General features: G+C 60.2%; 59 protein-coding genes (2 of these 59 running past the window's edge). 38 read left to right on the top strand and 21 right to left on the bottom strand.

Translation table 11 applies throughout. The features are described from left to right. The 3 genes from IEY47_RS07610 to IEY47_RS07600 form a co-directional block, all read left to right on the top strand. Positions 1-365 carry the 3' portion of a TatD family hydrolase gene (locus IEY47_RS07610; protein ID WP_188982570.1) on the top strand. 409 nt of this gene lie to the left of the window's left edge, so only the last 365 of its 774 coding nucleotides appear in the window; the start codon falls outside the window, past its left edge; its stop codon occupies positions 363-365. 142 nt (positions 366-507) lie between these two features. Next, on the top strand, positions 508-1110 hold the full coding sequence (locus IEY47_RS07605) for a DUF4823 domain-containing protein (RefSeq protein ID WP_188982568.1): 603 nt from the start codon (positions 508-510) through the stop codon (positions 1108-1110). A gap of 13 nt (positions 1111-1123) precedes the next feature. Continuing rightward, on the top strand, positions 1124-1681 hold the full coding sequence (locus IEY47_RS07600) for a DUF1285 domain-containing protein (RefSeq protein WP_188982567.1): 558 nt from the start codon (positions 1124-1126) through the stop codon (positions 1679-1681). Positions 1682-1726: 45 nt separating this feature from the next. Here the strand turns inward: IEY47_RS07600 and IEY47_RS07595 are convergent, their stop codons facing one another. Next, positions 1727-3379 (bottom strand): electron transfer flavoprotein-ubiquinone oxidoreductase, encoded by a 1653-nt coding sequence (locus IEY47_RS07595; RefSeq protein ID WP_188982565.1) that lies wholly within the window; start codon positions 3377-3379, stop codon positions 1727-1729. Between the two features lie 299 nt (positions 3380-3678). On the opposite strand from IEY47_RS07595, the gene IEY47_RS07590 reads away from it, so the two are divergent. From IEY47_RS07590 to IEY47_RS07565, 6 genes are all read left to right on the top strand, one after another. Then, entirely contained in the window at positions 3679-4428 is a 750-nt protein-coding gene (locus IEY47_RS07590; protein ID WP_188982564.1) for an electron transfer flavoprotein subunit beta/FixA family protein, read from the top strand. Then, on the top strand, positions 4428-5357 hold the full coding sequence (locus IEY47_RS07585; protein ID WP_188982563.1) for an electron transfer flavoprotein subunit alpha/FixB family protein: 930 nt from the start codon (positions 4428-4430) through the stop codon (positions 5355-5357). The genes IEY47_RS07590 and IEY47_RS07585 overlap by 1 nt, the downstream gene beginning before the upstream one ends. A gap of 135 nt (positions 5358-5492) precedes the next feature. Beyond that, on the top strand, positions 5493-5846 hold the full coding sequence (locus tag IEY47_RS07580; RefSeq protein WP_229779303.1) for a DUF4398 domain-containing protein: 354 nt from the start codon (positions 5493-5495) through the stop codon (positions 5844-5846). Next, positions 5843-6643 carry an OmpA family protein gene (locus IEY47_RS07575; protein ID WP_188982562.1) on the top strand — a complete coding sequence of 267 codons (801 nt, stop codon included), beginning with the start codon at positions 5843-5845 and terminating at the stop codon, positions 6641-6643. Before IEY47_RS07580 ends, IEY47_RS07575 begins: the two co-directional genes overlap by 4 nt. Positions 6644-6781: 138 nt before the next feature. Then, entirely contained in the window at positions 6782-8221 is a 1440-nt protein-coding gene (locus IEY47_RS07570; RefSeq protein ID WP_188982561.1) for an aminotransferase-like domain-containing protein, read from the top strand. Between the two features lie 160 nt (positions 8222-8381). Then, on the top strand, positions 8382-8915 hold the full coding sequence (locus tag IEY47_RS07565; RefSeq protein ID WP_188982560.1) for a hypothetical protein: 534 nt from the start codon (positions 8382-8384) through the stop codon (positions 8913-8915). Positions 8916-8924: 9 nt separating this feature from the next. On the opposite strand, the gene IEY47_RS07560 is transcribed toward IEY47_RS07565, so the two are convergent. Both IEY47_RS07560 and gcsR read right to left on the bottom strand, forming a co-directional pair. Beyond that, positions 8925-9092, bottom strand: a complete 168-nt coding sequence (locus IEY47_RS07560) for a DUF2897 family protein (protein ID WP_188982559.1) — start codon at positions 9090-9092, stop codon at positions 8925-8927. A gap of 127 nt (positions 9093-9219) precedes the next feature. Continuing rightward, positions 9220-10749, bottom strand: a complete 1530-nt coding sequence (gene gcsR / locus IEY47_RS07555) for a transcriptional regulator GcsR (RefSeq protein WP_188982558.1) — start codon at positions 10747-10749, stop codon at positions 9220-9222. Positions 10750-10920: 171 nt separating this feature from the next. Between gcsR and IEY47_RS07550 the strand changes: the two genes are divergently transcribed. Then, positions 10921-11244 carry a thioredoxin family protein gene (locus IEY47_RS07550; RefSeq protein WP_188982557.1) on the top strand — a complete coding sequence of 108 codons (324 nt, stop codon included), beginning with the start codon at positions 10921-10923 and terminating at the stop codon, positions 11242-11244. 38 nt (positions 11245-11282) lie between these two features. Here IEY47_RS07550 and IEY47_RS07545 read toward each other — a convergent pair whose 3' ends face one another. From IEY47_RS07545 to IEY47_RS07535, 3 genes are all read right to left on the bottom strand, one after another. After that, the gene (locus tag IEY47_RS07545; RefSeq protein ID WP_188982556.1) at positions 11283-11510 is read right to left on the bottom strand and encodes a DUF3820 family protein; all 228 of its coding nucleotides are present in this window, start codon (positions 11508-11510) and stop codon (positions 11283-11285) included. A 3-nt stretch (positions 11511-11513) separates the two neighbouring features. Continuing rightward, the gene (locus IEY47_RS07540; RefSeq protein WP_188982555.1) at positions 11514-11837 is read right to left on the bottom strand and encodes an I78 family peptidase inhibitor; all 324 of its coding nucleotides are present in this window, start codon (positions 11835-11837) and stop codon (positions 11514-11516) included. Between the two features lie 81 nt (positions 11838-11918). Then, the gene (locus tag IEY47_RS07535) at positions 11919-12542 is read right to left on the bottom strand and encodes a hypothetical protein (RefSeq protein ID WP_188982554.1); all 624 of its coding nucleotides are present in this window, start codon (positions 12540-12542) and stop codon (positions 11919-11921) included. 200 nt (positions 12543-12742) lie between these two features. Between IEY47_RS07535 and IEY47_RS07530 the strand changes: the two genes are divergently transcribed. From IEY47_RS07530 to IEY47_RS07520, 3 genes are all read left to right on the top strand, one after another. Beyond that, positions 12743-13672: an ABC transporter ATP-binding protein gene (locus tag IEY47_RS07530; RefSeq protein ID WP_188982553.1), complete on the top strand. Its 930-nt coding sequence runs from the start codon at positions 12743-12745 to the stop codon at positions 13670-13672. A 4-nt stretch (positions 13673-13676) separates the two neighbouring features. Continuing rightward, positions 13677-14438, top strand: a complete 762-nt coding sequence (locus IEY47_RS07525; protein WP_188982552.1) for an ABC transporter permease — start codon at positions 13677-13679, stop codon at positions 14436-14438. 109 nt (positions 14439-14547) lie between these two features. Next, positions 14548-16800: a hybrid sensor histidine kinase/response regulator gene (locus IEY47_RS07520; RefSeq protein WP_188982551.1), complete on the top strand. Its 2253-nt coding sequence runs from the start codon at positions 14548-14550 to the stop codon at positions 16798-16800. Between the two features lie 93 nt (positions 16801-16893). Here the strand turns inward: IEY47_RS07520 and IEY47_RS20865 are convergent, their stop codons facing one another. From IEY47_RS20865 to IEY47_RS07510, 3 genes are all read right to left on the bottom strand, one after another. Further along, positions 16894-16980, bottom strand: a complete 87-nt coding sequence (locus IEY47_RS20865) for a small membrane protein YohP (protein ID WP_444544326.1) — start codon at positions 16978-16980, stop codon at positions 16894-16896. Between the two features lie 85 nt (positions 16981-17065). Further along, positions 17066-17491, bottom strand: a complete 426-nt coding sequence (locus IEY47_RS07515; protein ID WP_188982550.1) for an organic hydroperoxide resistance protein — start codon at positions 17489-17491, stop codon at positions 17066-17068. 96 nt (positions 17492-17587) lie between these two features. Then, positions 17588-18034, bottom strand: coding sequence for a MarR family winged helix-turn-helix transcriptional regulator (locus tag IEY47_RS07510; RefSeq protein WP_188982549.1), 447 nt, complete (start codon positions 18032-18034; stop codon positions 17588-17590). Between the two features lie 129 nt (positions 18035-18163). Between IEY47_RS07510 and IEY47_RS07505 the strand changes: the two genes are divergently transcribed. Continuing rightward, positions 18164-18487: a DUF2288 domain-containing protein gene (locus IEY47_RS07505; RefSeq protein WP_188982548.1), complete on the top strand. Its 324-nt coding sequence runs from the start codon at positions 18164-18166 to the stop codon at positions 18485-18487. Positions 18488-18519: 32 nt separating this feature from the next. Continuing rightward, complete coding sequence (locus IEY47_RS07500) at positions 18520-18888, top strand: DUF5064 family protein (RefSeq protein ID WP_188982547.1); 369 nt, start codon at positions 18520-18522, stop codon at positions 18886-18888. Positions 18889-18919: 31 nt separating this feature from the next. Here the strand turns inward: IEY47_RS07500 and IEY47_RS07495 are convergent, their stop codons facing one another. Then, positions 18920-19645: a TorF family putative porin gene (locus IEY47_RS07495; RefSeq protein ID WP_188982546.1), complete on the bottom strand. Its 726-nt coding sequence runs from the start codon at positions 19643-19645 to the stop codon at positions 18920-18922. Between the two features lie 269 nt (positions 19646-19914). Then, complete coding sequence (locus tag IEY47_RS07490; RefSeq protein WP_188982545.1) at positions 19915-20751, bottom strand: metallophosphoesterase family protein; 837 nt, start codon at positions 20749-20751, stop codon at positions 19915-19917. A 399-nt stretch (positions 20752-21150) separates the two neighbouring features. Here IEY47_RS07490 and IEY47_RS07485 point away from each other — a divergent pair, with 399 nt between their 5' ends. From IEY47_RS07485 to IEY47_RS07445, 9 genes are all read left to right on the top strand, one after another. After that, complete coding sequence (locus tag IEY47_RS07485; RefSeq protein WP_188982544.1) at positions 21151-22446, top strand: cobyrinic acid a,c-diamide synthase CobB; 1296 nt, start codon at positions 21151-21153, stop codon at positions 22444-22446. Next, positions 22439-23083, top strand: a complete 645-nt coding sequence (gene bluB / locus IEY47_RS07480; protein WP_188982543.1) for a 5,6-dimethylbenzimidazole synthase — start codon at positions 22439-22441, stop codon at positions 23081-23083. The genes IEY47_RS07485 and bluB overlap by 8 nt, the downstream gene beginning before the upstream one ends. Before the next feature lie 79 nt (positions 23084-23162). Then, positions 23163-24077, top strand: coding sequence for an adenosylcobinamide-phosphate synthase CbiB (gene cbiB, locus IEY47_RS07475; protein ID WP_188982542.1), 915 nt, complete (start codon positions 23163-23165; stop codon positions 24075-24077). A 2-nt stretch (positions 24078-24079) separates the two neighbouring features. After that, a complete protein-coding gene (gene cobD / locus IEY47_RS07470; protein ID WP_188982541.1) occupies positions 24080-25072 on the top strand; it encodes a threonine-phosphate decarboxylase CobD in 993 nt (330 codons plus the stop codon). 14 nt (positions 25073-25086) lie between these two features. After that, the gene (locus IEY47_RS07465; protein WP_188982940.1) at positions 25087-26544 is read left to right on the top strand and encodes a cobyric acid synthase; all 1458 of its coding nucleotides are present in this window, start codon (positions 25087-25089) and stop codon (positions 26542-26544) included. Positions 26545-26585: 41 nt separating this feature from the next. Further along, positions 26586-27107 carry a bifunctional adenosylcobinamide kinase/adenosylcobinamide-phosphate guanylyltransferase gene (cobU, locus tag IEY47_RS07460; RefSeq protein ID WP_188982540.1) on the top strand — a complete coding sequence of 174 codons (522 nt, stop codon included), beginning with the start codon at positions 26586-26588 and terminating at the stop codon, positions 27105-27107. After that, on the top strand, positions 27104-28156 hold the full coding sequence (cobT, locus tag IEY47_RS07455; RefSeq protein WP_188982539.1) for a nicotinate-nucleotide--dimethylbenzimidazole phosphoribosyltransferase: 1053 nt from the start codon (positions 27104-27106) through the stop codon (positions 28154-28156). Before cobU ends, cobT begins: the two co-directional genes overlap by 4 nt. Next, on the top strand, positions 28153-28737 hold the full coding sequence (locus IEY47_RS07450; protein WP_188982538.1) for a histidine phosphatase family protein: 585 nt from the start codon (positions 28153-28155) through the stop codon (positions 28735-28737). Before cobT ends, IEY47_RS07450 begins: the two co-directional genes overlap by 4 nt. A gap of 46 nt (positions 28738-28783) precedes the next feature. Continuing rightward, positions 28784-29515, top strand: coding sequence for an adenosylcobinamide-GDP ribazoletransferase (locus IEY47_RS07445; RefSeq protein WP_188982537.1), 732 nt, complete (start codon positions 28784-28786; stop codon positions 29513-29515). Between the two features lie 40 nt (positions 29516-29555). On the opposite strand, the gene IEY47_RS07440 is transcribed toward IEY47_RS07445, so the two are convergent. Further along, the gene (locus IEY47_RS07440) at positions 29556-29882 is read right to left on the bottom strand and encodes a four-helix bundle copper-binding protein (protein WP_188982536.1); all 327 of its coding nucleotides are present in this window, start codon (positions 29880-29882) and stop codon (positions 29556-29558) included. Between the two features lie 125 nt (positions 29883-30007). Here IEY47_RS07440 and IEY47_RS07435 point away from each other — a divergent pair, with 125 nt between their 5' ends. Beyond that, positions 30008-30418 (top strand): MarR family winged helix-turn-helix transcriptional regulator, encoded by a 411-nt coding sequence (locus IEY47_RS07435; protein WP_188982535.1) that lies wholly within the window; start codon positions 30008-30010, stop codon positions 30416-30418. 8 nt (positions 30419-30426) lie between these two features. Next, positions 30427-31629 (top strand): MFS transporter, encoded by a 1203-nt coding sequence (locus tag IEY47_RS07430; protein ID WP_373293535.1) that lies wholly within the window; start codon positions 30427-30429, stop codon positions 31627-31629. A gap of 159 nt (positions 31630-31788) precedes the next feature. On the opposite strand, the gene IEY47_RS07425 is transcribed toward IEY47_RS07430, so the two are convergent. Further along, positions 31789-33072 carry an OmpP1/FadL family transporter gene (locus tag IEY47_RS07425; protein ID WP_188982534.1) on the bottom strand — a complete coding sequence of 428 codons (1284 nt, stop codon included), beginning with the start codon at positions 33070-33072 and terminating at the stop codon, positions 31789-31791. A 185-nt stretch (positions 33073-33257) separates the two neighbouring features. Next, on the bottom strand, positions 33258-34124 hold the full coding sequence (locus IEY47_RS07420; protein ID WP_188982533.1) for a sulfurtransferase: 867 nt from the start codon (positions 34122-34124) through the stop codon (positions 33258-33260). Between the two features lie 134 nt (positions 34125-34258). Between IEY47_RS07420 and rnd the strand changes: the two genes are divergently transcribed. From rnd to IEY47_RS07400, 4 genes are all read left to right on the top strand, one after another. Continuing rightward, positions 34259-35383, top strand: a complete 1125-nt coding sequence (gene rnd, locus IEY47_RS07415) for a ribonuclease D (RefSeq protein WP_188982532.1) — start codon at positions 34259-34261, stop codon at positions 35381-35383. After that, positions 35380-35673 (top strand): YcgL domain-containing protein, encoded by a 294-nt coding sequence (locus IEY47_RS07410; protein WP_188982531.1) that lies wholly within the window; start codon positions 35380-35382, stop codon positions 35671-35673. Before rnd ends, IEY47_RS07410 begins: the two co-directional genes overlap by 4 nt. A 5-nt stretch (positions 35674-35678) precedes the next feature. Beyond that, complete coding sequence (locus IEY47_RS07405; RefSeq protein ID WP_188982530.1) at positions 35679-36608, top strand: D-2-hydroxyacid dehydrogenase; 930 nt, start codon at positions 35679-35681, stop codon at positions 36606-36608. 354 nt (positions 36609-36962) lie between these two features. Next, positions 36963-37412 (top strand): YcgN family cysteine cluster protein, encoded by a 450-nt coding sequence (locus tag IEY47_RS07400; protein ID WP_188982529.1) that lies wholly within the window; start codon positions 36963-36965, stop codon positions 37410-37412. A gap of 17 nt (positions 37413-37429) precedes the next feature. Here the strand turns inward: IEY47_RS07400 and IEY47_RS07395 are convergent, their stop codons facing one another. Then, positions 37430-37738, bottom strand: a complete 309-nt coding sequence (locus tag IEY47_RS07395; RefSeq protein WP_188982528.1) for a hypothetical protein — start codon at positions 37736-37738, stop codon at positions 37430-37432. Between the two features lie 198 nt (positions 37739-37936). Between IEY47_RS07395 and IEY47_RS07390 the strand changes: the two genes are divergently transcribed. Further along, complete coding sequence (locus IEY47_RS07390) at positions 37937-42274, top strand: DEAD/DEAH box helicase (RefSeq protein WP_188982527.1); 4338 nt, start codon at positions 37937-37939, stop codon at positions 42272-42274. 68 nt (positions 42275-42342) lie between these two features. Here IEY47_RS07390 and IEY47_RS07385 read toward each other — a convergent pair whose 3' ends face one another. Then, the gene (locus tag IEY47_RS07385; protein WP_188982526.1) at positions 42343-42849 is read right to left on the bottom strand and encodes a hypothetical protein; all 507 of its coding nucleotides are present in this window, start codon (positions 42847-42849) and stop codon (positions 42343-42345) included. 220 nt (positions 42850-43069) lie between these two features. Between IEY47_RS07385 and IEY47_RS07380 the strand changes: the two genes are divergently transcribed. Next, complete coding sequence (locus IEY47_RS07380; protein ID WP_188982525.1) at positions 43070-44122, top strand: M4 family metallopeptidase; 1053 nt, start codon at positions 43070-43072, stop codon at positions 44120-44122. Continuing rightward, the gene (locus tag IEY47_RS07375; protein WP_188982524.1) at positions 44119-44451 is read left to right on the top strand and encodes a protealysin inhibitor emfourin; all 333 of its coding nucleotides are present in this window, start codon (positions 44119-44121) and stop codon (positions 44449-44451) included. The genes IEY47_RS07380 and IEY47_RS07375 overlap by 4 nt, the downstream gene beginning before the upstream one ends. Before the next feature lie 68 nt (positions 44452-44519). Here the strand turns inward: IEY47_RS07375 and IEY47_RS07370 are convergent, their stop codons facing one another. The 3 genes from IEY47_RS07370 to rapA form a co-directional block, all read right to left on the bottom strand. After that, a complete protein-coding gene (locus tag IEY47_RS07370) occupies positions 44520-44702 on the bottom strand; it encodes a PFL_1563 family small protein (protein ID WP_188982523.1) in 183 nt (60 codons plus the stop codon). Positions 44703-44803: 101 nt separating this feature from the next. Further along, positions 44804-46996, bottom strand: a complete 2193-nt coding sequence (locus IEY47_RS07365) for a putative bifunctional diguanylate cyclase/phosphodiesterase (protein WP_188982522.1) — start codon at positions 46994-46996, stop codon at positions 44804-44806. 227 nt (positions 46997-47223) lie between these two features. Then, a complete protein-coding gene (gene rapA, locus IEY47_RS07360; protein WP_188982521.1) occupies positions 47224-50070 on the bottom strand; it encodes an RNA polymerase-associated protein RapA in 2847 nt (948 codons plus the stop codon). Positions 50071-50280: 210 nt separating this feature from the next. On the opposite strand from rapA, the gene IEY47_RS07355 reads away from it, so the two are divergent. From IEY47_RS07355 to prmB, 4 genes are all read left to right on the top strand, one after another. After that, entirely contained in the window at positions 50281-50568 is a 288-nt protein-coding gene (locus IEY47_RS07355) for a hypothetical protein (RefSeq protein ID WP_188982520.1), read from the top strand. Positions 50569-50570: 2 nt separating this feature from the next. Then, on the top strand, positions 50571-51170 hold the full coding sequence (locus IEY47_RS07350) for an alpha-ketoglutarate-dependent dioxygenase AlkB family protein (RefSeq protein ID WP_188982519.1): 600 nt from the start codon (positions 50571-50573) through the stop codon (positions 51168-51170). Between the two features lie 2 nt (positions 51171-51172). Further along, a complete protein-coding gene (locus IEY47_RS07345; protein ID WP_188982518.1) occupies positions 51173-51331 on the top strand; it encodes a hypothetical protein in 159 nt (52 codons plus the stop codon). A gap of 227 nt (positions 51332-51558) precedes the next feature. Then, positions 51559-52470, top strand: coding sequence for a 50S ribosomal protein L3 N(5)-glutamine methyltransferase (gene prmB, locus IEY47_RS07340; RefSeq protein ID WP_188982938.1), 912 nt, complete (start codon positions 51559-51561; stop codon positions 52468-52470). Positions 52471-52605: 135 nt separating this feature from the next. Here the strand turns inward: prmB and IEY47_RS07335 are convergent, their stop codons facing one another. Then, a complete protein-coding gene (locus tag IEY47_RS07335; protein WP_188982517.1) occupies positions 52606-53391 on the bottom strand; it encodes a hypothetical protein in 786 nt (261 codons plus the stop codon). A gap of 102 nt (positions 53392-53493) precedes the next feature. Then, positions 53494-54456 carry an alpha/beta hydrolase family protein gene (locus IEY47_RS07330; RefSeq protein WP_188982516.1) on the bottom strand — a complete coding sequence of 321 codons (963 nt, stop codon included), beginning with the start codon at positions 54454-54456 and terminating at the stop codon, positions 53494-53496. A gap of 212 nt (positions 54457-54668) precedes the next feature. On the opposite strand from IEY47_RS07330, the gene aroC reads away from it, so the two are divergent. Next, positions 54669-54902: the 5' end (the start) of a chorismate synthase gene (gene aroC / locus IEY47_RS07325; protein WP_188982515.1), read on the top strand. 858 nt of this gene lie beyond the right edge of the window; the window shows 234 of its 1092 coding nt (coding positions 1-234); it begins with the start codon at positions 54669-54671; the stop codon falls past the right edge of the window.

Below are 54902 nucleotides of genomic sequence, written 5' to 3'. Positions count from 1 at the left end.
ATACGCTTCGGTTACTCCGTGAGGCAGACCTTTCGCAAGCCGGGGTCCTGCACTGCTTCACGGAAGACTGGGAGATGGCGAAAGCCGCGCTGGATATCGGTTTCTACATTTCCTTGTCCGGTATCGTCACGTTTCGCAACGCTGAAGCGCTACGGGACCTCGCTCGTAAGGTTCCGGCGGATCGGCTGTTGGTCGAGACGGATTCACCGTACCTTGCGCCGATTCCTCATCGTGGCAAGCCCAACTTGCCTGAGTACGTCAGGGATGTGGCTGAGTTTGTCGCGGCGTTGCGTGGCTGCGAGTTCGATGCATTCGCGAGGCAGACAGGCGCGAATTTTCTGCGCTTGTTCCCGGAAGCGACGTAGTCACCACGGTGGCAATGTCCTTCGTGCCTGCCGTTTGAGAGCGTCTGCCCGCAATCTTTTGGGTCTCCCCATGGACGCTTTGGCTTGGAAGCTGCATTCCCGCGTATTGTGTCGATTTCCCGGCGCGTTTCGGAGAGTGGAAATGCGAAGCCTTTTGCTAACGGTGCTTATCTTGGGCCTCAGTGGGTGCATGAGTGTCAGCGATATGGCTCAGGCAACCCGTAACCAGATGAGCGATGCGGGCTTGCTCGATCATGGCGAGATACGTCGATCAAGCGGTTGGCGCTTGCAGCCGGATTCCTACATTTTTATCGCCCAAAGTCATTTCCTGCCGACTGGCAGTCGCTATGCACGTCCGAATGTTGTCGCCGAAGAAGCGTTCAATGGTTTCGTAGAGTATTTCCCGATGGTGCGCGGCGCGCGTGAGCCGGAGGGGCTGGAGGAGGCACTGGCGGATGCTCGGGATGCCGGCGCGCACTATCTGCTTTATACCCGGTTCGCCAGCGCGGATGACCGTATAGGCACCTGGGATGAATGGGTCGATCAAGAAGCGGTCGATCGTTTAGGTACCGATCGCGGCGTCGTGCAACTGATGCTTATCGAAACCGCAACGCGCCACCTGATAGATAGCGCGAGGATTCGTAGCCGCGGCGGCCTGCTCACGCTGTACGACAAGCGACCCGAAGACATCCTGGGCCCGCCGATGCGCGACTATGCTCGCCGCCTGTTGGGTTTGGCCGACTAGAAGAGGTAACGCGATGAATGCGACTGGAAAGGTCGACAACCTGTTGGCACAGGTCCCTAAAGGCAAGCCGCCAGTCCATTTGTGGAACCCTGATTTTTGCGGTGACATCGACATGCGTATTGCGCGCGACGGTACGTGGTTTTACCAGGGCTCACCGATCGGGCGTAAGCCCATGGTGAAGCTGTTCTCGTCGATCATTCGCCGCGACGAGGACGCCTACTTTCTAGTGACCCCAGTAGAGAAGGTCGGCATCGCTGTGGACGATGCCCCTTTTGTAGCGATAGATGTCAGAGTCGAGGGTAGTGGCGAAGCGCAGGCGCTGTTCTTCGTGACCAATGTGGACGATGAAGTGCTTGCTGGCGCGGAACATCCGATTCGTGTAACCGAAGATGCGGAGACGCATGAGCCGTCCCCTTATGTACACGTGCGGGCGAATCTAGAAGCGCTGATCCATCGCAACGTGTTCTATCGACTGGTAGCCATTGCGGTCCCGCGCAATATAGAGGGCGCCGATTGGCTGGGGGTCTGGAGCGATGGTGTGTTTTTCCCCATCGGGCCGCTGCCAGTTTAGAGCGGACAAAAAAAGAGCCTCATCGAGAGGCTCTTCGGTGACACGTCACATGTTGGGGTAGTTGGGGCCGCCCGTTCCTTCTGGCGCTACCCAGGTAATGTTCTGGGCCGGATCCTTGATGTCGCAGGTTTTGCAGTGAACGCAGTTCTGTGCATTGATCTGGAAGCGTTTGCCGCCGGCATCGCCCTCAACGACTTCGTATACACCCGCCGGGCAGTAACGCTGCGCCGGTTCATCGTAGAGCGGCAGGTTGCGTTCGATAGGGATGCTCGGATCCGTCAGCTTGAGGTGTACTGGCTGATCCTCTTCGTGGTTGGTGTTGGAGAGAAATACGGACGACAGCTTGTCAAAGCTTAAGACGCCATCTGGCTTCGGATACTCGATCCGTGTCGCGTCACTCGCCTTTTTCAGCGATTCGTGGTCCTTGCTGAGGTCATGCAGCGTAAACGGCAGCTTTCCTCCCAGCAGGTTGTGTTCGACGAAGCTGAATGCTGGCCCTGCTACTGGCCCGAACTTGTGCATCGCGGGCCCGAAGTTACGGGTTGCGTAGAGTTCCTGGTAAAGCCAGCTGGCTTTGAAGCCATCGACGTAGCCCGAGAGTTCGTCGCCTTCGCGGCCTGCGCCCAACGCATCGACGATGGCCTCGGCCGCGAGCATCCCCGACTTCATTGCGGTGTGGCTGCCTTTGATTTTCGCCGCGTTCAGCGTTCCCAGGTCGCAGCCGATAAGCGCGCCACCTGGAAAAACCATCTTCGGGAGCGAGTTGAAACCACCTTTGACGAGCGCCCGAGCTCCGTAGGAAATGCGTTTCCCGCCTTCGAGGTATTGCCGGACGACCGGATGATGTTTGTACCGCTGAAATTCGTCGAACGGCGACAGGTAAGGGTTGCTGTAGGCGAGATCAACGATCAGCCCGACGACCACTTGGTTGTCTTCCAAGTGGTACAGGAAGGAACCACCCGGGTTTTCCTTGTTCAGCGGCCAACCGGAGGTGTGAATGACGAGCCCCGGTTCGTGCTTAGCTGGGTCGATTTCCCACAGTTCTTTGATACCGATGCCGTAGTGTTGCGGATCAGCCTCGGAGGCGAGGTCAAAGCGCTTGCCCAGGGCCTTGCCAATGTGGCCACGGCAACCTTCGGCGAAGAGCGTGTATTTCCCGCGCAACTCCATGCCTGGCGTATACATGCCTTCTTTCGGGTTGCCTTCTCGGTCGACACCCATATCGCCGGTGACGATGCCGCGCACGATGCCTTGGTCATCGATCAGCGCTTCCTGCGCCGCGAAGCCGGGGTAGATTTCCACGCCCAGGTTCTCCGCTTGCCCTGCGAGCCAGCGACAGAGGTTGCCGAGGGAGATGATGTAGTTCCCCTCGTTGTGCATCGGTTTTGGGACAAAGAAGTTCGGCACTTTGGTGGCCGACTCCGCATCTTTCAGTAAGTAGATATCATCGCGTTTGACGGGCGTGTTGAGGGGCGCTCCGAGCGCTTTCCAGTCAGGGAAAAGCTCTTCCAGCGCTCTGGGTTCGAACACCGCGCCAGACAGAATGTGCGCACCGACTTCGGAACCTTTCTCAACGACGCAGACACTGATGTCCTGATTATTTTCAGTAGCTTTTTGTTTTATTCGGCACGCGGCGGACAGGCCCGAGGGCCCGGCACCGACGATGACCACGTCGAACTCCATATATTCGCGTTCCACGAACGGTCTCCTCAGGCTTTATTGATTAGTACGGTCGATCCGTGACCTTTAAAGTGGGGCATTATATAGGGGCAGTACTGGCGGTCCAATACGAACGCTTGTTTGAATCCTGCCAGAGCCTGCTACAGTGAGGCTTTCACGCAGATGCTGGGAACCATTCTTATTGACCGAGGGGTATGCCACGGTCAACATAAGCGGTCTCCATCTCACCATGGTTCGGCGATCGGTTTCGACCGATGCGCAAGCGCCGCCAGTTTCCACCCGCGGACTTCATTCACCGGGAAAATAACGAGGAATCCATGAAGGTTCTTGTAGCTGTCAAACGAGTCGTTGATTACAACGTGAAGGTTCGCGTGAAGGCGGACAACTCCGGTGTCGATCTGGCCAACGTCAAGATGTCGATGAACCCATTCTGCGAAATCGCCGTTGAAGAGGCGGTTCGCTTGAAGGAAAAGGGTGTCGCGACCGAGGTGGTGGTCGTTTCCATTGGTCCTAGCCAGGCGCAGGAACAGCTGCGTACCGCGTTGGCCTTGGGGGCGGATCGTGGGATTCTCGTCGAAACCGCGGAAGAGGTCAGCTCGTTGGCGGTGGCGAAAGCGCTGAAGGCCGTCGTCGATAAGGAGCAGCCTCAACTGGTGATCCTCGGCAAGCAGGCAATCGACACCGACAACAACCAGACTGGGCAAATGCTCGGTGCCCTAAGCGGCATGCCGCAAGGGACGTTCGCCTCGCGCGTTGAAGTCGAAGGCGACGCCCTCAAGGTTACTCGCGAGATCGATGGTGGTCTCCAGACGGTTGCGCTGAAATTGCCAGCGATCGTCACCACCGACCTGCGCCTGAACGAGCCGCGTTATGCCTCGCTGCCCAACATCATGAAAGCGAAGAAGAAGCCGCTGGAAACCCTGTCGCCCGACGCGCTGGGCATCAGTGTCGCGTCGAGCGTCAAGACGTTGAAGGTTGAGGCGCCCGCTGCGCGCGGCGCCGGTATCAAGGTGGCATCCGTAGCGGAGCTGGTTGAAAAACTGAAGAACGAAGCGAAGGTGATCTGATGACTGTCCTGGTAATCGCAGAACATACGAACGGCGCGCTGGTGCCTGCGACGCTCAATACCGTGGCGGCAGCTCAACAGATTGGCGGCGACATCCATGTGCTCGTGGTCGGCGAAGGCGTAAATGCCGTGGCCGAGGAAGCGGCGAAGATTGCAGGGGTGAGTAAGGTCCGTATGGCGGACGACGCGGCCTATGCGCATCAGCTGCCCGAAAACATCGCGCCGCTGGTTGCGGGGCTCGGCGCGGAATACAGCCACATCCTGTGCGCGGCGACCACCAACGGCAAGAACTTCATGCCGCGTGTGGCGGCGCAACTGGACGTCGACCAGATTTCCGAAATCATCGGTGTCGACAGTGCCGACACGTTCAAGCGGCCGATTTACGCCGGCAATGCGATTGCGACCGTGCAATCGTCGGCAGCGATCAAGGTCATTACCGTTCGTACCACCGGTTTTGATGCGGTGGCCGCTGAAGGCGGTTCCGCAGCAGTCGAGACGGTCTCTGGCGCCGGCGACTCCGGTAAGTCCAGCTTCGTAGGCGAAGAGCTGGCGAAATCCGACCGTCCGGAGCTCGCGGCAGCGAAGGTCGTCGTCTCTGGTGGACGCGGCATGCAGAATGGGGAGAACTTCAAGCACCTGTACTCACTGGCTGACAAGCTCGGCGCTGCCGTCGGTGCGTCGCGCGCGGCGGTCGATGCGGGTTTCGTTCCCAACGACATGCAGGTTGGTCAGACCGGCAAGATCGTCGCGCCGCAGCTCTACATCGCCGTTGGGATATCGGGCGCGATCCAGCACCTGGCAGGCATGAAAGATTCGAAAGTCATCGTTGCCATCAACAAGGACGAAGAGGCGCCTATCTTCCAAGTGGCTGACTATGGCCTGGTCGCGGATCTTTTCGAAGCCGTTCCGGAACTGGAAAAGTCGCTCTAACGTTTTCCACCCAGTGGAGCGAAGCGACTGCCGTAAGGCAGTCGCTTTTTTTTCGTCGCCGGACTGCTGCTATACCGATGAGGGTACGGTGTCCCACGCATCGACTGATGAACTCGAAAAATCTAAGGTAACGTTGTGAATCGTACATTCTGGTCACTGGCAGTGACGCTTCTCTTGATGGGATGCACCTCGGCAGATCCTGCGCCCACCGCGCAGATGGAGCTCTCCGAACAGGCCTTGGCACAGGCGCAAACTATCGTGGGCGATACCCCTTCGGTACTGCTGGAAGCTGCCGTTCACAAGCTAGTCCTGGCAAGAGAGAAGATGGCCCAGCGAGACTTTCGGGCGGCGCGCATGCTTGCCGAGCAAGCTGAGCTGGACGCCCGTCTGGCCGAGGTGCGCGTGATCAACGAGAAGCAAGGGCTGGCGATCACCCAGCTCAATCGGCAAATCAAATCGGTACGCCGTGAGCTGGAGAGCCTCCAATGATCATGAAAGTCGGAGCGCTCTCGGCGTGTTTGGGGCTTTTGGTCGGTTGCGCGGCGCAGGGCTACGATGCGTCGAGACTCGATTCAGCCCGTCTGCGTTTCGAGTCGGTACAGGCCAACCCAATGATCATGACAGCGGCGCCGAAGGACGTGAAACGAGCTGGTGAATCCTTGCTTCGGGCCCAGCAGCTCAGTGGCTATTGGGGTAGTGAGGACGATGTCGATCACTTTTCGTATCTGAGCCTGCGCTATAGCGAGTTGGCCGAGACCCAGGGAGTGCTCGCCGAATCCATGGCACAAGAAGCCAAGCTCGGTCTTGACCTGCAACGCTTGCAGCTGAGATTGCGCGAAGCGCACGTTACGGAGGCGGAGCAGGGCGGGCTGAACGAGGACGAGATCGCCAGCCTGTTGGCCACCGAGACCGACCGTGGGCTCGTGATGACATTGGGTGACGTGCTTTTCGATACTGGGCAAACCGAGCTTAAAGCCGGATCCAGCCGGACGCTTTCCCGGCTTGCTCGGTTCCTTGAACTGAACCCGCAGCGACGTATCCGTATCGAGGGATATACCGATAACGTGGGCAAGGCACAGGACAATCAGCGGTTGTCGGAAGCCCGCGCCGATGCGATCGCGGCGATGTTAGGCGAGATGAACGTAGCGCCGTCCCGCATGGAAGTGGCGGGTTATGGGGAGCAATACCCCGTCGCGGAGAACGCCTCGTCTTCAGGACGCGCGCAGAATCGACGCGTTGAGATCGTCTTTTCCAATAGCCATGGAGTACTGACACCGCCTCGCTAGGGGCTGACGATCTGTGCTCGTAAGGGACGCGTGGCGGTTGTGCAAGGATTCAGGCAGACGCCACTGGACAAGGTGTTCTGTACCGGTGCAATCTGAGTGCCTTGAACACTGTTACGGTGCCTGGACTGGAAGTCTGCTATGGCGAGCATGCTGCTGTATCAACGAATCGCACAACAATTGGCTGAAGATATTCGCCAGGGCGTTTATCAGCCGGGTGAGCGTGTTCCTTCGGTTCGCAAAATGAGTGCCCAGTTAGGGGTGAGCCACGCCACGGTGCTGCAAGCGTACGCCAACCTGGAGGATCGAGGTTTGATCCGCGCGCGGCCTCAATCCGGCTATTACGTACGGCAAACGCCAACGTTAACCGCAGCAACGCCGGCGATCGCGCGCGTCGAGCGGCCCACGTTAGTGACGCGGGGCAGCATTATCCAGCAGGTCCTCACCGAAGCGCGCCGAGAGGACGTTTTCGCGCTCGGGGCCGCTGTGCCCCACGTGGATTATCTGCCGGTGCGGACGTTGCACCAGCACCTTGCCAAGGTGACGCGCTTCGAAAGCGCTCGGGCGTTCAGCTACATGTTCAGCCCCGGTTACGAACCACTGCGCCGACAGGTCGCGATCCGGATGCGCGATGCAGGCGTTGCCGTCGATCCTGCGTCCGTAGTCATTACCCATGGCTGCGTCGAAGCCTTGCAGATGTCGCTGCGAGTGCTGACCGAGCCCGGTGATCTGATCGCCGTGGAGTCGCCTACGTATTACGGCTTGCTGCAGCTTGCGGACCTGCTGGGGCTGAAGGTCATCGAAATTCCCAGCGACCCTATCAATGGCATCAGCCTGGAGGCGTTGCAGCTGGCCGCCAACCAGTGGCCGATCAAAGCGCTGGTGCTGACGTCACGCTTGAGTAATCCGCTGGGCAGCACCATCCCTCCAGAGCGGCAGAAGCAACTGCTGAGGCTTGCTGGCGATTTCGACATACGCGTCGTCGAAGACGATATCTATGGCGAATTGATGTTCGAGCAGGGCAAGAGCAAGTCCCTCAAGGCATTTGATCGGGAAGGGCGGGTAATCTACTGCTCGAGCTTTTCAAAAACGCTGTCGCCGGGTGTCCGCGTCGGTTGGATCATTCCGGGCCCTTATCAGGCCCAGATCGAGCGGCTGCAAACCTTCACGACGCATTCCGCTTGTAGTACGACCCAAATGGCGGTGGCGTCGTACCTGGAAAACGGCGGATACGACAGGCATTTGCGTTTCATTCGGCAGGAGTACCGCAAGAATCTCGCAGCCTACCAACTCGGCGTGCAGCGCTACTTTCCAGAAGGCACGCAAATCAGTCGACCAAAAGGCGGATTCATTCTTTGGGTGAGCTTGCCCGTGCGCGCCAATACCAAGGACATGCATGCGCGCGCGCTGCAGCAGGGGGTAAGCATCGCGCCTGGCATCATCTTCAGCAATACCGAGCAGTTCAATCACTGCATCCGCATCAATTGCGGGATTGCCTGGAATCGAGATTCCGAACACGCGCTCATGACCTTGGGTGTGCTGGCTCACCAGCTCTGTCAGGAATTTGCAGGGGCCGCCTAGGGCCACTCCGGGGCCGCTCCAATCGCGGCGGTCATGCTCATTAAGCCATGACCGTTCGGGTGATGCCGCAGAACATCCTAGTCTGCTGAATGCCAAAAACTACAGTAGGGCGCAGCGGGATAGACCTGCGAGGCGAGCCTAGAAATCGGATCGAAAAACGATGAATCCAAAGCTTTGCATATTGAGCGTTTTGGTACTGCTGGGAGCGTGCAAACCCGAAGAGCCGCCACGGCGAGCTCCGCCAGACGAGCCGGCAAAAGCCGAGCGGGCATTGCCAAAGGTCGAGCCTACGCCTGAGCTGGGTAAGCCTCTGGTGGGCGAGCCGGTATCCGAACCGGAACCAGAACAAGAAACGGCGCCAGCGCCAGAGAAGGAGCCGGAGCCAGTCGCGGTATCGCCTGCCGGAAGCAAGGAGCCAAAGCCGACAACGAAGAAACCGGTCGTCAAGAAAACGAAGACTGAGCCATCGATAGACGAGACGCTGCCAGAAGTTACATTGGATCTCACGCTCCCTGAGGAGCTTGCGCCGTCACTGGAACCCGCCGCCCAACGTGACAATCCGCCCCCTGCTTCGGTGTTACCGCCAATGTTCAATCCGCCCGATTCCGCGTTCAGTTTGAACGGCCGCATCATTAGCCAGGAGCGAGAGCAGGATATCGATGGCGCCGAGTTGCGTTTGGAGTTCAAGCGCTAGCCGAGGTGTCTAGCGCTCCTTGGCTTCCTCGGCTTCGATCTTCTCGTTACGCGCTTTGATGCGATCGAGCTGATCATCGGTGAGCGGAAGCTTTTTCGCCGAGCCTTTGAGCGCCAGCAGTCCACCTAAGATCGAGCCAATCGCCAATACCAATATCAGCCAGCCATACCAGGGCATGAGAAACATCTCCGTGTTGAACCTATAGCGTTGGACGCTGGGCCGCATGGATATGTTCGCTTGGCTTTCACCTTGTTTATATGCGGGAGCGGCGCTATCTCTTCGAGGCGAAAGGCGTGGATCGAAACTAGGCCCGACGCGGAATGCCGTACTTGCGGAGGCGGTGGGCGATGGCGGTGTGCGAGGTGTTCAAGCGTGCGGCCAATTGGCGTGTGGACGGGTAACTTTCATAAAGCTTTTCTAACAGCTCCTTTTCGAAAGCACCCACGGCATCTTCCAAGCTGCCGACTTCCCGTTCGGTCTGCCGCGCAACCTCGGTATTGGCGATGTCGAGGTCGTCTACGTCGATGAGGGTCGTTTCGCTGATCGCCGCCGCGCGAAAGACGACGTTTTGCAGCTGCCGGACGTTGCCCGGCCAGCGGTTTCCCAGCAATGCGGCGTATGTGCCGGCGGACAAGCGGCATAGTGGGCGCTGGATTTGCGCGCAGGCTTGGCTCATGAAATGCCGAGCCAAAAGCAGAATATCTTGGCCACGCTCTCGCAGTGGCGGAACTGAAAGGCTCAACACATTCAGACGGTAGTAAAGGTCTTCCCGGAACGTGCCTTCGCTGACCATTTTTTCCAGGTCGCGATGCGTCGCGCTGAGGATTCGTACATTGACCTTGATCTCTCGCTCGCCGCCGACGCGGCGAAAGGTGCCATCGTTGAAAAAACGTAGCAATTTCGCTTGAAGGTAAGGCGACATTTCCCCGATTTCGTCGAGAAAGACGCTGCCCTTGTCCGCCAATTCCAGGAGACCAGGTTTGCCGCCGCGCCGGGCGCCGGTAAATGCCCCAGGTTCATAGCCGAACAGTTCGCTTTCGGCGAGGCTTTCCGGCAGCGCGGCGCAATTGAGCGCGAGAAACGGCGCGTTACGTCTAGCGCTTACCGTATGACAGGCGCGAGCAACCAGCTCTTTACCCGTCCCTGTTTCACCCAGAATCAGTAACGGAGCGTCCAGCACCGCGACACGCTGCGCGCGGGCCTTCAAATTGCGAACTGGAGCAGAGTCACCTAGCAAGGCATCGAAGCCGCCTGCATGGTCGTGGTGAAGCGCAGCAAGCCGCTCACCCATTCGGCTGGGTGCATAAAGGGTCAGTAATCCTCCCGCGGGTGTGGCGCCTGGCTCGCCCCCGCCAATGGGTTGCGCATCCAGCAGCAGCGCCTGGCCATTGAGAATGACTTCGCGAAGGGGCAGCCGAAACTCCAGCGCCAACAGTGCTTCCTGAAGCGCGTCATCCCCGAATAGCTCGGCCAGGCCGTGCTCGGCCGGGTCGGCGTTGCACAGGCTGACGAATGCGGGATTGGCGAGTAGGACACGGGCATTGCCATCCACTGCGAGCATCGGGTCGGTCACGGTGGCGAGCAGGGCATCGAGCTGCAGGCGATGACGCTGGCCAGGCAGGATGTCGACGATATGAACCGCCTGCACGCCCACGATGCCAAGCAGCGCGTCTTTCAGGTCGTCCAGGACCTGATCGTCCAGCGTCGGAGCATCGATGTAGACGTTGGGAGGTACCATTTCGACGGCGTCGAGGTTGAGGTTGCGCCCGCCGAGCAAGGCCAGCACTTCCTGGGTAATACCGACGCGGTCGATGAAGGTGACATGAATACGCATGAAGACTTCTTGATGGAAATGGTCGCGGTTCGGTGCTTGGGAGGTCAGGCACCGAACCGCTGGAACGTCTAGTATGCCTGTTGGGTACGGCCATGATAATCGGCGCGTATGGGAGCGAGGATACGTACCGTGCGCCCGCGGTCGAACGTTGACCATCAGTTGGAGGTGACCATGTCCTTCGTTCGTGAATATCTCGCCGAGCAGGCCTCACGCAGTGATATCGATTCGTTGAAGGGCGCCGTGATCCTGGAGTTTGGGACCGGTTGGTGTGGCTACTGCCGCGCCGCGCAAGGACCGTTGGAAGAGGCGATTACGCAATTTCCAGGGGCACAACATATCAAGGTGGAAGACGGCAGCGGGCGGCCGCTGGGGCGATCTTTTCGCGTGAAACTGTGGCCGACGATCATCTTTCTTAAAGACGGCGTGGAGTGTGAGCGGTTGGTTCGTCCGACGGGCACGGCTGAAATCGTAAAAGCGTGCGAATCGATCAGTTGAGGGTTGTCGGAGAATGGCTTCGATCGCGCGTCGCCCGCTCAACCGAATGGAGAGCGTTTCTGACGTAATGGATCGAGTAGCGGTTTAAGGCCGTTGTGGTCGATCTCCTGCATGAGCGCGAGCAGTCGGCCAATTTCCCCAGGGGGGAATCCCGCGCGGGCAAACCAATTCAGGTAATGCCCGGGAAGGTCTGCCAGCGTGCGGCCCTTGTATTTGCCGAACGGCATGGTCCGCGTGACCAGCAATTGAAGGTCTTCGGGTTTCACCGATCAACCGCAGGACGCGCGCTGCACGACGCCGGACGCGTTGATGTCCAGGTTTAGACGGGTCGAATCGTAATCCATGGTCATCGAGTCGCCTGGCCGTAAGACGCGGGTGTTTCCGGCACCGGTGGTGCGCTGTGCCTGCTCGATCAGCGCATCGCTAATTTGCTTGCCGGTGAAAGCCTGGGCGGCGGCGCTGTCGCAGCGTCCATCAGCGCTAGGTGCGCTCGCGGCGCTGGAAGCGGAGGAGGGCGACGTGTCGCTGGAGCTGCAAGCGCCTAACAGCAGCGCAGTGGACAGGACGAATAACGCACTAGAACGGACGGGCATGCGGCCTCCTTGAAGAAATCGGGGGCATTACCTTAACAGTTCCGCCCCCGCGGTGGTCTAGCCGCAGGTTGCCACGGGTCGCTATTTTGCGTCCGGTGATTGCCAGTCGGTCTGGTCTGCGTCGCGGTAGAGGCGCAGGAGCTTGCGCGTGATGTTGATGCGAATGTCCTCGCGCTCGAATGGGGATAAGCGCGTCAGGTGGTCGAGGTTCAAGCAGTGCAAATGGATGTAAGGCATCTGCCGATCCAATTCGCGAAGATCGCCCTTCATCATGATCGGCAGAAACGAACGTCCCTTCCTTCGGTGCTTGCTGATAATGCGCGCCATGCCCACGCGGAAAGGAATGGTGCGCGGCATGCGTTCGCTATCATCGATCCGTTCGCTCAGGAGCAGGCCTGCCTCGCCGGTGAGCGTGCCGGGCAAAATACACAGGCCTGTAGGGCGAACCGCAGCAGGCTCGATATGGTTCAACGTATCGTGGAATGCGTAAGGGTTGGGCAAGACAACCAATTTGCGGTTATGCCCTGTTGGAAGGTGCACGCTGTAGTTGGTGTAGATCTGGCTCACCGAATCCGAATAGACGCACAGACGATTCTCGAAAAAGCGGACGAAACGTGCGGCGAGCTCATGCCGCGCCATGCGCTCGAGATCCCAAACCAGATCCTGGTTCTGCCCGGTATTGAAATTGATCTCGCGAAATTCCATTTGGCGTTCCTGCTCTAGCGAGATGTATGGCCCGCTTATCAGGCCGTTCGAGACGTTATTCGGGCTGCTGGTATCTCTGCAAACGGCAGCACTGCCGATTCATCTGCAGAGGAAAGCGACAGCAGAGTCGGGCCAGTCCAGCCGTGAAAATTTAAACGAAACGCTCTACCATGTAACGTTTTCTTTCGCGAGGCCTGTCCGTGCAACCGGTTATTTCGATTCAAGGGTTGAATAAGACGTACGCCTCAGGTCACTCAGCGCTCAAAACGATCGATCTGGACATCCGCAAAGGTGAAATCTTCGCGCTGCTCGGTCCAAACGGCGCTGGCAAGACCACCCTCATCAGCATCATCTGTGGGATCGTAAACCCAGGTGAAGGTCGCGTGCAGGTCGCAGGTAATGACATCGTTCGCGACTACCGGGCGGCACGCTCGAAAATCGGGCTCGTGCCGCAAGAACTCTTCAACGAAGGATTCGAGAGCGTGTGGGCAACCGTCAAATTCAGCCGCGGCCTATTCGGTAAGCCGGCGAATGCGGGTTACCTCGAGCAACTTCTCAAGGACCTGTCGCTTTGGGAGAAGCGCGACGCGCGTATTTTCGAGCTGTCGGGCGGCATGAAGCGCCGGGTGATGATTGCCAAAGCGCTATCCCACGAGCCCGAAATCCTGTTCCTGGATGAACCCACCGCTGGCGTTGACGTTGAGCTTCGGCGAAACATGTGGGAAATGGTCCGCAAGCTGCGCGAGCGCGGCGTAACGATCATCCTGACCACGCATTACATCGAAGAAGCCGAAGAGATGGCCGACCGCATCGGTGTGATTCGCAAAGGCGAGATCATTCTGGTGGAAGACAAGGCGACGCTGATGCGCAAGCTCGGCAAGAAGCAACTGACCGTGCACCTGCAGCACCCGCTGCACGCACTGCCGGATGCGTTGGTTCGCGACGATCTCAGCCTGCGAGACGATGGTTACACGCTGGTGTACACCTTCGACGGGCAACGCGATGAGACGGGTGTCGCCGAACTCTTGCAGGAGCTCGCCCAGCAGGGCATTGCGTTCAAGGACCTGCAATCGAGCGAAAGCTCGCTGGAAGATATCTTCGTCAGTCTCGTGTCGGAACGGAGCGAGTGAATCTATGAATTTCTACGCAATACGCGCCATTTACCTATTCGAGCTGGCTCGCACTTGGCGCACGCTGCTACAGAGCATCGCGACGCCCGTCATCACGACCTCGCTCTATTTCGTGGTGTTCGGTTCCGCGATCGGCTCGAGCATGAACCAGATTCAAGGCGTGAGCTATGGCGCCTTCATCGTGCCGGGCCTGATCATGCTGGCATTGCTGACTGAAAGCATCTCTAACGCGTCCTTCGGCATCTACATGCCGAAATACTCCGGGACGATCTACGAGGTGCTGTCTGCGCCGGTTTCTTATCTCGAGATCGTGATTGGTTATGTCGGCGCTGCGGCCACGAAGTCCGTGATCCTCGGTGTGGTGATTTTATCGACGGCTCGTTTGTTCGTGGACTTCGACATTCTTCATCCGCTCTGGATGGTGGCGTTCCTTCTGCTCACCGCAGTGACCTTCAGCTTGTTTGGATTCATCATCGGTATCTGGGCCGATGGTTGGGAGAAACTGCAGATCGTTCCAGCGCTGGTGGTCACCCCTTTGACGTTCCTCGGCGGTAGCTTCTATTCCATCGGCATGCTGCCGGAGCTGTGGCAGAAGATCACACTGTTCAACCCCGTGGTGTACCTCATCAGCGGATTCCGCTGGAGCTTTTACGGTGTTTCGGACGTTCACGTCGGTGTCAGCTTGGCGATGACGCTCGGTTTTCTAGCGGTGTGCATCACGCTCATCGCGTGGATTTTTCGGACCGGGTATCGGCTGAAGAATTGAGGTAAAACGGTGCGAATGAAACGCCCAAAAAAAGCGTCGTGACACTGAGGCCTGCTAAGCTTCGTTCAACGCATGCCAGTGATGGCTAACTCGAATCGGTCTCTAGAACGTGTCGATCCGCTCCCGGCTCATCCTGCTCGTCCTTGCCGTGCTGGCGCCCGCCTTTCTGGCTTCGATCCTTGCCATACGCTTCGTTTATCAGGAGCAGTTGGCGCGCGTCGAGATGGGAATGCGCGAAGCCACGCGTGCGTTGGCGTTGGCAATCGACGGCGAGTTGTCTCGTCGAGACGCCATCATCACGACGCTGGCGGCTTCCAAGTCGTTGCTCGACGGCGATCTCCAGGCGTTTTACGAGCAGGCGTCTGCAGTCGCTCGATCGCTGGAAAACTCAATCATCATCTTCGACGCACAAGGACGGCAGCTGCTCAATACGCGGCGACCGTTCGGTTCGCAATTGCCAGGACGCAGCAGCTTCGATATCACCGCTCCTTCATCCGAAGACTTGGCTCTGCCCGTTAGCGATCTGTACATGGCGCCCATCGGCCAACGTTACAGTTTCTCGGTCCGGCGGCCCGTCATACGCGATGGGCGTGTGGTGTATTACATCGCGATGGGGTCGTTCGCGAGTCAGATAGGAGACGTCTTGGCGGCGCAAAGTTTGCCCGACGGCTGGTTGGGCGTCGTTGTCGACCGGCAGGGCCACATCGTGTCTCGCAATATCGGTGGTGACCAGTTCATTGGTCGCAAGGTCAAGAACGCTCAAGCCCTCGACACCCTTAACCCCGAGGGTTTCTACGACTCGGTATCGCTGGAGGGCGTGCCGAGGTTGTCCTTTTTCAGTCGCGCCCCAGCATCTGGTTGGTCGGTGGTGATTGGTATGCCGCACAGTGAGATCCGGCGCAGTACGCTGCGCGCGGCGGCGATGGTAGGAATAGGCTGCCTGCTTTTGCTGGGTATAGCGATCGCACTGGCGTTCTGGGTCGGACGTAAGATCAGCACGCCCTTGCGCATGCTGGATGAAACGGCGCAGGCGATGGGGAGGGGAGAGCCCGTTGCGCCATTCACTACGGGGCTGATCGAAACCGATCGCACCGCGCAGGTACTCGCGCAAGCGAGTGCGCGAATTCAGAATGCCAACCGCGAACTGGAAGTGCGAGTAGCCGATGCCGTGGATCAGGCTGAGCGTTCCCTGAAGGCGCTTCAGCAGGGTCAGAAACTCGAGGCGCTTGGTCGTCTCACCGGCGGCATCGCCCACGACTTCAACAACCTGCTGCAGACGCTTACTACGGGGCTGCAACTGGCGGGCATGACCAACACCGATCCACGTGGCCAGAAGGCGATCGATGCCTGCAATCGCTCGGTCATCCGCGGTACCAAATTGACCCGGCAGTTGATGGCGTTTGGTCGTCACAAAGTCGACGAGACGGCGTCGGTAGACCTCCGTGAATTGCTTCTGGGCATGGGCGAGTTGTTAGAGGGAGCGCTGCCCAGTCGTATTCGGCTCGAAATGCAAATCCCGGAAGGCGCGTGGCCGGTCTATGTCGATCCGCTGCAATGCGAGCTCGCGATATTGAACCTGGTGTTCAATGCACGCGACGCCATGCCCGAAGGCGGACAGATTCGTATCAGCCTGGAGCGCACAGCGCAAACCTGCGAACCCTACGGTATTGCGCCGGCCGAAGCGGGCTATCTAAAACTCTGCGTTGCGGACAGCGGCTGTGGGATGAGCGAGGAAACACAGGCGAAGGCGTTCGAGCCTTTCTTCACTACGAAGCCCGTAGGTGAAGGTACTGGGTTGGGGCTTGCTCAAGTGTATGCGTTCGCAAAATCCTCGAACGGCTGTGTTCACCTGCACAGCACGGTTGGGAGCGGGTGTCGTATTGCAATCCTGCTACCCGAGCGCCGTCACTTGCAGGCCGTAATCCCAGCGGATGAGGCGCCGACAACGCAGATCTCCAGAGGCGCGCGTTTATTGTTGGTCGATGATGACCCGCTAGTCAGAGAAGTGCTTGCACCAACGTTGAGAGAGTTAGGCTTCGATCTCGAGGTCGCGGCTGATGGAGACGAGGCCTTGGCCCGATACCGTGAAACGCTCGCGGTCGATGAGGCCTCTTCGCAGCGCTTCGACATGGTCTTTTCCGACATCGTAATGCCAGGCACATTGGACGGTATTGGACTCGCTCAGGCGCTGCGTCAGTTGAGCCCGGGTTTGCCCATATTGCTCGCTACGGGATTCAGTGAGCGAACGCCCGAGGACTACGGATTCCGAGTGTTATCCAAGCCATACACCGTGGAAGCGCTGACCGAAGCGCTCGTTGCAGAATTGAAGAAGGCGCGCCCGGGTAAGCAGCTGGACACATAGTCCGTCGCAGAAATAAAAAAACGACTCGCTGAACGAGTCGTTTTTTTTGTGGGCTCGGCGCATGGATAGCATGGCACCGAGCGCTGACGCCGATCAGAAGATCAGCGAGAAAATCCCGATTACGACCAGCAGCCCAATCAAGAAAATGATGCCTACGGTACCGCCTAGAAATTTCAACATATGCCGTTCCTCCGTTGGTGTGTGTAGTTAAGACTTCACATTGCCAGCGGAGGTTCGGGGTATTTGCTGTATCAGGCCCCTACGTTCAGACGATTGTCAGCGTCACGTCGATGTTGCCTCGGGTCGCGTTGGAGTAAGGGCAAACGATGTGTGCTTTGTCGACGATCTGGCGCGCTTCCTCACGATCTAGGCCAGGCAGCGTAATTGCGAGCGCTACTTCGATACCGAAGCCATCAGGAATGGCGCCAATGCCTACCGTGCCTTCGACTGAGGTATCAGCCGGCAGTTGATGCTTGTCACGCGCCGCAACGAACTTCATTGCGCCCAAAAAACAGGCGGAATAGCCGGCAGCGAACAACTGCTCAGGATTCGTGCCTTGTCCGCCGGCACCGCCCAGTGCTTTGGGTGTGGTCAATGCAACATCGAGGATGCCATCGGACGAGATGGCACGGCCATCGCGGCCTCCGGTGGCTTCGGCGGATGCACGGTATAAAACGTTCTCGATAGACATGACATGAATCTCCAGTGGCGTAAATGTACGAATTAATATAGTTCGCAAATAGTTTGCGCGCAATATAAAATATTCGTTACCGACCGATCTGAGAAATCAAACGGAACGTTGCAAGCGCTGACGGAGGTCAACGACCTGCTGGCGTAGCCGTGCGAGGCTCTTTCGATCGATATCGCAGGCATTCAGAATGCACTGGGGAATGTCATCGGCCTTCTGCTTCAGCTGCCGCCCTTTGTCGGTCAATCTGAGCTCAACGACACGCTCATCGCGGCTGCTGCGTGTGCGTGAAATCAACCCTTCGTTTTCCAGGCGCTTCAACAAGGGCGTGACCGATCCCGGGTCGGTGAGCATGCGGCTGCTGAGTTCACTGACGGTGAGACCGTCGGTCTCCCACAACGACAGCATTGCCAGGTACTGCGGATAAGTCAGGTCCAACTTTGACAGTAAGGGTTTGTAGACCTTGGTCATGAGTAGCGAGGTGGAGTAGAGCGCAAAGCACAGCTGATTATCGAGAAGCAGGTCGTCGCTGGATGCCATGCGCATCTCCGTGGGTCGAAGGAGATATCAAGTTAGCGTGAGCATCTCCTGAAGGAAAGAGCCCGCCTGCGTATGTTCAGTTAAGTCGCGATGCAGACCTGCGATGCCTACAATGGCGTTTTAAACGAGGTGCTCATGAGCGAAGTCGATGAAACGTTGTATGCCAAATTGCTCGGCGAAACGGCGAGAATTCAGTGGTCTGAACTACAGCCCTTTTTTGCGCGTGGTGCCTTGATGTGGGTCGCTCCAGGTCAGGACCTCGTCGCGATTGCGGTGGCGATTGCCGAAAACCGCGCGCAGGACGTCCAGGCGTGGCTGCAACAGGGCGTTCTGCGCAAACTTGACGATGACACTGCGCGTCGGCTGGCAGAGCAGGAGAATGATCTTTGGGCCGTCGTGCTCGCGCCGTGGGTGCTGGTCCAAGACCGCTTTGCACAACGGGAACGACCCCAGGCTTGATCATCCAATACGTCGAGAGACAGGAGGACCTTATGTTTTCGCCCGGACATTTGCATATCGCGCATCTACCGTCCGCACCGCAACATCGGGCATTTACCTTGGATCTGCACTACGAAATACGGCAGGACGCCGCCGAAGGTCCGATGCTGAGCGTGCGCGTGCTGGGCAACGTCGACGGCGAACCATTCGAGGACGCGTTCGAACTGCATCGCGACTCGGCTTTCGATTTCGCCAGCGTGGCGTGCGGGCTTGCGGCGAAACGTGGACTGACGGCCGAGAGCGGGTTGGTGCTCACGCAGCACGATGAGTACGACCAGATGTTCGAAGATATTCGCCGCCAGCTGGATATCGAGCCGGGCGACCCTATCAACTTCGACCATTTCGACAAGGACCGGCTGTAACGCGCGCGGTCGATCGGCCAGGCGTCCCGCCTTACAGGCTGCGGGATGCCTTGAACTGAACCAGACCTTCGCAATACGAGTTGACGCCTGAATAAACCGTGCACTGACCGGTCGTCATGCTCGAGTCCGAGTACGACATGTTGAGGTTGAAGCCGAGCCAGGCCCGAGAAAGATTGAGCGACCAGTCATCGAAGGTGCGAACGTAGCCCTGGCCGTTCAGCAAAATCGGCTCGTTCAGTGCATGGGTGCTGTACTTCACGGTCATGCCGAAGCCGAGCCGATCCAGCGTATCCAGCGCCGCGAGCAACGTATGGTCTTGCCGATCTGGCTTGAGGGAGAACGAGGCGCCGAGGCGATTCCCAAAAATCGACAATCCCGCGTAGTACTCTTCAACACCGTCGGTACTGGTCGATGGATAGCTGTGAACCAACGTCCCTAATTCATACCCAATGAAGTCACCTAGGGGTTGCTTGTAACCGGCATAACTGTCGAGCTTGAGTTGCGCATCGTCGGTCGGGGAAAGGTTCGCCGCCCACTGCCCAAAATACCAACCGCTGGTATGACTGACGTCAAGTCCGCCATGGAACGTGCCGGCTGCTTTCGGCTGCACGAGGCCCTGGGCCATGCTCCGCGCAGGCGAAGCCCCCATGGTCAGGTCAAAGTCGCCCAGCTCGTGCTTTTCAGGCTTTTGATCGACGAAAGTGGAACAGCCACTCAGCCACAACGCCATCACGCCCCATACGTATCGGCGCATCATTCGGCTCCTTACCGTGTTGGTGTATTCAGCGACAGCTCCATGCCCCCGCCTCGGTGCGTCTCGGTCCAGACAGGTGAATCCGAAGCGACCGCAATAACAAAGGCGGGACTTTTAGCAGGCTAACGAACTGAGAAAAACCGCCATTCGTCAATTAAGTGACGACATTCGCGTCGAGCCCGACAAAACGGCGTCCGCCGACAGCGTTAAATAACTACGGCGGCCAGTTGATAGGAGAATTGTTGCAGGCGTTAGCGAGTGGCGCGATTTAGCTATCGTGCGTGCCCGCTTTCCGCGGCGTGGCTGGTCGGCCAGTGCAGGTCGAAATCGGCGCCGAGGACGAACTCTCCGTCTTGGAAGTCCCAGCGCTCGACCCGAACTTGCCGATTCGGCTCGACCAGAACGCGATTGAAAGAGTTCGGGCTCGTGCCACGTACGCGCGACGATAAGGTCGTACCGGCCTGCACGATCCAGACCTCCCTCGAGAGGCTCGGGTACTGATTGCTCAGCGGCAAAACGTAGGGAAGGTGGATGTGCCCACCCATGACGAGATCGAGGCCGCAATCCGCCCAACGCAGCAAGGCGGCGAGTGCGCCGTGCTGCAAATTGCTCAGGTCGCTGATTTCCATGGAGCCGAACGGCTGGTGCGCGACGACGATCCGTAGCTTGTCCGGTGCGCACCGCTGCAGCCGTTCTGCAACCTTGCGTACCTGCGACGAGGTGACGAGGCCGTCCTTGTGGCGACTTGGGTGCGTAGTGTTGAGCCCGATGACCAGCAGTTCGTCGTTTTCGAAGATGGGCTCGAGGTCGCGCCCGAAGTGACGTCGGTAATTCCGATAGGGTTGGAGGAAACGCACGGGCAAATTGTACAGCGGGATGTCATGGTTGCCAGGAATGACCAGCGTATGGGGAACACCGTAGCCTTCGAGCCGCTGGATGAATGCTTGCGCAGCGGCGAATTGGCTTTCGCGCGCGCGCTGGGTGATGTCCCCGGACAGGATCAGCAGGTTGGCACCGAATTCCCTGACGTGGGCTTCCAATGCAGCAACGACTGCCGGTTGTTCCGTGCCGAAGTGAGTGTCGGAGATCTGCAGCAGCGTGGTGGTCATCGTAAGTCGCAATCCTGGTTCGCATCGTTTATTCGAAGCCTGAGCGCTGCAAGCGTTCCAAGCAAGGCGAACGGTCTTGTGAATTGGCGGGTATAGCTGCGCAATTGCACTTGTCGAGTGCATCAACTAGGCTGCGCGCCTCGCGCGACTCGCGGCTATGCTGGCGAGATGCCGTTGAAGATCCGCAATGGATGCCCGTTGTGGTGACGCCGCGCCTGCGAGGCCTCGCGCTGGATGCTCGTGCCGGTCGGTACGGTGACCGATGAGCCCACCCCTTTCGATCGCGCCAAGGCAGGCGCAACTGTCCATTGCCGGCTGCAGGATATGCGGCAGGGATCAACGTTTGAACGACCTACCGACGATTGAGCTTATGTTTTCCTTGTGTCCGGAGTCCCGCCCGTGAATGCCCGTGCGTGCCCCGCACTCTTGATCTCTGCCTCCGCGTCGGGGCAGGGCAAGACCACGGTTACCGCCGCATTGGCTCGGGCCTACAGCCGCCGGGGACTGAAGGTCCGCGTGTTCAAGTGTGGCCCTGACTTTCTCGACCCCACCATTCTTGCGCGCGCCAGTGGTAGTACCGTTTACCAGATCGATCTGTGGATGATCGGCGAGAGCGAGTCGCGGCGGTTGCTGTGGGAGGCCGCGGGTGAAGCGGACCTCATCCTCGTCGAAGGCGTGATGGGGCTGTACGACGGCCAGCCCTCGGCGGCTGATCTGGCCTGTCGCTTCGAAATCCCGGTGCTCACCATTATCGATGCCGGTGCAATGGCGCAGACCTTCGCCGCGATTGCACATGGGCTTGCGACTTATCGCCCTGGTTTGCCAATGGCCGGTGTATTGGCTAACCGCGTCGGCAGTGTTCGCCATGGGGAGATACTTCGCGATTGCCTGCCCCCTTCCTTGCGCTGGTTCGGCGCCCTGCCGAGGACCCACGAGGCGCAATTACCCAGTCGGCACCTGGGCTTGGTTCAGGCGTCCGAGCTGAATGACCTGGACGCCCGTCTCGATGCCGCAGCCGATGCCCTGGAAGCCTCCGTTTCGATGGCATTGCCAGAACCAGTCTCGTTCGCGCCACCGGCGCTGCGCCCTGCAGCGCCTTGCTTGGCCGGGGTTCGCATAGGCATCGCACACGACGCGGCGTTCGCATTCCTTTACTCGTCGAACGTGGATGAGCTACGGCGGATGGGAGCAGAGCTCGTCTATTTCTCTCCATTGGCGGACGAGACGCTGCCAGAGGTTGACAGTCTCTACCTTCCTGGTGGCTACCCCGAGCTGCATATCGCGCGGCTGGCGGCGAACGCTGGGATGAAGGCGGCAATTAGGGCGCACCATGCTGCCGGTAAGCCCATTCTGGCGGAATGCGGCGGCATGCTTTACTTGCTCGATGCCCTGACCGACAAGCATGGGACGAGCGGGGCAATGGTGGGCTTGCTCCCCGGTGAAGCACACATGCAGACGCGCCTGGCCGCCTTGGCCTTGCAGAGCGTAACGCTTGCCGAGGGCACCTTGCGCGGGCACACCTTCCACCATTCAGTGCTACAAACGTCAGTCGCGGCATTCGCTCGCGGAGAGTGCCCGAATCATCGGCGGGTCGCCGAGGCGGTCTATCGCTCGGGGCGGCTCACCGCATCCTATATTCACTTCTACTTCGCGTCCGACTTGCAGGCCGCAGCGGCATTCTTCGCACATGACTGATCACGCATTCAGCCCCGAGGAACGGGCCGCGCTTTACCGCGCGATAGGTGAGCGGCGTGACATGCGCCACTTCAATGGAGGTTCGGTCGCGCCCGATGTGCTCAAGCGCCTGCTAATGGCCGCTCATCAGGCGCCAAGCGTGGGCTTGATGCAGCCTTGGCGTTTCGTGCGTATTACTCAGCCGACACTACGATCCGCCATCAAGGGGCTGGTGGAAGCCGAGCGAGTGCGCACCGCCGAAGCGCTGGGGGAGCGCTCCGATGCGTTCATGGCGCTAAAAGTGGAAGGTATCGAGGAATGCGCCGAGCTCATCGTCGCTGCACTCATGGACGGTCGCGAGCGGCACATCTTCGGCAGACGCACGCTTCCTGAAATGGACCTTGCGTCATTGGCGTGCGCTATCCAGAACCTATGGCTCGCGGCGCGCGCAGAGGGGCTCGGCATGGGGTGGGTGTCGTTATTCGACCCCGTCGCGCTGGCCGACTTGTTGAGCATGCCTGCTGGAGCGCGGCCGGTCGCGGTGCTTTGCCTTGGGCCCGTGGATAGTTTTTATCCAGCACCCATGCTGGAGCTCGAGGGATGGGCGGATGCGCGGCCGCTCGAAGAATTCGTATTCACCAATGGCTGGGAAAACTGATGATCTTCGCGATGAGCGCCACTGAGCCCGCTCGCTATCCGTTGTCCCGACCTTACTGCAAGTCTCTTGGGGGACGCTCATGAGTCTGGGTATCGCGGTCGCGGCCGGTGTCGCACTGGATATTGCATTAGGTGAGCCCCGGCGTCGGCACCCCTTGGTGATCTTCGGGGGGTGGGCGAACAGCCTCGAGCGCCGTTTCAATGGTGGTGTGACGTCGGGTGAGCCTGGACGCGGCTGGCGCAGCCATGGCGTCAGTGCCTGGTGCCTTGCGGTGATTCCGCTAACCCTGGTCGTCTGGCTGCTGAGCCTTGTCCCTTATTTCGGAGCGGTCGTGGAAGTGGCATGCCTTTATTTCGCCTTGGGCCTACGCAGCCTGACCGAGCACCTCTTGCCCGTTGCCCAGGCGCTACGCCTCGGACAGCTCGATGAAGCACGCCGCTTGGTTGGGCGGGTCGTGAGCCGCGACACGACGGCCTTAGACGAAGAGGGCGTTGCTCGCGCCGCGACCGAGTCGGTGTTGGAGAATGGCAGCGATGCCATTTTTGCCGCCTTGTTCTGGTTTGCTGTCGCGGGCGCGCCGGGTGTGGTGCTGTACCGCCTCAGCAATACGCTGGATGCCATGTGGGGCTATCGAAATCCACGCTACGAGCGCTTCGGCTGGGCGGCTGCGCGAATTGACGACGTGCTCAACCTGATCCCGGCCCGTTTGGTTGCACTGACCTATTCAGTCTGTGGGCGTTTTCGTGGAGGCCTGGCCTGCTGGCTGCGCCAGGGGCATCGCTGGGACAGTCCCAATGCGGGCCCCGTCATGGCCGCGGGCGCTGGTGCGCTGGGTGTTACCCTGGGCGGCGTAGCGATCTATCACGGCGAGTTACATGTTCGTCCAGCGCTGGGGGAGGGCCCAGCGCCGCGCGCACGCGATATTGAGCGTGCGATCAATATCGTTTGGTTAGGCGTGGGATTGTGGGTCCTGCTGCTCATGCTTGGAGGCTGATAGTGCTGGAACACGGTGGGCGGCTGCGAGCAGCAGCCAAGCAATTCGGGATTCCACTCGCGGAGTGGATGGACCTGTCCACGGGCATCGCACCTGCCGGGTTGCCGATCCCGCCAATACCTACCGCCGTCTGGAATCGCCTTCCCGAACCCGATGACGAGCTTCGCGAGGCGGCCGCTGCGTATTACGGCGTGCCGCACGCATTGCCCGTCGCGGGCTCTCAGGCAGCGATCCAGGCGCTACCGCAGATTCGCCGGCAGGCGCGGATCGGGATCGTCTCACCGTGTTATGCAGAGCACGCGCATGCCTGGAAGCGCGAAGGTCACTCATTGTTGGAGTTGACCGAAGCGGGTGTCCCTCGGGCAATCGAGCGCCTTGACGTCCTGCTGGTCATCAATCCGAACAACCCCACCGGCCGGCTGATCCCCAGCGAGCGGTTGCTGGAGTGGCATGCGCGGTTGGCTGAGCGCAACGGTTGGCTCATCGTCGACGAGGCGTTCATGGACTGCACGCCGACAGCGAGCCTGGCACCGTTTTGCCCGCGACCGGGGCTGGTCGTGCTGCGCTCCTTCGGCAAATTCTTCGGCATGGCCGGCGCACGCCTGGGTTTCGTGTTGGCCGATGGCGATCTGTCGCATCGTCTCGAGCGCTTGCTAGGGCCTTGGACGGTCAATGGACCCACGCGACATGTCGCCATTCATCAATTGCGCGATGTCGCGGCGCAGCAGCGCCAGAGAGATTCGTTGCATCAGGCCGGGGCACGGCTTGCAAGCCTGCTGACGGAGCACGGCCTGCCGCCTACCGGCGGCTGTCCTTTGTTTCAGTGGTGCGTGACGCGCCGCGCGGAAAAGCTGCATCGCTTTCTCGCTGCCCAGGGAATCCTCGTTCGGCTTTTCCATCAACCCGCGAGCGTTCGTTTCGGCTTGCCAGCGGACGAAGCGGCTTGGACGCGGCTGGATCGCGCGCTGCACGCGTTCCAGGAGAGTGAGGCGTGACGGCACGTACGCTAATGGTTCAGGGCACCACGTCGGATGCGGGAAAGAGCACTCTGGTGACCGCGTTATGCCGTTGGCTCAAGCGACAAGGTGTGAGTGTTGCACCCTTCAAGCCGCAAAACATGGCGCTCAACAGCGCCGTGACCGCAGATGGCGGTGAGATTGGCCGGTCCCAGGCCGTTCAGGCACAGGCGTGCGGATTGGCGCCCCATACCGACATGAACCCGGTGTTGCTCAAACCCAACAGCGACACCGGTGCCCAGGTCATCGTGCACGGCCATGCCGTGGGCAACATGGATGCGGTCACGTATCACGATTACAAGCAGATCGCCCGAGAGGCGTCATTGAGCTCGCATGCGCGCCTGGCGGCATCCTATGGGGTCGTCATGGTGGAAGGCGCTGGGTCTCCCGCCGAAATCAATCTTCGCGCGAACGATATCGCCAATATGGGTTTCGCTGAAGCGGTGGACTGCCCGGTCTTGCTGATTGCCGATATCGACAAAGGGGGCGTTTTCGCGCACCTGGTGGGCACGCTGGAATTGCTTTCCGAAACGGAGCGCGCGCGCGTTGCCGGCTTCGTCATCAATCGGTTTCGCGGCGACATCGCGCTATTGCGGCCGGGCCTGGACTGGCTGGAAGCGCGTACCGGCAAACCGGTCCTGGGGGTTTTGCCTTATCTCACGCATTTCCATCTGGAAGCCGAAGACGCCATCGATCGCCGTCAAACTGCTCCAGACGACGCTGCGCCAACCGTGCTCCAGGTGGTCGTGCCAGTACTGCGGCGCCTGAGCAACCACACGGACTTCGATCCGTTACGCCTGCATCCTCAGGTGAACGTCACCTTCGTAGCCGCCGGCGAGGCCATTCCCGCCGCCGATCTGATCATCCTTCCCGGCTCGAAAAGTGTACGCGCCGATCTGGCCTGGCTACGCGCCAATGGCTGGCAGTCCGCGATCGAGCGCCACCTGCGCTATGGCGGTAAGGTGCTGGGTATCTGCGGCGGTTTACAGATGCTTGGTAAGCGGGTGATCGATGCCAGCGGTTTGGAAGGCCCAGCAGGCGAGAGCGATGGATTTGGCTTTCTCGATCTGGACACGTCGCTCGAGGCGCAAAAGCAGCTGCGCAACGTGACAGGCCGACTGACCCTGGGTAGCAGCGCAGTCAGTGGTTATGAGATTCACGCCGGTGTCTGCCACGGGCCTGCCCTGGAGCGCCCAGCGGTATGGTTGGACGACGGGCGTCGCGATGGGGCTTGCAGTGAAGATGGGCAGGTCATGGGCACCTATCTTCATGGGCTCTTCGAGACCCCTTCGGCGTGCGAAGCGTTGTTACGCTGGGCCGGTCTTTCGACGGTCGAATCGTTCGATTATCACGCGCTCCGGGAGCGGGAAATTGAGCGCCTGGCCGATCTCGTCGACGGGCATCTGGATACCGCGCTGCTCAAATCGCTGTGCGGGATCGCTGCCGATTAGACATCTTACGTGGCCCTCGCTGGCCGCTTCTGGAGTGACCTATGTTTGAACTCATTCTTGGCGGAGCGCGCTCGGGCAAGAGTCGCCTGGCCGAACGCCTGGCGTCGGAGGCAGGATTGGCCGTTACCTATATCGCGACCAGCCAGTCACTGGACGGCGAGATGCACGCTCGCATCGAGGGACATCGGGCACGTCGTCCGGTGGAGTGGGGGCTCGTCGAAGAGCCCGTCGCGCTCGCGCGCGTTCTGCACGAGCACGCTGCCGCCGATCGTTGCCTGCTCGTGGATTGCTTGACGTTGTGGCTAACCAACTTGCTGCTACTCGATGATTCTGACGCGCTGCCACGCGAGCGCGATGCGCTACTGGATTGCGTCGAGCACTTGCCTGGGCGGGTGATTATGGTGAGCAACGAGACTGGGTTGGGCGTTGTGCCTATGGGTGAACTCAGCCGACGCTATGTCGACGAAGCCGGTACCTTGCACCAGGCGTTGGCGGCGCGGGCTGGTCGGGTCGCGTTTTGCATAGCGGGTTTACCCATGGTGTTGAAAGGAGAACCGTTTTGAATCGTTTGTGGTGGCAAGCGCCCTGTGAAACGCCCGATGGCGACACCGAATCCTCGGCGCTCGCCCACCAGGCGCAACTGACGAAACCCACGGGCTCGCTGGGTCAACTCGAGGCTATCGCGGTACGTCTGGCTGGGTTGCAACGTACCGTCAAACCGGAGCTCGATCGACTTTGGATCACGGTGTTCGCTGGAGACCATGGTGTCGTGGCAGAGGGTGTTTCGGCCTATCCGCAAGCGGTCACGGTCGAGATGCTGCGCAATTTCGTGCAGGGCGGTGCCGCCATCAGCGTACTCGCTCGGCACCTTGGGGCGACGCTGGAAGTCATCGATCTGGGGACGGCATATCCCTATGACGCACTGTCTGGCGTGCAGTCACTGGCCCTTGGCCCAGGAACTGCGAACCTGTGCCAGGCGGCTGCCATGAGCGAAGCGCAACTCGACGCTGCGTTGGGTGCGGGCAGGGCGGCAGTCGAACGAGCCAAAACCAATGGCGCACAGTTGTTCATCGGCGGGGAAATGGGCATCGGCAATACCACCGCAGCCAGCGCGCTGGGCTGCGCCTTGCTTGGCGTGCCTGCGGCTCGGCTGGTCGGTCCAGGAACCGGGCTCGATGATCGGGGCGTTGGGCATAAAACCAAGGTCATCGAGACGGCCCTTGCGCGGCATCGGCAGGCAACGGCGCCGAGCGAAGCGTTGCGTTGCCTAGGAGGATTCGAAATCGCGGCACTGACAGGAGCGTATCTGGCCTGTGCGCAAGCGGGCGTACCAGCCCTGGTGGACGGGTTCATCAGTAGCGTCGCGGCGTTATGCGCCGTGCGTATGAATCCTAGCGTCGCGCCGTGGTTGTTCTATGGGCATCGCGGGGCAGAACCTGGGCACGCGGCAGTGCTTGCAGCGTTAGGTGCAGACCCCTTGCTCGAACTGGGTCTGCGGCTCGGGGAGGGCAGCGGCGCTGCGTTGGCCGTTCCTTTACTGCGCCAGGCCTGTGCCCTGCACGGCGAAATGGCGACCTTCGCCGAGGCATCGGTGTCGGATCGTCCGGCGTGAGCGTTCGCTGGACGTTGCTTCGCCATGGCATGACGGAGGGGGCGCAAGGGTTTCGCGGTCGCCTGGATGTGCCATTGAGCGAAGAGGGTTTGATGCAGATGAAAGACGCTGCCGCTGCGCTTGACGGGTATGACTGCGTCGTTACATCGCCCTTACAGCGTTGCGCGCGGTTCGCAGGCGAGTGGGCGCGACAGAATGGGCTTCCGCTCGAAATCGAGGCGGACCTGCGCGAGCTCGATTTCGGTCAATGGGAGGGTCGAACCGCTGCCGAGCTCATGGTCGATCAGGCTGCGGACCTCGGGCGGTTTTGGGACGATCCGTATGGATTCACCCCACCTGACGGTGAGCCGGTGGCGCATTTCGATCGCCGAATCATCAAGGCGATGACGCGGTTGACCCACCGCTTCGCCGGACAGCGTGTCTTGTTGGTGACCCATGGAGGCGTCATTCGGCTACTGCTGGCGCGGGCGCGCCGTTTGCCACGCAAGGACTTACTCCAAGTGGAAGCAGGCTATGCCACTTGCCATCCGCTCGCGACGATATTAGCAAACGGGCAATTACGCCTTTCCGAGGCGACTTGATTCTCCGCCGAATCAAAACCGTTCAATTCGACTGCACGAGACAGACATGACGCCGTTTTTGATTGCATTGCAGTTCCTGACGAGCCTTCCCGTGCGCCTTCGTGAGATGCCGGAACCTGCGGACCTGGGACGCTCGATGGTGTGCTATCCCTTGGTCGGCCTGCTGCTCGGCATCGCATTATGGGTGGTCGCGAACGGGCTGGATGATTCGCCGAACCTCCTTGCTGCGGCGTTACTACTGGCGCTTTGGGTCGGGTTGACCGGCGCTTTGCATCTGGACGGCCTTGCAGACAGTGCAGATGCCTGGCTCGGCGGTCTGGGTGACAGAGCGCGTACGCTGGCCATCATGAAAGATCCGCGCTGCGGCCCAATGGCTGTCGTTGTGCTGGTGGCGATCCTGTTACTCAAATTCGCCGCAATCTCGGCGCTCTTGGCGAAGGGTTTCACGTTGGCACTTCCACTGGCGGCGGTCGCGGGCCGAACAGCACTGATCGGTTTATTCCTGACCACGCCCTACGCGAGACCTGGCGGGTTGGGTGAAGCGCTTTCCCAGCACCTCCCGCGGCCAGCCGCCAAATCAGTCTTGGGGGTGACGGCCATTGCCCTCTGCATGGTGGGAGGATGGGCCGGTGTCAGCCTGTTGCTTGTGCTCGGCGCTCTGTTCTGGTGGCTGCGTCGGGCAATGCTCAGGCGCCTGGGCGGGACCACTGGCGACACGGCGGGCGCACTGCTGGAACTGACCGAATGCGCCGCATTGGTTTGGCTGGCCCTGGTTTAGGCCACCTGCGGCAACATCCAAATAGTCGAAGCGCTGCCATTTAGGCAGCCATGGCCTCGCACTCGTCGGCACAATGTTGGCATGCGCTTGCGCATTGTTGGCAGTGGTCATGGGTGTGGCGCGCGCATTCCTCTGCACAGGCGCGGCAGGCTGCAGCGCACAGCTGGCAGATGTCTTGGGCGAAAGGGCTTTGTCGGCTCATGAGCGTTTCCGCCATGCGGCAGAGGTCCGCGCAGTCCCGATCGAGCCGAATGCAATCGGCCATCATGGCAACGTCCGTTTCCCGCAAACAGGCGCTCGCGCAGGTTTCGCAGGCAATGGCGCACGCGCTGCATGCTTGAATACAGGACGCAAAAGAGTTGTTCATAAAGGCTCCGTCGTTGATTCATGGTTCGTCTATCTAGCTAACGACCGACCCTGGATGTCGCCGGTTCAGCGCAAAGGACATGCGCGCATTGACTCGATCGGAATGCGGGTATATACACTTATTCCATGTTACCTACCCATTGTTTGTGCACCCAGCTGCGTCGCGCAGCGCGAAGCGTGACCCGCCAATACGACGACGCGCTCGTAGATGTTGGTATCAATGCTGCCCAGCTTTCCCTATTGCGCCACGTCGATCGCCTGGGCACACCGTGCATCAGTGATCTGGCATTCGCGATGGGGCTGGATCGCAGCACCCTGGGTCGCAACCTGAAGGTGCTAGAGCAATCGGGTCTTATTCAATTGAGTCCTGGCCGGGATCTGCGCAATCGCACCGTGTCGCTTTCGGACGAAGGCAAGGCACGGCTTGGCGGTGCCGAACAGGCATGGGAGAGGGTGCAGCGGTCGCTCGCGGACCGACTGGGGGCTGAACAACAACGTGCATTGATGAGCTTGCTCGAGCAATTACAACAACCATAGGAAATGCCATGTCTGCCCTGTCCCGTTCCAGCGCCATCGTTCTAACGCTCGCCGCTGTCATCCTGGCGTTGTCGCTGGGTACGCGCCACGGCTTTGGGCTATTTTTGCCGCCGATGAACGCCGAGTTTGGGTGGGGCCGCGAGACGTTTGCGTTTGCCTTCGCATTGCAAAATCTAATCTGGGGGCTGACCCAGCCCCTCACGGGTGCGCTGGCCGATCGCTTTGGTGCCGCGCGTGCAGTGGCCGGTGGTGGCGCGCTTTACGCGCTGGGGTTGGTCTGCATGGCGCTGGCGGACAGTCCCTTGTCGCTCTCGCTGAGCGCGGGGTTGCTGATCGGTATGGGCCTGTCCGGCACGTCCTTTTCGGTATTGCTGGGCGTCGTCGGGCGCGCGGTCCCACCGGAGAAGCGCAGTATGGCCATGGGTGTGGCGGCGGCAGCGGGATCGTTCGGTCAATTCGCGATGCTGCCAGGGACCATGGGTTTGATCGGCTGGTTGGGCTGGTCGTCGGCGTTGCTCGCGCTCGGCTTCCTCGTAGCGCTGATGGTGCCGCTCGCGTCCATGTTGAAGGATCGGCCGCTGCCTGCCCAGGCCGGTAGCGAGCAAACGTTGCGCGAGGCATTAGGGGAAGCCTCACAGCATTCAGGGTTCTGGCTGCTTTCGCTTGGCTTTTTCGTATGCGGTTTCCATGTCGTGTTCGTCGGGATCCATTTGCCGGCCTATCTCGTGGATCAACAGCTGCCGGCATCGACCGGGACGACAGTGCTCGCATTGGTCGGGCTGTTCAACATCGTCGGCACCTACACGGCAGGTTGGCTCGGTGGGCGCTTTTCCAAGCCGAAACTGCTCACAGCGTTGTACCTGGCCAGGGGCGTGGTGATCACCTTGTTCTTCGTGCTGCCGGTCACCGTCTGGTCGGCCTATGCATTCGGTGTCGCGATGGGGCTGCTCTGGCTATCCACGGTTCCGCTGACCAATGGCACGGTCGCGACGTTATTCGGCGTACGCAATCTTTCCATGTTGGGCGGCCTCGTGTTCCTGTTCCATCAGATCGGCTCTTTCCTGGGCGGATGGCTCGGCGGGTACGTCTACGACCATACGGGTAATTACGATTTGGTATGGCAGCTGTCGATTCTCTTGAGCCTGCTGGCTGCCGCGCTCAATTGGCCGGTGCGGGAGCAGCCGGTCGCCCGTTTGCAGGGTGCCGTATGACAGTGGCCTGGCGTGCGGGCATCGCGGTGCTCACGATCATCGTACTCACGCTGTGCTGGTGGGGCTGGCAGAAGGGCGGGCTGGGTTTGGCGGGGCTGGTGATGAGTGTTTGCTGACTGCTGAGATGGCCCCCGGGATTACCGGGGGCCACGACCCTGCTTAGAAGCGATAGGTCAGCTGTGCACCCACGGTATGGGCACTGTTCTCGTAGGTGGCGCTGTAGTTCTGGGTCACTCCCGCAGAGACGGGGCGGGATTGATCGATATCGGCATCGTCTTCTCGTAGGTACAGGTAGGCGACGTCGATGGTGAGATCCTTGGTCGGGCTCCAGCCGGCGCCGATGCTGAAGTTGGTGCGATCGTTGATCGGCACGCGCGGCGAGCGATGCGTGTCGTTAGCGGGCGACTCATCGATGCCGATACCCGCGCGCAACACCCATTCCTCGTTCAGCTGGTAAGCCGCACCGATTGAATAGGCCCAGGTGTCTTTCCAGTCCTGTTCCTCTTCGATGGAGGACACAGGCGCGCCTAGCTGATTTTCCACCAGCAGTGATTCCAGCCGGCTCCAACGTGTCCACGTAGCGCTGGCGTGAAGCGTCCATTGATCGTTGAGCGCGTGGGTGATGCCCAGGTCAACCGACTCCGGTGTCTTCAGGTCCAGCTCCGCGTCGTATTTACCCGCGAACGGCCCAAACGCGACGCCCGAGAAACGGGTATCGCCTTCGAGTTTGTAATCCACCATCGAGTGGTACGTCAGGCCCACTCGCGTTTGCGGGGTGATCTCGTACAGGATGCCGGCGTTGAAGCCGAATGCGGTGTCGTCACCCTCGATCTTCACGCGGCTGTCGGGAATGCCGGGGCCGCCGAATACGGCGCTTTCGAGCTGTCCACTAATACGATTTATCGTCGGGCCAAAGCCGACCGACAGTTGGTCGTTGATGCGAAAGCTGACGGTCGGCTGCACCGTGATGACTTCGACTTCGCTGTAGTCGCCGAAGTAACGCCCCTGGAAGCCGCTCTCATAATCAGTCAAGAGGCCGAAGGGTACATAGACGCCCAGCCCGAACGCCCAGCGATCATCGATTGGCTTGACGTAATAGCCCATCGGAATCCCGATGGAAGGGACCATGTCGCCGTCGTTACTGCCGGCATTGCTGGCAACCGGCGTGCCGCCCACGTTCAGCGTCGAGCTCGTATCTTTTATGTCGCTACGGGCAAATATGCCAGCGACGCCGAGCGTGACCTGTTCCCTGTCGATAAGGGCCATTCCAGCCGGGTTTCCAAATACGGTAGAAGCATCCGTCGCCGCCGAAGCGCGACCGGAAAACGCCATGCCCATCGCGCTAATACTTTGTTCGTTGAGGGCAAAGCCGGATGCATGCGCTTGGCTAGCAAGCGCTCCCAGTACCAATGCGATGCCAGAATGAATCCCAATTTTTTTCATATTGTTTTCCTCGGGGAAAGGCTCATGTACATGGCCAACGGGTGGCACGCTATCAATAAAGAATCATCTGCGCTAGCCGGCAAGATCAGCGGCTGAAACGGGATGTTTCCCTGCACGCGCACCTCTACCTCAGTACATTAGCTCAATGCCGAGAAAACGCAGGGGCGTTTTTTCTGACCGAATGGTCATTTCGCCTCGGCGGGTCCGTCGCCGGATGCGATTGGACGTTGCGGGTCGGTGATCCACTCACTCCACGAGCCGGCGTACAGCTTGCCGACCGGGAATCCTGCAAGGCTCATTGCGAAGAGATTGTGGCAGGCGGTCACACCGGACCCACAATAGGCAATGACTTCTCGCTGTTCGGGGGCGAGCCGCGCGAACCGTTCGCGCAGCTGTTCCACCGTCTTGAAGCGGCCCTGCTCATCGAGGTTTTCGGTGAATGGCCAGCAACTGGCACCGGGGACGTGGCCGGCGACCGGGTCGATTGGCTCTGCTTCGCCGCGAAAACGGGTAGGCGCACGCGCATCGATCAGGGTCAGCCCGGGTGTGCCCAGCGCTGCATGCACAGTTTGCGCATCGACGACGAGCGCAGGATCGGGGCGCCCAATGAAGTCGCCTGGCTCGACGGCAGGCTCATCGGCGGTGATCAAGCCACCCGCCTGTTTCCAGGCGCTAAGTCCGCCGTCGAGCAGTGCAACGCTTTCCTGTTTGCCGAGCCAGAACAACGCCCACCAGGCGCGCGCCGCGTAACTGCCGTTGCCGTCGTCGTAGATCACGACATGGCTGTCGCTGTTCAAGCCAAGGCCCGCCAGCCGCTGACTCAGAATGTTCGGGGCCGGAAGAGGGTGGCGACCCGTTTGGCCGGGGACGACGGGGCCGGATAAGTCTTTTTCCAAATCGAGAAAGTGCGCCCCCGGCAGATGCCCCGCCTCGTAGGCCTTTCTGCCATAGGCCGGGTCGTCCAGGGCAAAGCGGCAGTCCAGCAAGAAAACCTCCGGCTGGGAGAGGCGAATAGCCAGCTGTTCGCAGGTGATGAGTTGGGCGTGAGACATGCAGGCTCCAGGTCGGCAAAGGCTGTTCAACTATAGAAGCTCCCCGTACGGGTGCGTTCCCGAATCGCCACCGGGACAGCCCGGCGGCGCGTCGATATACTGCGCAGCCTCGCACACCTACCCAGGGAGACTCCGTGCCCTTCGATATCCAATGGATCACGACGGACGCTCAATTGGCCGCCTATTGCCAGCAATGGCAAGCGTTGCCCTTCGTGGCGCTGGACACCGAATTCGTCCGTGTCGATACGTTCTATCCGCAGGCAGGCCTGTTACAGGTAGGGGATGGCACACAGGCGTTCCTCATCGATCCGCTGGAGATCCGCGACTGGGGTCCGTTTGCTGCGTTGCTGGAGGACCCGGCCGTCTACAAGGTGCTGCACGCCTGTAGCGAAGACCTCGAAGTGCTGCTCCGCCTCACAGGCGCATTGCCCGCGCCGCTGTTCGATACCCAACTCGCCGCGGCCTATCTGGGGATGGGGCATTCGATGGGGTATTCGCGGCTGGTGCTCGCCGTACTCGGGATCGAAGTGCCCAAGGAAGAAACGCGTTCCGACTGGTTGCAGCGTCCGCTTACCGAGCTGCAGGAGCGCTATGCCGCCGCGGACGCCGTGCATCTGGCAGAGGTCTACCGGGAGTTGGCACCCCGCTTGAGCGAGGAAAAACAGGCGGCGTTGCTGGAAGACGGTGCCGACCTCGTCGCCAATCTATGCCGGGAGTTCGACCCTTACGAGCTCTATCGCGAGGCGAAACTGGGCTGGAAGCTTAGTCGCCAGCAATTAGCCGTGTTGCGCGAACTGTATGCGTGGCGCGAGCTACAGGCACGCGAGCGCGATCAGCCGCGTAACCGCATCGTACGGGAGCACTGCCTCTGGCCGTTGGCTAAGTTCCAGCCGACCGACCGCAATGCCTTGTCGCGTATCGAAGACATGCACCCGCGCACCGTGCGCCAGGATGGCGAAACATTGCTCCGCCTCATTGCCGAGGCCGGCAGCGTCGCGCCGGATCATTGGCCCGAACCGCTGCCTCCACCGCTGCCACCGGAGGCGTCTACGCTGTTGAAACGGCTCCGGGCGGTTGGGCAGGCACACGCCGAACGTTTGGGCATGTCACCAGAATTGATGTTGCGCAAGAAGGTCCTCGAAAGCCTGTTGCGCAGCGGTTACCCGGATGGTCCTTATCAATTGCCGGACTCGTTGAAAGGCTGGCGCCGCAGGCTGATGGGCGATGACTTGCTGGCGACGCTTGAGGAACCCGTATGAAACGTATCTGTTCGATCTACAAGAGCCCACGCAAGCGGGAAATGTACCTTTACGTGGAAAAGCGTGACGCCTTGGCCAAAGTGCCCGAAGCGTTGCTGGCCGCCTTCGGCGCGCCCATCCATGCATTCGATCTGGTGCTCAGCCCAGAACGGGCGCTCGCCCGAGAAGACATCAACAAGGTCCTCGCCAATCTGGAGAGTCAGGGCTACCACCTGCAAATGCCACCTCCCGAGGACGAGTACATCGAGCATCTACCGGACGAATTGCTCCGCATGAACGATCCGGTCTGACGCCGATGCGCCTGCTCATCGCGGAAACCAAGGCCGCTGCTTATGCCGATAGCCTCGCGGAGATGCCGGGACTCGACATCACGGTCGCAGAAACCCAAAGTGAGGTGACTGCAGGCGCCGCCGTCTGCGAAATCTGGCTCGGTGCACCTGACCTACTGGTGGAGCCTTTGAGGCGGGGCTTGCGTCCACGGTGGTTGCAGTCGACCTGGGCGGGCATCACACCGTTATTGGCGGAGGGACTGCCGAGGGACTACCTGCTCAGCCGAGCGGTCGGCGTATTCGGTCAGGTCATCAGCGAGTACGCATTGACCTACATGCTAGCGAACGAACGTCAATTGTTGGCGCGCTTGGATAGCCAGCGTGCCGGACACTGGGATACGACGCTGCCCGGCACATTGGCGGGAAAGTGCGTGCTGATCGTAGGGACCGGTGACATCGGCTCGGCGATTGCGCAATTACTGCGGGGGTTCGGCTGCGAGCTTCTAGGGATATCGCGTCAGCTTCATACGGGCTCCGTGTTCGATCGGACCGGCACGTTGGAGGCGCTGCCGACCTTCGCTGCGCGGGCCGACTACGTGATCAATCTGCTTCCCGATACCTCACGGACGCGGGACGTTTATAACGCGGCTTTTTTTCAGGAAATGAAGCCGAGCGCGCTGTTCATCAACGTCGGACGCGGCGGCGCGGTCGTAGAAAACGATCTTGTGGCTGCGCTAGAGCAAGGCCATCTGGCAGGAGCCGTCTTGGATGTCTTTCGCCAGGAACCGCTTCCGCATGATCACCCATTCTGGTCCGCCCCAAACCTGGTCATCACGGGTCACGTTGCTGGGCCGACCCTGGTGCCCCTGATGTCGGGTTTGTTCAAGGACAACGTGCGGCGTTTGCAAACAGGTGAAGACCTGCGGGGGCAGGTCGACTTCAACCGCGGCTATTAGGCCTGTTAACACTACTTAAGCTAGCGCGCCGATGCCCGTTTTTGCGCAAGATTAGGCGGGAGCCGCAACGTTTGGTGGCTCCAAACGTAAGGTGAGCAACGACGTATCGCGCAAAAACGGGCTCGTCCTGGAAGGTTGCGCGAGAAATGATGCCAGCTGGCGTTGCAGGACTTGATAAGGGACAACACGGCCAGTCTGGTCATTACCTGCGTCCTGCGCCTTATCTGGCGTCATTTCTCGCAGCAACGCGCTTAGCTTAAGTAGCGTTAACAGGCCCTAACCCGACCGCCGCGACTTGGCCTGGGTACGGCGTGGGTCTACACTGCGCGCCTTTTCCGCTATCCACTCCCGCACATGGCCGCCAAAGTCGAACCCTTCTGGAAACGCAAGACGCTCGCGCAGCTCGATCCCGATGAGTGGGAGTCGCTGTGCGACGGCTGTGGCTTGTGCTGTCTGCAAAAGCTGGAAGACGAGGATGACGGCGGTGTGTACTACACGCGGATTGCCTGCCGTTTATTGGATCTCAAGACGTGCCAATGCAGTGACTACGGCAACCGCCGTGCGTCGGTGCCCGACTGTATTCAGCTCACGCCAGCCGGGGCCGACGCGTTCAAATGGCTTCCGCCGACCTGCGGTTACCGATTGGTGTCGGAGGGTAAGGATTTGCCGCTTTGGCATCACCTGGTGAGCGGCGATCCTGATGCCGTGCACGAGGCACGTATCTCGCAGTCCGGCCGGATGCTGCCTGAAAACAGCGTGGCCGAGGATGATTGGGAAGACCACCTGATTTTCCGTGCGGGCTAGGGTATTCCGGCTATCGATCAATAGTTGGGCGGTGTTTCCGGTATGCCTTGTGGGTCGACAATGAAGGGCATCGTCCATTCCTGAAGCTCGAAACCCTTCTTCTCCAGGTCTTGCCGCGCTTGCGTTAGAACGCCTGACAGCCGCGTCGGATCTTCATACTGCAAACGGCCCACCCTTGGGACATCCAGGACGGGCTCGCCCCCGCTGTCGACCACACTGAAGCCAAAACTGTCGTCCTCGGGATTCGCGCTCGTAACACAGCCGTAGGGAAGAAACGCCTGTGATGCAACGTTCATGGCGTGATCGATGTCGATCGGTGTAGTCATGGGGCTCCCTCTTCGGATCAGACGATAGCGGCAATTCAACATAGAACGGCGTTACCGACTGTGGGTTCAACGTTGATGACCGGCTGTCGTTTCATGAGTTGAGGTCGTTCGGATACCCCCATTTACCGTCTCGCGAGGGTTCCTTTTGTAGGAGCCGATTACCATCCTTCAATCAGCCTCGAGCCGATACCTTCTGTTATGCCCAAACCCTTACCGCCAGGCCTGTCCAGTTTTCACCCCGCGGTCGTCACCTGGTTCACAGAGTCTTTTGATGGGCCCACTGCCGCGCAGGCTGCGGCGTGGCCACTGATTCATTCGGGCGTTTCCACACTCGTGGCTGCGCCGACCGGTTCGGGGAAGACCCTCACGGCGTTTCTGGCCGCATTGAATGCATTGTTCGTCGAAGGGATCGCGGCCGACGGTACGCTGCCAGATGAGACTCGCGTGCTTTACGTCTCTCCGCTCAAGGCGCTGTCGAACGACGTACGCATCAATTTGCAGACACCGCTGGACGGTATTGCGACCGTATTGGCGCGAGAGGGAAGCGTCGTACCCCCTATCCGAACCGCGGTGCGCACGGGCGACACTCCGCAGGCCGAGCGTAATGCCATGCGCAAACGCGCGCCGCATATCCTGGTGACGACGCCCGAGTCGCTGTACGTGCTGCTAGGATCGGATTCAGGGCGCAAGCAACTCGGCACGTTGCGAACGGTCATCGTGGACGAGATTCATGCGGTCGCAGGTGGTAAACGCGGCAGCCACCTCGCGTTGTCACTGGAGCGGTTGGAGGCGTTGTGCGGCAGGCCGCTGGTTCGGGTTGGGCTTTCTGCGACGCAAAAACCTATCGATGCCGTCGCACGGTTTCTCGTTGGGCGCGGCAAACGCTGCGAGATCGTCGACATCGGGCATACCCGTGGGCGTGATTTAGGGCTGGAAATTCCGCCTATCCCGCTCGAATCGGTGATGAGCAACGAGGTATGGGAAAAGGTCTACGACCGGCTTGCCGAACTCGCTCGCGATCACCGCACCACGCTGGTTTTCGTAAACACTCGGCGAATGGCCGAACGCGCGGCGCGGCATCTTTCCGAGCGGCTCGGCGTCGATGCGGTTGCTGCGCATCACGGAAGCCTTGCGCGTGAGCAGCGTCTGGATGCTGAGCAACGCCTCAAGCACGGGCAGTTGCGCCTGTTGATCGCCACTGCTTCATTGGAGCTCGGCATCGATATCGGCGATGTTGAGCTGGTCTGTCAGCTCGGCTCGCCGGGTTCGATTGCCGCCTTCCTGCAACGGGTCGGACGCTCGGGGCACCAGGTTGTGGGCACGCCCAAGGGGCGGCTGTTCCCAAATTCCCGGGATGATCTGATCGAGTGTGTCGCATTGCTCGACTGCGTGCGCAGAGGTGAGCTGGATGTGCTGGAAATGCCGGTGGCGCCGCTGGACGTCTTGGCGCAGCAGATCATCGCGGAAGTCTCCTGCCAGGAATGGAGCGAGGAGGCGCTCTATACCTTGATTCGTCGCGCCGAGCCCTACGCCGATCTCGACGTGTCTCGGTATCAGGCGCTGCTGGCGATGCTTGCGGAGGGTTACACCCGCCGTCATGGCGCGCGTTCGGCCTATCTCCATCGCGACGCTGTCAGTGGCACTCTACGCGGCCGTCGTGGGGGCAAGCTCACCGCGGTGAGCTCGGGCGGGACCATACCGGATAACGCCGACTATTCGGTGATGTTGGAGCCACAAGGGCATGGCATCGGTACGGTCAATGAAGACTTCGCGGTGGAGAGCCTTGCGGGCGATATTTTTCAACTGGGCAACACGTCGTACCGAATCCTGAAGATCGAGCCGGGCCGCGTGCGGGTGGAAGATGCCAAGGGGCAACCACCGAACATCCCGTTCTGGCATGGGGAAGCGCCCGGGCGCAGTTTCGAACTGTCGGTGGGCGTCGCGCGGCTGCGGGGCGAAATCGATGAGCGTCTCGCGAACGCAGGGCCCGATATGCCGCTCATGCCCGCCATTGAATGGTTGACGAAAGACGTAGGGGTTCCTACCGGGGCAGCCGATCAGATCGTCGAGTATCTGGCCCGGGCGCGAGCGGCGCTTGGCGGCCTGCCGACCCTGGATGTGCTGGCAATGGAGCGCTTCTTCGATGCCTCGGGCGGGATGCAACTGGTCATCCATTCGCCTTACGGCAGCCGAGTGAACCGCGCGTGGGGGCTGGCGCTACGCAAACGATTCTGCCGGACGTTCAATTTCGAGCTGCAGGCCGCTGCGACCGAGGACGCCATCGTGTTCTCGTTATCGACGAGCCATAGCTTCCCGTTGGACGAAGTCTGGCGTTATCTGAAAGTGAGCACTGCGCGCGACGTTCTTGTGCAGGCGTTGCTGGACGCGCCGCTGTTCGGCGTCCGCTGGCGCTGGAATGCCACCACCGCGCTTGCACTGCCGCGCATGGCGGGTGGGAGGAAGGTCCCGCCGCAGCTGCAGCGGATGCGCAGTGAAGACCTGTTGGCGACGGTCTTTCCCGATCAGGTGGCCTGTTTGGAAAACATCGTCGGTGAACGGGAGGTACCTGATCACCCGCTGGTGGCACAAACGCTGGAAGACTGCTTGCAGGAGGCGATGGATGCGCGGCGTTGGTTGGCGCTGCTCACACGAATCGAGCGCGGCGATATCCGTCTGTTGACCCGCGACCTGCCTTCGCCGTCGCCGCTCGCCATGGAAACGTTGGGTGCGCGCCCTTACGCCTTTCTCGACGACGCGCCGCTAGAGGAGCGTCGAACGCAGGCGGTGCTGTCGCGCGGCTGGACGGACCCTGCCTCGGCGGATGATTTGGGCGCCCTCGATGCCGAGGCTATCCAGGCGGTCGCTGCCGAGGCCTGGCCCCGCGTGCGATCGACCGATGAAATGCACGAAGCCCTGATGGCACTCGGCTGTGTCACAGATCGCGAAATACGGGCAATTGAAGGCTGGCTGGCGTATGCCGAGGCGTTGGCCGGTGGGGGGCGCGCCACCCGGGTGCAGATCACCCGCGATGAAGGGTTGTGGGTGCCGTTGGAGCGATTGTCCTGCGTGCAGGCGCTCTATCCTGTTGCGGCGATGGCACCCGAGTTGACGATTCCGGCCCCGTTCCTTGCGCAGTGGGAGGAGGGCGATGCGCTGGTCGAGATCGTCAGGTCGCGGCTTTCCGGTTTTGGGCCCTTGCCGCTTTCGGCGATCGCTCGTGCGCTTGTGCAGGCGGCCTCCGCGGTGGCCATTGCCCTCGTGCGGCTGGAAGGCGAGGGCTATGTGATGCGCGGCCGTTTTTCGCCAGGTGCGGTTGAAGAAGAGTGGTGCGAACGCCATTTGTTGGCACGTATCCATCGGTACACCGTGCGGCGTCTGCGGCGTGAAATCGAACCGGTCGAGCGGGCGGACTTCATGCGCTTTCTGTTCGACTGGCAGCACGTAAGCCCGGATTCCGCCATGCGTGGGCCTGCGGCACTAGGGGAAATCATCGCGCAGATGGAAGGATTCCAGGCGGCCGCTTCTGCCTGGGAGGAAGAGATTCTGCCTGCCCGGTTGCGCGACTACGGGTCGAACTGGCTCGACGAGCAGTGCCGGTCTGGGCGAACCGTTTGGTTAAGGCTGCCGGGAAAAATTCGCGCAAAAGGCGGGCCCGTTCGCGGAACGCCAATCGTGCTGCTACCGCGGCGCTCTCTGGCGTATTGGCGCAATGCGTTCGATGCACCTTCGCCGGAAATCTCCGCACGTGCCGAGCGGGTGAGGCAGGCGTTGTTACTGCACGGTGCCTCGTTCTTCGACGAATTACAGGATGCCTTGCGTATTTTGCCGACCGAGCTGGAAAACGCTTTGGGTGAGTTGGTCGCGTTGGGTGTAGTGAACGCCGATAGCTTTGCTGGGCTGCGGGCGTTGCTCGCGCCCGCCGCGAAACGTCCGTCACGCTCCTCCCGGCGCGGGCGAGGTTGGCCGATGCAAGGCGGAATGGCGGACGCAGGTCGCTGGGCATTGCTGCAAAGGGACGAGGGTGTCGGTAACACGCAGGATGCTGCAGGTGTCTCTGCGTCGCTGGAGCACATCGCAAAGGCATTGCTTCGTCGCTACGGGGTCGTGGCCTGGCAAATGCTGGAGCGCGAGGCGGATTGGATGCCGCCCTGGCGGGACTTGTTGCGTGTTTACCATCGGCTCGAGGCGCGTGGTGAAATTCGCGGTGGCCGCTTCATCGAAGGCATTTCCGGCGAACAATTTGCGCTGCCCGAGGCCATTTCCGCCCTCCGAGACGTTCGTCGACGAGCGTCATCGCGCGCGTTGATCAACGTCTCGGCATTGGATTGTTTGAACTTGACAGGGCAGTTGCTCGTGGGCGAGCGCGTGCCTGCGGTGGCCGGTAATCGGGTGTTGTTCGAGGATGGCGTACCGGTCGCTGCACGCGTTGCGGGCGCTATTCAGATCCTGAAGGAGGGACAGGGGGAAGAAGTGGCGCGCTGGCGGGATGCGCTGCGGGGCAATCGTTCGTTCGACTATGCCGAGGTGGTGCGTTAGCCAGCGGCCCGCCCACCCCGTTCAGAACGCGAACTGGCACGTCAGCCATCGGTTAATCGTTATCAGGTTCAGCCTTGAGTTTCGGGCTGAACGAGCGTCGTGACGAGGCTCAACGCTTTCTCGAACGACGGATAGCCGCTCTTGGCCACGTCGAGCTGCCCATACAGTGTTCGGTAGTGCTCGGCTTTGACGGGGTCCGCTTCGGCAACGAGATAGGGCTCACTGTAGACTTTGTAGAGCAGGGCGATGGCGTGGGGGTGTCGTCTGTCCGCCGCTTTTTCGAGATGGGGAAGCACCTCTTCAGCTTGAGGCCCCTGACGGATGAGCAGGATCGCCCGGTAGAACTCCGCTTCACCGGTGGTATCGGTCGGCGTCGCGCGCTCCAGAAGTGCGTTGGCGAGTTCGTAATACTCAGGATTACCTGCCGCCGCGAGCATCTTGGCCTGTAACAGGTCGTTCTGCTGAAGCAGCTTCGTGGCGCGACATTCGCCGTCCGACCATGGGGTGTCGCACGGAGCTGTAGCGCAACCTGCGAGAGTCGCGATTAGCGCAAGCCCCATGAAACAACGCGTCATGTGTGATCCCTCATCGATAGTTGCGCAAGAAGCTGCGCGGTGTGGGCGGACTATAGCCATTTTTTGTCATGTAATCAGCGTCTGATTGTCTTTGGCCGTATTCCTGTAGCCGGTTTGTCGCACTTCTGAAGATTTCGGTTGCCCATGCGCGGTATCCCGAATCAATCCGCTTCGCCAAGGTCTGACGTGAAGCGTCACTTCGAACCAATAGGTCTTCATCATGCACGCTCGTAATTGCTTGGCCTGCGTCTTGCCGCCTTACCTGCTCGACCATCTTGCCAAGCATGGTCATGCTCGCCTTCGCACACTGGCTCAGAACTCACTCGCGCTCGATAACCAACTGCGCCTGCGACGCACGGCGATAGGGCGCGCGTCCACCACGTTGGCGACTGCCAGAAATACGCCGCCCGGACAGATCAGTCGTCATGTTCATACGGCTGAAAGCGGCTCCCAATTGCCGGGCCGGTTGATCCGTGCCGAGGGTCAGGCCACGACCGGCGATGTCGCCGCTGATGAGGCGTACGCGTACCTCGGCGCGACGTACGAGCTCTTCTGGGAGGTTTTCCAGCGCCACTCCATCGATGGTGCAGGATTGCCATTGATCGGCACGGTGCATTATGGGCAAAACTACGAAAACGCCTTCTGGAACGGCGAGCAAATGGTATTCGGCGACGGTGACGGCGAGATCTTCAATCGCTTCACGATCGCCATCGACATCGTCGGCCATGAACTGGCGCACGGGGTAATCGAACATGAAACCAGCCTCGCCTATAAGGGCCAATCCGGTGCGTTGAACGAGTCTCTTGCCGACGTGTTCGGGACCCTGGTCAAGCAGTACCACGCGAAGCATTCCGTCGAGCAAGCGGACTGGCTGATCGGTGTCGGATTGTTCACCGATGAGGTGAAGGCGACCGCTCTGCGTTCGATGAAAGCACCCGGCAGCGCCTATGACGATCCTGCACTCGGCAAGGACCCTCAGCCCGGGCACATGCGTGACTACGTGGATACGACCGAAGACAACGGTGGTGTCCATATCAATTCCGGCATTCCCAACCGCGCGTTCTATCTCGCGGCGACCGCCATTGGCGGTTATGCCTGGGAAAAGAGTGGGCGTATCTGGTATGAGGCGCTGTGCGACGAGGGACTGTGGGATACCGCGGATTTTTCTCAGTTCGCAGCCCTGACCGTTGACGTAGCGGAGCGGCTTTACGGTGTTGGAGTTGAACAGCAATCGGTACGCCAAGCATGGGTCGACGTTGGTGTCATCGCGTGAGCACGCTCCCTCCGCTGGATCAGGCGACGCAGATCAACCTGTCGCGTGAGGGGGGGGTTGCCTTTCTCCCAGGGCAGCGGAATAGCTGCTCCATTGCGCTGGGTAGTTGTTCGGAAGATGAGCGGGCGCGCATACGCCAGGCTTTACTAAGCGCTGCACCGAAGGCTCAGGCTGCGGACGAGGCAGGGCGGGGAGACCAGCGCTATTTCGTGATTTTGATCAATTTCAACGATGACGCCGCGACGGAAGACGTGCGTTTGCATGTAGGGGAGCAGGAAGCACCCGAGGAATTGATCAGGCTATGGCGGGAACGGACCGGAAGGCGGTAGATGGCGACCGATCGTGTACTTCGCGGACGAAGGAACGGTCGGTCGTAAATGAAGTTGATCTAAGACGGTTAGCGCTTGCCGATGGTGATGTGGCGCGACGGCTGGGTCTGGCCGCTGACGCCTTTGGCAATCTGTTGGATCTGGCCGCCTGAGCTCAAGAATGCCGCGACTTGTGCTTCGATCGATTCGCTGGTCTCGACTGCTGGAGCGGGTTTCGGGGTAGCAGTTGCATTGGGCTTGCGAGTGCGCATGTCGGACTCCTGACGTGAAGGGCCGAGTATTCTACACGAACCGACCTATTCCTTCCCGCCGGACGCCGATTCGCGTGACCAGCGGCGCGCGAGCGCTCTCTTCAAGGCAAGTCGGACCCGGTCAGGATGGTGTGCCCACGTGCGTGAGGGCGCTCAAGATAGCGGAGCAGTGCCGGCATGCCGAGCGGCGCGGAAATCAGGTGCCCCTGGACGAGATCGCAGCCGAGCCCTTGCAGGCATTGCAGCTGTTCGCTCGTTTCGACGCCTTCGGCCACGACCTTGAGCTGCATCGCGTGCGCCATGGCAATGATGGCGTGAACGATCTCCTGGCTCTCGTTGGCCACGGTCAGCTCGCCCGTGAAAGCCCGATCGATCTTGACCAGCTCCAGCGGAAGCCGCTTAAGGTAAGGCAGTGATGAATAGCCAGTGCCGAAATTATCGATCGAGATGGAGACGCCAAGTCGGTAGATCTTCTTCAACAACTTGACTGCGCGTTGAACATGGGACGTGACCGCGTCTTCGGTGATCTCCACGTTCAATCTCAACGGACTGACACCCGAGCGCCGTAGCGCGACTTCCAGCGTTTTAGGAAGCTCTTCGTCGGCGAAATTTAGCGCCGAACAGTTGATGGCGACCTGGATTCGCGTGTGTCCCTTATTCGTTAACTCTATAAGGTCATGGCATGCACGATTTACCGCCCAGGTGTCGAGCTCGCCAATGAACCCGCTGGCCTCGGCGATTCCAATGAAGCGTTCGGCTGCAATCATGCCGTAGCGCGGATGATTCCAGCGAATCAGCGCTTCGAGTTGCACCGGCGCTCCGCCATCGATAGGCACGACCGGCTGATAGTGAAGCTCGAGATCCGTATCGTTCGCCAGCGCTTGGCGAAGCTCCTGTTCGAGGCGAAGGTCGCTTTGCGCGCGCTGCTTGAGCTCGTTATCGAAGAGATGAACGCCATCGCGACCGGCCTCCTTGGATTGATAGAGAGCGAGGTCCGCATGTTTCATGAGCTCTTCGGGCGTATTCCCGTGATCGGGGAAAAAGCTGATACCGATGCTGGTCGTCATGACCAGGTTGCGCCCGGATAAGGAAATAGGCTCTTTCATCTTCTGCATGACTCTTCGAGCCAGCCCGCGCGCTTCTTCTTCGTGCTCGACAGGAACGAGGATGCAGAACTCGTCGCCGCCGAAGCGGGCGATAGAGTCGCCGTCCCGCAGTTCACCACGAACACGTTGCGCGATGACTTTCAGCAGCTGATCGCCAGCATCATGGCCCAGGCTGTCATTGATACGCTTGAAGTGGTCGATATCGAGAAACATCAACGCAAGGGGGTGACCCGATGCGCGATGCTCCAGCAGCCGTTCTTCGAATACCGTTTCCAATCCGCGCCGGTTCAGCAATTGAGTGAGCGGATCCTGGTGCGCTGCCATGTGCAGTACATCGTCGGGTCGATCCAAGCGCTTCAGCAGTGCACGCATGCGGTGCAGGTCATCGTTGCGGTGTTGTAATCGCCGATCGATTCGCTCGGTGAGCACCGCAGTGACCATCAACAGGAGCGTAATGATGCCGATGGCGCCGCTCAATTGGGCGCGGTCATTGGCAGGCTGCCACTGCGGTGCAACATTGCCGAGCAGGGCAATGGATCTGGCTTCGATGCCGCAGTAATGCAAGGCGACGATCGCCGTGCCGAGTAACAGGGCGGCGGCGAAACGCTGCCAGTGACGCTTCTCGATATCGTCATTCAACCCCGCGGCGACGGTCAGCGCTAGGTAGCCAACCGCTATGGAGATGGCTAGGGACGCTACGATCCAGCCCGCTTCCAATCGTAGCGGAGCGGCCAAATCGAGTGCACTGAGGGCGCTGTGATGAACCGCGCATGCGGTGATGGCAAGCAGTAGTGTCGTCATGCCCGTTCTTAGTCGCTGACGCGCGGCAACATTGCTCATGCACAACACTATCCCTCCGGACCCAATCAGTGCCGGTAGGATCGAGATGTTGGTTCGAGACAAATCGTATGCGGTGGTAGCAGGTGTTTGCACTGAGAGAATGGCGACCACGTTCATCGCCCAAATGCCGCCCGCTAGGTTTAGCGTAGAAAGGCTTTGCCACAAAACTCGACGAGGCACATCACCGGTGGCTTTGCGTATGCGTTCAACCATGCCGAAATAGCTATATGCCGCTGCCGTGATGATCAGCAAAGCGAACATGAGCCAGCGATAGTCGTGGCGGAAACCGTAAAGCGTACGGCCGTCCGTCGTTAGCGCGAATAAGGCGCCGAGGCTTTGCACTTCCATATGTCATACCTGGCGCAAGTGTCCGGTGTTCGACCGAGCAACAAGGGCTTCGTTTCAAATTGTTGGCGCCAAAAATCCAATATTTTCAGGCGCTTTACTGAAAGTGTCTAATCCGGACCTTTCGGGAGTGATTTAGCAGGGTAAAACAGATTTTTAAATAAAAATATGCGACTAACGTTCAAATAATGACCAGTGGCGGCAAGCCACTGGTTACCTTCTGCCAAACGTTAGCCGGCAACGAGCACGCGAATGGCTTCCAGCCGTAGCGATGCCTTGTCCAGCAATTGCAGTCCTTCTTCGCGATTACGCTGAAGCGCTTCGATTTCACTGTCCCGAACGCTTGGGTTGACCGCTTTGAGCGCCGTCAATCGGGCCAATTCCTCATCCAATTCTGCGCTTAGTCTCTGCCGCGCATCTTCAACGCGCGCTTGATGGCGTGGCATGACCTTCCCTTCGGCAGCGTTGATCTGTTGCGCCAGAGCATCGCGTTGCGCTTGGATGAATTTATTGGCACTGGCGCGAGGCACGCTTTCAAGTTGATCGTTCAACGTTTCGAAGGCGACCTTCGACGCGAGGTCGTTGCCGTTCGCATCGAGCAGGCAACGAAGTGCTGCAGGCGGCAGGTAGCGACCCAACTGCAACGCCTTGGGCGCCACGACGTCGCTGACGTACAGCAGTTCGAGCAACACCGTGCCCGGCTTCAGCGCCTTGTTCTTGATTAGCGCGACGGAGGTATTACCCATCGACCCTGACAGCACCAGATCCATGCCGCCTTGCGCCATCGGGTGTTCCCAGGTCAGGAACTGCATGTCTTCGCGCGCCAGTGCCTGCTCGCGATCGTAGGTGATCGTGACCGCTTCGTCGTCGCCTAGCGGAAAGCTGGCGTCCAGCATCTTTTCGCTGGGCCGCAGGATCAGGGCATTGTCGGAATGGTCTTCACTGTCGATGCCGAAGGCATCGAACAGCATTTCCATATAGATCGGCAGCGCATACTCATCGTCCTGTTCGGCAATGGCTTCGACCAACCGCTGGCCGCTGCCTTCACCGCCGGAATTCAGCTCTAGCAGGCGGTCACGACCCGTCTGCAACTCGCTTTCCAGGCGTTCGCGCTCGGCATTGGCTTCCGTCACGAGTCCGTTCCACTCATCGTCGTCACCGCCTTCGAGGAGCGGCAAGAGGCGCGGGCCGAACGTGTGCTGCAGCGCGTTGCCGGTGGGGCAGGTGGCCAGGAACGCATTCAGGGCCTCGTTGTACCACTGGAAAAGCCGTTCCTGAGCGGTGTTTTCCAGGTAGGGCACATGCAATTGGATGACGTGCTTCTGGCCAATGCGGTCGAGACGGCCAATGCGCTGCTCGAGAAGGTCTGGGTGCGCGGGCAGGTCGAACAGCACCAGGTGGTGTGCGAACTGGAAGTTACGGCCTTCGCTACCGATCTCGGAACAGATCAATACCTGGGCGCCGTATTCTTCGTCGGCAAAGTACGCCGCAGCGCGGTCGCGCTCGAGAATCGTCATGCCTTCATGGAAGACGGTTGCCGGAATCCCGGAGCGGACCCGCAAGGCGTCGCCCAGGTCCAGCGCCGTTTCCGCGTGTGCACAAATGACCAGTACCTTGAATTTCTTCAGCAACTTGAGTTGGTCGACGAGCCACTCGACACGCGGATCGAGGTTCCACCAGCGGTCTTCTTCAGGGTTGTCCTGTTGCGCTTGATAGCTCAGCTCGGGGTATAGATCGGCATGTTCGCCAACGGGAAGCTCCAGGTACTCGTCCGGGCTCGCGAGCGGGTAGGCGTGCAGTTGCCGTTCGGGGAAACCCTGGACCGCCTGACGCGTATTACGGAACAGCACCCGTCCCGTACCATGCCGGTCCAACAGCTCACGTACCAGACGCGGACCCGCTTCCCCGTCGCCACCGTTGATGGCCTGGACGAGTGCTTCGCCTTCGCTGCCGAGGAAACGGCTGATCGTCGCCGTTGCCGATGCCGACAGCGATCCCTTATCCAGCAATTCACGCACTGCTTCGGCCACCGGTCGATAGTTGGCGCTTTCCGCCCGGAAGGCTTCCAGGTCATGGAAGCGGCTCGGGTCGAGCAAACGCAGCCGTGCGAAGTGACTGTCTTGGCCGAGCTGTTCTGGGGTCGCGGTCAAGAGCAGTACGCCGGGAATGACCTCCGCCAATTGTTCGACGAGCGCGTATTCGGCGCTGCTTCGCTCTGGGTGCCAAACGAGGTGATGCGCCTCGTCGACGACCATGAGATCCCAGCCTGCCGCGAACAAAGCGTCCTGCGCGCGATCGTCTTCTTTCAGCCATTCGAGCGCCACCAGCGCGAGTTGAGCATCTTCGAAGGGGTTGCTGGCGTCGCTTTCGCGGAAGCGTTCGGCATCGAACAGCGCGACCTGCAGGTTGAAGCGGCGGCGCATTTCCACGAGCCATTGATGCTGCAGGTTTTCCGGAACCAGGATCAGAATCCGATTGGCACGACCGGAAAGCAGTTGGCGATGGATGATCAAGCCGGCTTCGATGGTTTTGCCCAGGCCGACTTCGTCCGCCAGCAGGACGCGTGGTGCCGAACGATCGGCGACCTCGCGGGCAATGTGCAACTGGTGCGGGATCGGTTGCGCGCGAACCCCGCCCAAGCCCCAAAGGGAGGACTGCAGCAGGCGGCTACGATGTTCCAGGCTGTGATAACGCAGCGAGAACCAGTTGAGCGGGTCGATCTGCCCGGCGAACAGACGATCGCTCGCGAGCCTGAACTGGATGAAATTGGAGAGTTCGGTTTCGGGCAGGGTTCTGGGCTGATGTTGTTCGTCCAGGCCATGGTAGGTCAGCAGGCCTTCGGCATCGTCTACCTCGCGGACGGTCATTTTCCAGCCTTCGAAGTGGGTGACCTCGTCACCGGGTACGAAGCGGACGCGCGTCAGTGGCGCGTTACGCAGCGCATATTGGCGCGTATCCCCGGTCGCGGGGTAGAGCACGGTCAGCAGACGGCCATCCTGAGCGAGAATCGTGCCGATGCCGAGCTCTGCTTCGCTGTCGCTGATCCAGCGTTGACCCGGTTGATACTGTTGAGCCATGCCCGCGATCTCCCCCTTTCGAAAAAGCCGGTGATGTTAGCTGAATGCACGCGTGAGAGCGATGGCGCCGGATGGTCGGATGCATGGGAAAAACGTAAAGCACCATCCATTCGTCCTGGCGCTTCGTCCGGGCATACCACGGCGTGGCGCGTGGCCCAGGGATGATAGTAGAGTACGGCGCATCCGCCCCGCGTAACGCCAGGTGACTCGATGCTGCCTTCCATTCCTAATGTTGTCATTGCGCCGGTTCTGCCGCCTGAGCCGTCCAAGCCCCGGACGACCGTTACGCCGGTTGCGCCCGCGGTCAATACGCAGCCCGGCGGAGCTCCGGATTCGGGTGAGCAAGGCATTGCCGATACCGTTGGTGATCTCGAACGACGTCAGCGCCGGCGGCGAAGTCGATCGCCGCAGGCTTCGGATCGAACGGTTGTCGCTGACGAGGATCCGCTCATCGAGGGCTTGCCCCGCCAGGGTGTCTGGGTCGATATCGAAGTTTGAACATGTCACTGTTCACTGCGCCTTCTCTGTTAGAACTTCCCGATGCGCACGTAACATATATAGCGGGCTGGGCTTCGGCGGTTGAGGCAGAAGAATGGTTTCGAGCGCTGGAGAGGCAGACACCATGGGAACGTCCCTCGGTCACCCTATACGGTCGACAGCATCCGATTCCACGGTTGACCGCATGGTACGGCGACCCCGAAGCGGTGTATCGCTATTCTGGGATCGAGCATCGTCCGCTCGCATGGACGCCGCTTTTGGCTGAAATTCGAGCGCGCGTAGAAGCCGAAGTCGGTCAAAAAATGAACGGCCTCTTGCTGAATCTCTATCGCGACGGCCAGGACTCCATGGGTTGGCATAGCGATGATGAGGCGGTATTGGGGGGTAATCCAGTCGTCGTATCCCTCAGCCTGGGCGGCGAACGCCGCTTCGACTTGCGTCGCCGCGATCGACAAGGCGCAACGCACTCATTGGTTCTAGGGGATGGTTCACTGCTGGTCATGCGCGGCGCGACACAGCATTATTGGCAGCATCAGGTAGCCAAGACGCGTAAACCATGCGCGCCACGGCTGAATCTCACATTCCGCTTGTTGTACGGGTGATCATGAGCACTGACGAGAAATTGATCGATTTCGCGGCGGAGCGCGATAAGCGAATCCATGACATCAACGACAAGCCCGCGGACGAATTGCGCCGCGCCTTCGAACAGGTCTTGCCTATGAAGAGCAAGAAAAAACCCAAGGGCAAACCCAAGAAGCGTTGATGCATGACGGCGATGCCGTCGTGGGAGCGGGCCATGCCCGCGAGGTGCTGGGACTGATGCAATTGCTGTCTGCCTGATACTGTAATCGCAGGCTTGGCTTGCTCCTACAGGTCGATACGCGGGCCGGTTGTATGCATCGTTGCCACGATCTGCCCACGAAGGCCGTTTCACCCGGTAGGACGAGCGGCTAAACTTCGTTCCTTTTCGAAGGAGCTCTCGTTGTGACCATCGCCCCCTCTCGCCTTCGATCGATACGTGACTACATTCGCTGGGCAGTCACCCGGTTCCATCAGGAAAATCTTTTCTTCGGCCACGGTACCGACAACGCGTGGGACGAAGCGCGCCAGTTGGTGCTGGGTGCGTTGAGTCTGCCCTATGAAGTCGCGGATGCGTATCTCGACTGTCGCCTAGAAGAAGACGAATGCGAGCGCCTTCGGACCCTCGTGGCCAGGCGAACCGACGAGCGTGTGCCGACGGCCTATCTACTGGGTGAGGCGTGGTTTTGCGGCCTGCCTTTCATCGTGGATGAACGCGTCCTTGTCCCTCGTTCGCCGATCGCCGAATTGATCGGCAGTCGCTTCGATCCGTGGCTGCCCCGTACGCCGGAGCGGATACTGGACCTCTGCACGGGCTCAGGCTGCATTGGTATTGCTGCGGCTTACGCTTTTCCTGAGGCGGAAGTGGTGCTGGCTGATTTGTCTTTCGAAGCGCTCGAAGTGGCCAATCTCAATATCGAGCAGCATGAGCTCGAGTCGCGCGTCTTCACGGTACAGGGCGATGGTTTCGATGGGTTGCCGCGACAGCGCTTCGATCTGATCCTGTCCAATCCGCCCTACGTTGATGCTGAAGATTTCGCGGACATGCCGGCGGAATATCACCACGAACCCGAGCTGGGTCTGGCGTGTGGGGACGATGGGCTGGATCTAGTCCGGCGAATGCTGGCGGAGGCCGCCGATCACCTTAGCGAACAAGGGCTGCTGATCGTCGAGGTCGGAAACAGCCAAGTGCATGTGGAAGGGCTTTACCCGGAAGTGGACTTCACCTGGCTCGAGTTCGAGAACGGCGGACACGGGGTGTTTTTGCTGGCCGCTGCGCAGTGTCGTGCACACCAAGCCTTGTTTCGTTCGCGCGTGCGTTGAGCGTGAGCGTCGCTTGCCTTGGGCGAGGGGGTGATAGCGGTTTTGATTTCACTCAGGATCGGCGTCACCACCGGATCGACAGCAAGCTGGCTCCTACAGGGTATTGTTTGAGTATTAAACGCGTGCCAGCGCTAGTCAGTGCGTCACGATCCAGATCAGCAATCCCGCCTGGAAGATGGCGAAGGTCACCAGGCAAATGATGGTGAATCGCAGGCTGCCGTCTTCGTGCTTGAGCCGCGCCAGCCGTTCATTCAGGTCGCGTAGGCGCGCGTCCTGTTCCTGAAGTTGCTGATCGGCGTTTTGCAGCATGGCGGCACTTTCAAGGGGCGAAACGACCTGCAATTTCTCCTGCGACCAGTCCGTCATCAGGCTGCCCACCGTTTCAGCATGGCAGTGAGCTTTGAGTTTCTGCTCATCCTGATAACTCACGGTGAACCCGAGCCCTTGTAGAAAACGGTCGCGTGTAAGGCGCCCGTCTTCGGTCAACGAGGGTGTGAGTGCCACACTCTCGACGCTGTAGCGGCTCCAGCGACGTTTCGCCCAGGCAATCCCCTTTGCGGCCAGGAATCGCCCAAGTCCTCGGTTGAGCGGCTCTGTTTGCAGGCCAGTTGCAGGGCCGAAGCGAACCTGGTGCGCACGGTGATCGACCCAAACGTCGAGCCCGTTTCGCTCTGGGCGAAGCTTTACACCAGGCACCTGAATGCTCAGCCGCAGCAGGCTTTCTGCTTCGCTGTGGCGCTCGAGCGTACCTAGTTGGACGAAGCGCAGTGGGCGAGCGCCTGTATACCGATCGGTCGGCAACGGGTTCAAACGCAGGAGTTCGAAGGCCTCGGGACCCAAGTTGGTCCAGGGCGAGGGCGAGGGCGCCGGCGCACCGGTGATGTCGGACGCTGCGGCATTGTCGGTTTCGGTTTCGCTCATGGCTGATATCCAGGTCTTGATGACATTCCCAGCCTATCGATGGCGCATGGGGGCGCAGGGATAGGGCATCGGTCATTGATGGATGTATCGGCCGCTTTTCGTTCAGCTGGAGGGTGAGTCGGTCGCTGTGCTGATGATAAACGTCGCAATGGCCTCGACGAGGGCGCGTGCGACCGGCAGCCTGGGATCGTCGTAGGACGCCCGCTGCAGCTCGAATTCCTTGGGCGTGATGCGCAGCACATGGTTCATGCCACCGATTATGCGTAGCCGAGCGTCCGGTTGTGCCGCTTGGAGGGCTTTTGCATCGGCGACGCCCACCTGCGCATCGTGGTCCCCCTGGACAATCAGGGTAGGAATATGGACCGCCGCCAGCGCTTTTGCCGGGTCATGCCGTAGCCAGGACATCAGGAACGGCTGCACGCTGGGCCGGAAGATCACCTGCAATTGCGGATCGACGATCGGGTAGGGCCTTCCTGCTTTAAGGGCGTCGAGGATATTTCGGCTTTCCGTCATGAGGTCAGGCGTAAGGCGCGTCGAGAGCTGGTCGTCGAGCACCTGATCCAACGGACGGCCGCTTCCCGCGATGGTCACTAGGGCAGCTGCGCCTGAGCGGTTGGCGGCCAGTGTGGCCACAAGTGCCCCTTCGCTGTGGCCAACGAGCACGACGCGGGAGAAGCGCGAATCTGCCCCGAGTTTCTGGGCCCAGCGCACGGCGTCATCCGCGTATTGTTCAATCGTCAATGTTTCCTCATGCGGTGCAGCGGGACGACTCTGCGCAATGCCTCGCTTGTCATAGCGCAACGAGGCAATGCCTTGCTGCGCGAGGGCCTGCGCCAAAAGGCGCAAGCTGTCGTTGTGTCCCATTGGATTATTGCCGTTGCGGTCGGTCGGGCCTGAGCCCGCGATCAGCAACACGACGGGCACGCGTTCGGACACCCGCGGGAGTACGAGGCTGCCGTGCAAAACACCGGTCGGCGTTCGCAGATCCAAGTTGCTGCGAGAAATGGCCTGAGCGTGGATAGACATCGACACGAGTGAGCAGAGGAGAAGGAGGGCAATACGCATGATTCGGCGGTTCGTCTTTCAATACGGCCCCTTGCCTGAATGGAAAGCGGCGCCAGAGCGGTCGGGTGTCACTTTGGAGCGTCGCATCCGAATAAAGTTTGGTGCGCAAGCGTATTGCGCGAACCCGGTGGACCGCAGGAGCGGACCTCGTGAATGTCCCTACCTCGGGTATACTCGCGGCCTTCCACTGAATCAGGTTCGCGGAGCGTTGCATGTCCGGCAATACCCTTGGCACGTTATTCACAGTCACGACCGCTGGCGAAAGCCACGGCCCAGCGCTGGTCGCCATCGTCGACGGCTGCCCGCCCGGTATCGCGCTGTCGCCCGAAGATCTGCAGCGTGATCTCGATCGCCGAAAGCCGGGCACGAGCCGTCATACCACGCAGCGCCAGGAAGCCGATGAGGTGGAAATCCTGTCGGGTGTTTTCGACGGCGTGACGACAGGC

The sequence above is a fragment of the Pseudomonas matsuisoli genome (assembly GCF_014647635.1).
Classification (GTDB): domain Bacteria; phylum Pseudomonadota; class Gammaproteobacteria; order Pseudomonadales; family Pseudomonadaceae; genus Pseudomonas_P; species Pseudomonas_P matsuisoli.
The sequence above is the reverse complement of the archived record's forward strand: the minus strand, read 5'-3'. Positions and strand labels throughout refer to the sequence as shown.

What these genes read in the sequence shown, in the direction of transcription:
- IEY47_RS07490 (WP_188982545.1), bottom strand. Translation starts at nt 20,751, where the DNA reads ATGACCACCACGCTGCTGCAGATCTCCGACACTCACTTCGGCACGGAA.
- IEY47_RS07510 (WP_188982549.1), bottom strand. Translation starts at nt 18,034, where the DNA reads ATGCGCATGGCATCCAGCGACGACCTGCTTCTCGATAATCAGCTGTGC.
- IEY47_RS07405 (WP_188982530.1), top strand. Translation starts at nt 35,679, where the DNA reads ATGCGCCTGCTCATCGCGGAAACCAAGGCCGCTGCTTATGCCGATAGC.
- IEY47_RS07590 (WP_188982564.1), top strand. Translation starts at nt 3,679, where the DNA reads ATGAAGGTTCTTGTAGCTGTCAAACGAGTCGTTGATTACAACGTGAAG.
- IEY47_RS07560 (WP_188982559.1), bottom strand. Translation starts at nt 9,092, where the DNA reads ATGCCCTGGTATGGCTGGCTGATATTGGTATTGGCGATTGGCTCGATC.
- IEY47_RS07395 (WP_188982528.1), bottom strand. Translation starts at nt 37,738, where the DNA reads ATGACTACACCGATCGACATCGATCACGCCATGAACGTTGCATCACAG.
- IEY47_RS07565 (WP_188982560.1), top strand. Translation starts at nt 8,382, where the DNA reads ATGAATCCAAAGCTTTGCATATTGAGCGTTTTGGTACTGCTGGGAGCG.
- IEY47_RS07465 (WP_188982940.1), top strand. Translation starts at nt 25,087, where the DNA reads ATGGTTCAGGGCACCACGTCGGATGCGGGAAAGAGCACTCTGGTGACC.
- IEY47_RS07605 (WP_188982568.1), top strand. Translation starts at nt 508, where the DNA reads ATGCGAAGCCTTTTGCTAACGGTGCTTATCTTGGGCCTCAGTGGGTGC.
- IEY47_RS07345 (WP_188982518.1), top strand. Translation starts at nt 51,173, where the DNA reads ATGAGCACTGACGAGAAATTGATCGATTTCGCGGCGGAGCGCGATAAG.
- IEY47_RS07390 (WP_188982527.1), top strand. Translation starts at nt 37,937, where the DNA reads ATGCCCAAACCCTTACCGCCAGGCCTGTCCAGTTTTCACCCCGCGGTC.
- IEY47_RS07370 (WP_188982523.1), bottom strand. Translation starts at nt 44,702, where the DNA reads ATGCGCACTCGCAAGCCCAATGCAACTGCTACCCCGAAACCCGCTCCA.
- IEY47_RS07505 (WP_188982548.1), top strand. Translation starts at nt 18,164, where the DNA reads ATGAGCGAAGTCGATGAAACGTTGTATGCCAAATTGCTCGGCGAAACG.
- IEY47_RS07500 (WP_188982547.1), top strand. Translation starts at nt 18,520, where the DNA reads ATGTTTTCGCCCGGACATTTGCATATCGCGCATCTACCGTCCGCACCG.
- gcsR (WP_188982558.1), bottom strand. Translation starts at nt 10,749, where the DNA reads ATGCGTATTCATGTCACCTTCATCGACCGCGTCGGTATTACCCAGGAA.
- IEY47_RS07585 (WP_188982563.1), top strand. Translation starts at nt 4,428, where the DNA reads ATGACTGTCCTGGTAATCGCAGAACATACGAACGGCGCGCTGGTGCCT.
- IEY47_RS07380 (WP_188982525.1), top strand. Translation starts at nt 43,070, where the DNA reads ATGCACGCTCGTAATTGCTTGGCCTGCGTCTTGCCGCCTTACCTGCTC.
- IEY47_RS07525 (WP_188982552.1), top strand. Translation starts at nt 13,677, where the DNA reads ATGAATTTCTACGCAATACGCGCCATTTACCTATTCGAGCTGGCTCGC.
- IEY47_RS07435 (WP_188982535.1), top strand. Translation starts at nt 30,008, where the DNA reads ATGTTACCTACCCATTGTTTGTGCACCCAGCTGCGTCGCGCAGCGCGA.
- cobU (WP_188982540.1), top strand. Translation starts at nt 26,586, where the DNA reads ATGTTTGAACTCATTCTTGGCGGAGCGCGCTCGGGCAAGAGTCGCCTG.
- rapA (WP_188982521.1), bottom strand. Translation starts at nt 50,070, where the DNA reads ATGGCTCAACAGTATCAACCGGGTCAACGCTGGATCAGCGACAGCGAA.
- IEY47_RS07575 (WP_188982562.1), top strand. Translation starts at nt 5,843, where the DNA reads ATGATCATGAAAGTCGGAGCGCTCTCGGCGTGTTTGGGGCTTTTGGTC.
- IEY47_RS07445 (WP_188982537.1), top strand. Translation starts at nt 28,784, where the DNA reads ATGACGCCGTTTTTGATTGCATTGCAGTTCCTGACGAGCCTTCCCGTG.
- IEY47_RS07350 (WP_188982519.1), top strand. Translation starts at nt 50,571, where the DNA reads ATGTCACTGTTCACTGCGCCTTCTCTGTTAGAACTTCCCGATGCGCAC.
- IEY47_RS07600 (WP_188982567.1), top strand. Translation starts at nt 1,124, where the DNA reads ATGAATGCGACTGGAAAGGTCGACAACCTGTTGGCACAGGTCCCTAAA.
- IEY47_RS07335 (WP_188982517.1), bottom strand. Translation starts at nt 53,391, where the DNA reads ATGAGCGAAACCGAAACCGACAATGCCGCAGCGTCCGACATCACCGGT.
- IEY47_RS07365 (WP_188982522.1), bottom strand. Translation starts at nt 46,996, where the DNA reads ATGGAAGTGCAAAGCCTCGGCGCCTTATTCGCGCTAACGACGGACGGC.
- IEY47_RS07515 (WP_188982550.1), bottom strand. Translation starts at nt 17,491, where the DNA reads ATGTCTATCGAGAACGTTTTATACCGTGCATCCGCCGAAGCCACCGGA.
- IEY47_RS07330 (WP_188982516.1), bottom strand. Translation starts at nt 54,456, where the DNA reads ATGCGTATTGCCCTCCTTCTCCTCTGCTCACTCGTGTCGATGTCTATC.
- IEY47_RS07400 (WP_188982529.1), top strand. Translation starts at nt 36,963, where the DNA reads ATGGCCGCCAAAGTCGAACCCTTCTGGAAACGCAAGACGCTCGCGCAG.
- IEY47_RS07420 (WP_188982533.1), bottom strand. Translation starts at nt 34,124, where the DNA reads ATGTCTCACGCCCAACTCATCACCTGCGAACAGCTGGCTATTCGCCTC.
- IEY47_RS07430 (WP_373293535.1), top strand. Translation starts at nt 30,427, where the DNA reads ATGTCTGCCCTGTCCCGTTCCAGCGCCATCGTTCTAACGCTCGCCGCT.
- IEY47_RS07495 (WP_188982546.1), bottom strand. Translation starts at nt 19,645, where the DNA reads ATGATGCGCCGATACGTATGGGGCGTGATGGCGTTGTGGCTGAGTGGC.
- IEY47_RS07440 (WP_188982536.1), bottom strand. Translation starts at nt 29,882, where the DNA reads ATGAACAACTCTTTTGCGTCCTGTATTCAAGCATGCAGCGCGTGCGCC.
- bluB (WP_188982543.1), top strand. Translation starts at nt 22,439, where the DNA reads ATGACTGATCACGCATTCAGCCCCGAGGAACGGGCCGCGCTTTACCGC.
- IEY47_RS07540 (WP_188982555.1), bottom strand. Translation starts at nt 11,837, where the DNA reads ATGCCCGTCCGTTCTAGTGCGTTATTCGTCCTGTCCACTGCGCTGCTG.
- IEY47_RS07550 (WP_188982557.1), top strand. Translation starts at nt 10,921, where the DNA reads ATGTCCTTCGTTCGTGAATATCTCGCCGAGCAGGCCTCACGCAGTGAT.
- IEY47_RS07535 (WP_188982554.1), bottom strand. Translation starts at nt 12,542, where the DNA reads ATGGAATTTCGCGAGATCAATTTCAATACCGGGCAGAACCAGGATCTG.
- IEY47_RS07570 (WP_188982561.1), top strand. Translation starts at nt 6,782, where the DNA reads ATGGCGAGCATGCTGCTGTATCAACGAATCGCACAACAATTGGCTGAA.
- IEY47_RS07425 (WP_188982534.1), bottom strand. Translation starts at nt 33,072, where the DNA reads ATGAAAAAAATTGGGATTCATTCTGGCATCGCATTGGTACTGGGAGCG.
- IEY47_RS07385 (WP_188982526.1), bottom strand. Translation starts at nt 42,849, where the DNA reads ATGACGCGTTGTTTCATGGGGCTTGCGCTAATCGCGACTCTCGCAGGT.
- IEY47_RS07355 (WP_188982520.1), top strand. Translation starts at nt 50,281, where the DNA reads ATGCTGCCTTCCATTCCTAATGTTGTCATTGCGCCGGTTCTGCCGCCT.
- cbiB (WP_188982542.1), top strand. Translation starts at nt 23,163, where the DNA reads ATGAGTCTGGGTATCGCGGTCGCGGCCGGTGTCGCACTGGATATTGCA.
- IEY47_RS07410 (WP_188982531.1), top strand. Translation starts at nt 35,380, where the DNA reads ATGAAACGTATCTGTTCGATCTACAAGAGCCCACGCAAGCGGGAAATG.
- IEY47_RS20865 (WP_444544326.1), bottom strand. Translation starts at nt 16,980, where the DNA reads ATGTTGAAATTTCTAGGCGGTACCGTAGGCATCATTTTCTTGATTGGG.